Origin of the sequence: Streptomyces sp. NPDC053750 (assembly GCF_044544295.1) — a bacterium.
Lineage (GTDB): Bacteria > Actinomycetota > Actinomycetes > Streptomycetales > Streptomycetaceae > Streptomyces.
Genome location: NZ_JBITXB010000002.1, coordinates 1 through 56,070 on the forward strand (window position 1 = coordinate 1; position 56,070 = coordinate 56,070).

The 56,070-nt window shown below is 72.5% G+C and carries 52 protein-coding genes and 1 tRNA gene (1 of these 53 only partly in view); 41 read left to right on the forward strand and 12 right to left on the reverse strand.

Annotated features, from left to right (window positions below; all coding sequences use genetic code 11):
- Positions 1-9 precede the first annotated feature (9 nt).
- The 5 genes from ACIGO6_RS05420 (at position 10) to ACIGO6_RS05440 (ending at position 11,773) form a co-directional block, all read left to right on the forward strand.
- Complete coding sequence (locus tag ACIGO6_RS05420; protein WP_399871679.1) at positions 10-7,620, forward strand: type I polyketide synthase; 7,611 nt, start codon at positions 10-12, stop codon at positions 7,618-7,620.
- Between the two features lie 173 nt (positions 7,621-7,793).
- A complete protein-coding gene (locus ACIGO6_RS05425; RefSeq protein WP_399871682.1) occupies positions 7,794-9,140 on the forward strand; it encodes an alpha/beta hydrolase family protein in 1,347 nt (448 codons plus the stop codon).
- Between the two features lie 29 nt (positions 9,141-9,169).
- Complete coding sequence (locus ACIGO6_RS05430; protein WP_399871684.1) at positions 9,170-9,625, forward strand: hypothetical protein; 456 nt, start codon at positions 9,170-9,172, stop codon at positions 9,623-9,625.
- Positions 9,622-11,175 carry an FAD-binding oxidoreductase gene (locus tag ACIGO6_RS05435; RefSeq protein ID WP_399871687.1) on the forward strand — a complete coding sequence of 518 codons (1,554 nt, stop codon included), beginning with the start codon at positions 9,622-9,624 and terminating at the stop codon, positions 11,173-11,175. Before ACIGO6_RS05430 ends, ACIGO6_RS05435 begins: the two co-directional genes overlap by 4 nt.
- Positions 11,176-11,182: 7 nt before the next feature.
- Positions 11,183-11,773 carry an HXXEE domain-containing protein gene (locus ACIGO6_RS05440; RefSeq protein ID WP_399871689.1) on the forward strand — a complete coding sequence of 197 codons (591 nt, stop codon included), beginning with the start codon at positions 11,183-11,185 and terminating at the stop codon, positions 11,771-11,773.
- A 362-nt stretch (positions 11,774-12,135) separates the two neighbouring features.
- Here ACIGO6_RS05440 and ACIGO6_RS05445 read toward each other — a convergent pair whose 3' ends face one another.
- Positions 12,136-12,579, reverse strand: coding sequence for a MarR family winged helix-turn-helix transcriptional regulator (locus ACIGO6_RS05445; RefSeq protein WP_399871691.1), 444 nt, complete (start codon positions 12,577-12,579; stop codon positions 12,136-12,138).
- A 204-nt stretch (positions 12,580-12,783) separates the two neighbouring features.
- Here ACIGO6_RS05445 and ACIGO6_RS05450 point away from each other — a divergent pair, with 204 nt between their 5' ends.
- From ACIGO6_RS05450 to ACIGO6_RS05475, 6 genes are all read left to right on the forward strand, one after another.
- On the forward strand, positions 12,784-13,338 hold the full coding sequence (locus ACIGO6_RS05450; protein ID WP_399871696.1) for a quercetin 2,3-dioxygenase: 555 nt from the start codon (positions 12,784-12,786) through the stop codon (positions 13,336-13,338).
- Positions 13,339-13,344: 6 nt separating this feature from the next.
- Positions 13,345-13,491 carry a DUF1427 family protein gene (locus tag ACIGO6_RS05455; RefSeq protein ID WP_399871699.1) on the forward strand — a complete coding sequence of 49 codons (147 nt, stop codon included), beginning with the start codon at positions 13,345-13,347 and terminating at the stop codon, positions 13,489-13,491.
- Positions 13,488-13,721 (forward strand): XapX domain-containing protein, encoded by a 234-nt coding sequence (locus tag ACIGO6_RS05460; protein WP_399871702.1) that lies wholly within the window; start codon positions 13,488-13,490, stop codon positions 13,719-13,721. Before ACIGO6_RS05455 ends, ACIGO6_RS05460 begins: the two co-directional genes overlap by 4 nt.
- A complete protein-coding gene (locus ACIGO6_RS05465; protein ID WP_399871705.1) occupies positions 13,708-14,706 on the forward strand; it encodes an amidohydrolase family protein in 999 nt (332 codons plus the stop codon). Before ACIGO6_RS05460 ends, ACIGO6_RS05465 begins: the two co-directional genes overlap by 14 nt.
- A gap of 4 nt (positions 14,707-14,710) precedes the next feature.
- Positions 14,711-15,574 carry an alpha/beta hydrolase fold domain-containing protein gene (locus ACIGO6_RS05470; RefSeq protein ID WP_399871708.1) on the forward strand — a complete coding sequence of 288 codons (864 nt, stop codon included), beginning with the start codon at positions 14,711-14,713 and terminating at the stop codon, positions 15,572-15,574.
- Between the two features lie 69 nt (positions 15,575-15,643).
- The gene (locus ACIGO6_RS05475; protein WP_399871711.1) at positions 15,644-16,327 is read left to right on the forward strand and encodes an NUDIX domain-containing protein; all 684 of its coding nucleotides are present in this window, start codon (positions 15,644-15,646) and stop codon (positions 16,325-16,327) included.
- Here ACIGO6_RS05475 and ACIGO6_RS05480 read toward each other — a convergent pair.
- Genes ACIGO6_RS05480 through iolC form a run of 5 tightly spaced genes read right to left on the reverse strand, consistent with a single transcriptional unit; the run spans position 16,317 to position 21,824 of the window.
- Entirely contained in the window at positions 16,317-17,102 is a 786-nt protein-coding gene (locus ACIGO6_RS05480) for a GntR family transcriptional regulator (protein ID WP_399871713.1), read from the reverse strand. The genes ACIGO6_RS05475 and ACIGO6_RS05480 overlap by 11 nt on opposite strands.
- 32 nt (positions 17,103-17,134) lie before the next feature.
- On the reverse strand, positions 17,135-19,042 hold the full coding sequence (iolD, locus tag ACIGO6_RS05485; RefSeq protein ID WP_399871716.1) for a 3D-(3,5/4)-trihydroxycyclohexane-1,2-dione acylhydrolase (decyclizing): 1,908 nt from the start codon (positions 19,040-19,042) through the stop codon (positions 17,135-17,137).
- The gene (gene iolB / locus ACIGO6_RS05490; protein WP_399871719.1) at positions 19,039-19,932 is read right to left on the reverse strand and encodes a 5-deoxy-glucuronate isomerase; all 894 of its coding nucleotides are present in this window, start codon (positions 19,930-19,932) and stop codon (positions 19,039-19,041) included. The genes iolD and iolB overlap by 4 nt, the downstream gene beginning before the upstream one ends.
- 28 nt (positions 19,933-19,960) lie before the next feature.
- Positions 19,961-20,848 (reverse strand): deoxyribose-phosphate aldolase, encoded by an 888-nt coding sequence (locus ACIGO6_RS05495; protein WP_399871720.1) that lies wholly within the window; start codon positions 20,846-20,848, stop codon positions 19,961-19,963.
- 13 nt (positions 20,849-20,861) lie between these two features.
- Positions 20,862-21,824, reverse strand: coding sequence for a 5-dehydro-2-deoxygluconokinase (iolC, locus tag ACIGO6_RS05500; protein ID WP_399871723.1), 963 nt, complete (start codon positions 21,822-21,824; stop codon positions 20,862-20,864).
- Between the two features lie 253 nt (positions 21,825-22,077).
- On the opposite strand from iolC, the gene ACIGO6_RS05505 reads away from it, so the two are divergent.
- The 5 genes from ACIGO6_RS05505 (at position 22,078) to ACIGO6_RS05525 (ending at position 26,603) form a co-directional block, all read left to right on the forward strand.
- Entirely contained in the window at positions 22,078-23,100 is a 1,023-nt protein-coding gene (locus ACIGO6_RS05505) for a sugar ABC transporter substrate-binding protein (protein WP_399871724.1), read from the forward strand.
- Between the two features lie 5 nt (positions 23,101-23,105).
- Positions 23,106-24,176: an ABC transporter permease gene (locus ACIGO6_RS05510; protein WP_399871727.1), complete on the forward strand. Its 1,071-nt coding sequence runs from the start codon at positions 23,106-23,108 to the stop codon at positions 24,174-24,176.
- 5 nt (positions 24,177-24,181) lie between these two features.
- Positions 24,182-25,165 carry an ATP-binding cassette domain-containing protein gene (locus tag ACIGO6_RS05515; protein WP_399871730.1) on the forward strand — a complete coding sequence of 328 codons (984 nt, stop codon included), beginning with the start codon at positions 24,182-24,184 and terminating at the stop codon, positions 25,163-25,165.
- Between the two features lies 1 nt (position 25,166).
- The gene (locus tag ACIGO6_RS05520) at positions 25,167-26,069 is read left to right on the forward strand and encodes a sugar phosphate isomerase/epimerase family protein (protein ID WP_399871733.1); all 903 of its coding nucleotides are present in this window, start codon (positions 25,167-25,169) and stop codon (positions 26,067-26,069) included.
- Between the two features lie 120 nt (positions 26,070-26,189).
- Complete coding sequence (locus ACIGO6_RS05525; protein ID WP_399871735.1) at positions 26,190-26,603, forward strand: VOC family protein; 414 nt, start codon at positions 26,190-26,192, stop codon at positions 26,601-26,603.
- A 32-nt stretch (positions 26,604-26,635) separates the two neighbouring features.
- On the opposite strand, the gene ACIGO6_RS05530 is transcribed toward ACIGO6_RS05525, so the two are convergent.
- From ACIGO6_RS05530 to ACIGO6_RS05540, 3 genes are all read right to left on the reverse strand, one after another.
- On the reverse strand, positions 26,636-27,640 hold the full coding sequence (locus ACIGO6_RS05530; protein ID WP_399871737.1) for a Gfo/Idh/MocA family oxidoreductase: 1,005 nt from the start codon (positions 27,638-27,640) through the stop codon (positions 26,636-26,638).
- A gap of 116 nt (positions 27,641-27,756) precedes the next feature.
- Positions 27,757-28,920, reverse strand: a complete 1,164-nt coding sequence (locus tag ACIGO6_RS05535) for a Gfo/Idh/MocA family protein (protein WP_399871740.1) — start codon at positions 28,918-28,920, stop codon at positions 27,757-27,759.
- Between the two features lie 91 nt (positions 28,921-29,011).
- Positions 29,012-29,365: a cupin domain-containing protein gene (locus ACIGO6_RS05540; RefSeq protein ID WP_399871742.1), complete on the reverse strand. Its 354-nt coding sequence runs from the start codon at positions 29,363-29,365 to the stop codon at positions 29,012-29,014.
- Positions 29,366-29,566: 201 nt separating this feature from the next.
- Here ACIGO6_RS05540 and ACIGO6_RS05545 point away from each other — a divergent pair, with 201 nt between their 5' ends.
- From ACIGO6_RS05545 to ACIGO6_RS05570, 6 genes are all read left to right on the forward strand, one after another.
- Positions 29,567-30,217, forward strand: coding sequence for a GntR family transcriptional regulator (locus ACIGO6_RS05545; protein ID WP_399871745.1), 651 nt, complete (start codon positions 29,567-29,569; stop codon positions 30,215-30,217).
- Positions 30,218-30,266: 49 nt separating this feature from the next.
- On the forward strand, positions 30,267-31,019 hold the full coding sequence (locus tag ACIGO6_RS05550) for a PIG-L deacetylase family protein (protein ID WP_399871748.1): 753 nt from the start codon (positions 30,267-30,269) through the stop codon (positions 31,017-31,019).
- Complete coding sequence (locus ACIGO6_RS05555) at positions 31,016-31,723, forward strand: 4-carboxy-4-hydroxy-2-oxoadipate aldolase/oxaloacetate decarboxylase (protein ID WP_399871750.1); 708 nt, start codon at positions 31,016-31,018, stop codon at positions 31,721-31,723. Before ACIGO6_RS05550 ends, ACIGO6_RS05555 begins: the two co-directional genes overlap by 4 nt.
- Positions 31,720-32,844 (forward strand): 4-oxalomesaconate tautomerase, encoded by a 1,125-nt coding sequence (locus ACIGO6_RS05560; protein WP_399871752.1) that lies wholly within the window; start codon positions 31,720-31,722, stop codon positions 32,842-32,844. Before ACIGO6_RS05555 ends, ACIGO6_RS05560 begins: the two co-directional genes overlap by 4 nt.
- Positions 32,825-33,775, forward strand: coding sequence for a catechol 2,3-dioxygenase (locus ACIGO6_RS05565; protein ID WP_399871754.1), 951 nt, complete (start codon positions 32,825-32,827; stop codon positions 33,773-33,775). The genes ACIGO6_RS05560 and ACIGO6_RS05565 overlap by 20 nt, the downstream gene beginning before the upstream one ends.
- Before the next feature lie 172 nt (positions 33,776-33,947).
- A complete protein-coding gene (locus ACIGO6_RS05570; protein ID WP_399871756.1) occupies positions 33,948-35,279 on the forward strand; it encodes an MFS transporter in 1,332 nt (443 codons plus the stop codon).
- Positions 35,280-35,412: 133 nt separating this feature from the next.
- Here the strand turns inward: ACIGO6_RS05570 and ACIGO6_RS05575 are convergent, their stop codons facing one another.
- Complete coding sequence (locus ACIGO6_RS05575; RefSeq protein WP_399871759.1) at positions 35,413-36,399, reverse strand: bile acid:sodium symporter family protein; 987 nt, start codon at positions 36,397-36,399, stop codon at positions 35,413-35,415.
- A 104-nt stretch (positions 36,400-36,503) separates the two neighbouring features.
- Complete coding sequence (locus tag ACIGO6_RS05580; RefSeq protein ID WP_399871762.1) at positions 36,504-36,914, reverse strand: cupin domain-containing protein; 411 nt, start codon at positions 36,912-36,914, stop codon at positions 36,504-36,506.
- A 247-nt stretch (positions 36,915-37,161) separates the two neighbouring features.
- Here ACIGO6_RS05580 and ACIGO6_RS05585 point away from each other — a divergent pair, with 247 nt between their 5' ends.
- From ACIGO6_RS05585 to ACIGO6_RS05640, 12 genes are all read left to right on the forward strand, one after another.
- Complete coding sequence (locus ACIGO6_RS05585) at positions 37,162-37,725, forward strand: carboxymuconolactone decarboxylase family protein (protein WP_399873555.1); 564 nt, start codon at positions 37,162-37,164, stop codon at positions 37,723-37,725.
- A gap of 38 nt (positions 37,726-37,763) precedes the next feature.
- A complete protein-coding gene (locus ACIGO6_RS05590) occupies positions 37,764-39,293 on the forward strand; it encodes a sugar ABC transporter ATP-binding protein (protein ID WP_399871765.1) in 1,530 nt (509 codons plus the stop codon).
- The gene (locus ACIGO6_RS05595) at positions 39,290-40,309 is read left to right on the forward strand and encodes an ABC transporter permease (protein WP_399871768.1); all 1,020 of its coding nucleotides are present in this window, start codon (positions 39,290-39,292) and stop codon (positions 40,307-40,309) included. The genes ACIGO6_RS05590 and ACIGO6_RS05595 overlap by 4 nt, the downstream gene beginning before the upstream one ends.
- A 108-nt stretch (positions 40,310-40,417) precedes the next feature.
- Positions 40,418-41,383, forward strand: coding sequence for a sugar ABC transporter substrate-binding protein (locus ACIGO6_RS05600; RefSeq protein WP_399871771.1), 966 nt, complete (start codon positions 40,418-40,420; stop codon positions 41,381-41,383).
- Between the two features lie 117 nt (positions 41,384-41,500).
- Entirely contained in the window at positions 41,501-42,412 is a 912-nt protein-coding gene (locus ACIGO6_RS05605; protein WP_399871774.1) for a LysR family transcriptional regulator, read from the forward strand.
- Between the two features lie 125 nt (positions 42,413-42,537).
- Positions 42,538-43,458 carry a VOC family protein gene (locus ACIGO6_RS05610; protein WP_399871777.1) on the forward strand — a complete coding sequence of 307 codons (921 nt, stop codon included), beginning with the start codon at positions 42,538-42,540 and terminating at the stop codon, positions 43,456-43,458.
- A gap of 73 nt (positions 43,459-43,531) precedes the next feature.
- Positions 43,532-44,980 (forward strand): NAD-dependent succinate-semialdehyde dehydrogenase, encoded by a 1,449-nt coding sequence (locus tag ACIGO6_RS05615; protein WP_399871780.1) that lies wholly within the window; start codon positions 43,532-43,534, stop codon positions 44,978-44,980.
- The gene (locus ACIGO6_RS05620) at positions 44,977-45,750 is read left to right on the forward strand and encodes a fumarylacetoacetate hydrolase family protein (RefSeq protein ID WP_399871784.1); all 774 of its coding nucleotides are present in this window, start codon (positions 44,977-44,979) and stop codon (positions 45,748-45,750) included. Before ACIGO6_RS05615 ends, ACIGO6_RS05620 begins: the two co-directional genes overlap by 4 nt.
- A complete protein-coding gene (locus ACIGO6_RS05625; RefSeq protein ID WP_399871786.1) occupies positions 45,747-46,118 on the forward strand; it encodes a VOC family protein in 372 nt (123 codons plus the stop codon). The genes ACIGO6_RS05620 and ACIGO6_RS05625 overlap by 4 nt, the downstream gene beginning before the upstream one ends.
- Before the next feature lie 26 nt (positions 46,119-46,144).
- Positions 46,145-46,936 carry an alpha/beta fold hydrolase gene (locus ACIGO6_RS05630; protein ID WP_399871789.1) on the forward strand — a complete coding sequence of 264 codons (792 nt, stop codon included), beginning with the start codon at positions 46,145-46,147 and terminating at the stop codon, positions 46,934-46,936.
- Positions 46,933-47,412: a heme-binding protein gene (locus tag ACIGO6_RS05635; protein ID WP_399871791.1), complete on the forward strand. Its 480-nt coding sequence runs from the start codon at positions 46,933-46,935 to the stop codon at positions 47,410-47,412. The genes ACIGO6_RS05630 and ACIGO6_RS05635 overlap by 4 nt, the downstream gene beginning before the upstream one ends.
- Before the next feature lie 4 nt (positions 47,413-47,416).
- A complete protein-coding gene (locus ACIGO6_RS05640; RefSeq protein ID WP_399871794.1) occupies positions 47,417-48,421 on the forward strand; it encodes a methionine synthase II (cobalamin-independent)-like protein in 1,005 nt (334 codons plus the stop codon).
- Positions 48,422-48,470: 49 nt separating this feature from the next.
- On the opposite strand, the gene ACIGO6_RS05645 is transcribed toward ACIGO6_RS05640, so the two are convergent.
- On the reverse strand, positions 48,471-48,758 hold the full coding sequence (locus ACIGO6_RS05645; protein ID WP_399871796.1) for a putative quinol monooxygenase: 288 nt from the start codon (positions 48,756-48,758) through the stop codon (positions 48,471-48,473).
- A 191-nt stretch (positions 48,759-48,949) separates the two neighbouring features.
- On the opposite strand from ACIGO6_RS05645, the gene ACIGO6_RS05650 reads away from it, so the two are divergent.
- From ACIGO6_RS05650 to ACIGO6_RS05680, 7 genes are all read left to right on the forward strand, one after another.
- A complete protein-coding gene (locus ACIGO6_RS05650; protein WP_399871799.1) occupies positions 48,950-50,398 on the forward strand; it encodes an aldehyde dehydrogenase family protein in 1,449 nt (482 codons plus the stop codon).
- A 48-nt stretch (positions 50,399-50,446) separates the two neighbouring features.
- Positions 50,447-51,646 carry an L-2-hydroxyglutarate oxidase gene (gene lhgO, locus ACIGO6_RS05655; RefSeq protein WP_399871802.1) on the forward strand — a complete coding sequence of 400 codons (1,200 nt, stop codon included), beginning with the start codon at positions 50,447-50,449 and terminating at the stop codon, positions 51,644-51,646.
- A 170-nt stretch (positions 51,647-51,816) separates the two neighbouring features.
- Positions 51,817-52,677 (forward strand): amidohydrolase family protein, encoded by an 861-nt coding sequence (locus tag ACIGO6_RS05660; protein ID WP_399871805.1) that lies wholly within the window; start codon positions 51,817-51,819, stop codon positions 52,675-52,677.
- A 13-nt stretch (positions 52,678-52,690) separates the two neighbouring features.
- On the forward strand, positions 52,691-54,400 hold the full coding sequence (locus ACIGO6_RS05665) for a thiamine pyrophosphate-dependent enzyme (protein WP_399871807.1): 1,710 nt from the start codon (positions 52,691-52,693) through the stop codon (positions 54,398-54,400).
- An 18-nt stretch (positions 54,401-54,418) separates the two neighbouring features.
- On the forward strand, positions 54,419-55,492 hold the full coding sequence (locus ACIGO6_RS05670; protein WP_399871810.1) for an Ldh family oxidoreductase: 1,074 nt from the start codon (positions 54,419-54,421) through the stop codon (positions 55,490-55,492).
- 102 nt (positions 55,493-55,594) lie between these two features.
- A tRNA-Pro gene (locus ACIGO6_RS05675) sits at positions 55,595-55,668 on the forward strand.
- 274 nt (positions 55,669-55,942) lie between these two features.
- A protein-coding gene (locus ACIGO6_RS05680; protein ID WP_399871813.1) for a subtype B tannase crosses the window boundary here: on the forward strand, positions 55,943-56,070 show its beginning. It continues 1,609 nt past the right edge of the window; the window shows 128 of its 1,737 coding nt (coding positions 1-128); it begins with the start codon at positions 55,943-55,945; its stop codon lies off the right edge, out of view.

Sequence of the window (56,070 nt, forward strand, 5' to 3'; positions counted from 1 at the left end):
GACGGGATCGTGTCGGGTTCCCTACGGCGTGACGACGGCGGTCTGGACCGCTTCTACACCGCTTTGGCGGAGGTGTATGTCGCGGGTGTTCCGGTGGACTGGACGCCGGCCTTCGGGCCGGACGCACGTCCGGTCGCGGATCTACCGACCTACGCCTTCCAGCACGAGTCGTACTGGCTGCTTCCGTCCCCGGCCGCCCCGGGCGACGCCTCCGGACTCGGACTCGACGCCACACACCACCCCCTCCTCGGCGCGGTCTCACTGCTGCCCGCGCTGGACGGGGTCGTGGCCACCGGACGCCTGTCGGCTCGGGCGCACCCGTGGCTGGCGAGGTCCGGTGCGCTGGCCTCCGTACTGCCGCTGCTCGCGGTGTGGGCGGGGGACCAGGTCGGATGCCCGAGGCTGGTCGAGTTCGCGACCGAGCCTCCGCCCGGACTCGCGGAAGGCGACGCGGTGCACGTGCAGGTGCTCGTCGGAGCACCGGACGAGCACGAGCGTCGGACGGTGACTCTCCACCTGCGGCCCGAGCGGCCCGAAGAGGATGCCGTCCCCGAGTGGGTCCGCTACGGCACCGGTCTCCTCGACACCGACCGGACCGAGCCCCACCTCCCCAGCCGCCCGCAGGGCCCCGAACATGCCGACGTAGAGGTCACCCTCACCGACGACGAACGCGACGAGGCGTCCAACCACGATCTGCACCCTGCCCTCCTCGACGCCGCCCTCCGCGCCCTGCGCGACGACGACACGGTCTTCGCGGCCCACTGGTCCGACCTGCGACTGCACAGTGTGGGCGCCACCGAGGCCCGGGTCCGACCGGCTCCGTCGGACGGACCCGACGGAGAAGAGGCGGCCTCCGGCTTCGCCATGGTCGACGCGCAGGGCCGACCCATCCTCACCGCGTCCCGTGTGATCCTTCGCCCGCACCACGACGGGCCGGCCACCCGCACCCACCAGCCCTCACCGCACACCTTCTTCCACCTCGACTGGCAGCCGCTCACCGACCCGGGTGTCGACATCCCCTCAGACCAGCCGCACGTCACCCTGACCCACCTCGACGCGGTGTACGAGGGTACGGACGGCTCGGCTCCCGAGGCGGTGCGCGCAGTGCTCGGCGAGGCACTCACCCTGCTCCAGGAGGCGTCGGAACAGTCGCGCACGGCGTTCGTCACGCACGGTGCCGTGGGCGACGACGGTGAGGCGGCCGATCCGGCGACGGCCGCGCTGTGGGGCCTCGTACGGTCGGCGCAGTCCGAGCACCCCGACCGTTTCCTGCTGGTGGACATCGACGACGACACCGCTTCCCAGCAGGTACTGTCCTCCGCCGTGGCCGCGGCCGTGGCGGCCGGGGAGCCGCAGCTGACGATCCGTGGAGGACGGACCCGCGTGCCGAGGCTGATCCCGGCCTCGACGTCTCCTTCGGCGCCGTTCCCCGTCCTCCGTCCCGAGGGGACGGTGCTCATCACCGGTGGCACCGGGACACTGGGCGCGCTCGTCGCCCGCCATGCGGTGACCGGGTGGGGCGTGCGGCACTTGCTGCTTCTGAGCCGGCGTGGTGCCGACGCGCCGGGTGCGGCGGAGTTGGTGGCGGAGCTCGGTGCTCTGGGTGCGCAGGTGGAAGTGCGTGTCTGTGACGCGGCGGACCGGGAGGCTCTGGCGGGTGTGCTGGAGGGTGTCGATCCGGCGCATCCTTTGACGGCGGTCGTCCACACCGCGGGTGTCCTGGACGATGCGACGATCGAGCATCTGTCGCCGGCTCGTCTGGACTCGGTGCTGCGTCCGAAGGCGGACGCGGCGTGGAACCTGCACGAACTCACCCGCCACCTCGACCTCTCCGCGTTCGTGCTGTTCTCCTCCGCGGCGGGCACTCTGGGCGGGCCCGGTCAGGGCAACTACGCCGCCGCCAATGCCTTCCTGGACGCTCTGGCGGCCCACCGTCGCGCGGCCGGTCTGCCCGCGACCTCCCTCGCCTGGGGCCTGTGGGCCGAACGCAGCGGCATGACCGGACACCTCGACGACACGGCCCTCGCCCGGCTGGCGAGGAACGGCACCCTCGCCCTGTCCAGTGAGGAAGGTCTCGCCCTGCTCGACGCGGCGCTCGCCGCGCAGTTCTCCCGGGTGGTGCCGGTGCGGCTGGACCGGCGTGCCCTGCGCGAGCAGGCCGCGCAGGGTGTGCTGCCCGCCCTGCTGCGGGCGCTGGTGCCCACGCCGGTCCGGAGGAAGGCGGCCGGCACCGACGGGACGCGGGCGGCTGACGGCTGGCTGGCGGGAGTGCCCGAGGCGGACCGGGCAAGGGAGGCGCTGCTGCTGGTGCGCCGGGAGACGGCGAAGGTGCTCGGGCACTCCTCGCCCGAGGCCGTGGCCGTCGACCGGGCCTTCCGGGAACTCGGCTTCGACTCGCTGACCGCCGTGGAACTGCGCAACCGGCTGCGGAGCACGGTAGGACTGCCGCTGTCGGCCACCGTGGTCTTCGACCACCCCACCCCGGCCGCGCTCGCCGAGCACCTGCGGGAGCAGGTCTTCGGCACGGCCGGGACGGCGGGGACGACTGCGGCGGCCGTGCCCGCGCCCGTCGTCCGCGTCGACGAACCGGTCGCCATCGTCGCGATGAGCTGCCGCTATCCCGGCGGAGTCAGCAGCCCGGAGGAGCTGTGGCGGGTACTGGCCCAGGGAGCGGACGTGGTGTCGGAGTTCCCGGCCGACCGGGGCTGGGACCTCGCCGCGCTGTACGATCCCGACCCGGAGCGGGCGGGCACCAGTTACACCCGGCAGGGTGGCTTCCTCACCGACGCCGCCGGCTTCGACCCGGGCTTCTTCGGCGTCAGCCCGCGCGAGGCGGCCGTCATGGACCCGCAGCAGCGGTTGCTCCTGGAGACGTCCTGGGAGGCGTTCGAACGGGCCGGTGTCGACCCGAAGGCCCTGAAGGGCAGCCGCACCGGGGTGTTCACCGGGATCAGCGGGCAGGACTACGCGGGACTCGCCGCGCACGTACCGGCCGGCGACGAGGGGTATCTGGCGACCAGCACCGGGGCCAGCGTAATCTCCGGGCGGGTGTCCTACACGTTCGGGCTGGAAGGACCGGCCGTCACCGTGGACACCGCCTGCTCGTCCTCGCTGGTGGCGCTGCACCTGGCGGCGCAGTCGCTGCGGCAGGGCGAGTGCGACCTCGCGCTGGCCGGCGGTGTCACGGTCATGGCCACCCCGTCGGTGTTCGTGGCCTTCTCCCGGCAGCGCGGACTCGCTCCCGACGGCCGCTGCAAGGCGTTCGCGGCGGGCGCCGACGGCTTCGGCATGGCGGAGGGCGTCGGCGTGCTGCTCCTGGAGCGGCTGTCGGACGCGGAGCGCCGCGGGCACCCCGTCCTGGCGGTGGTGCGCGGCAGCGCCGTCAACCAGGACGGCGCGTCCAACGGGCTCACCGCGCCCAGCGGACCCGCCCAGCAGAAGGTGATCAGGCAGGCGCTCGCCGCCGCCGGGCTGCGAGCCGAGGAGGTCGACGCCGTAGAGGCGCACGGCACCGGCACCCCGCTGGGCGACCCGATCGAGGCGCAGGCACTGCTCGCCACGTACGGGCAGGACCGTCCCGCGGACCGGCCGCTGTGGCTGGGCTCCGTCAAGTCGAACATCGGGCACACCCTGGCCGCCGCCGGTGTCGCCGGGGTGATGAAGACCGTGCTGGCGATGGGCCACGGCGAACTGCCGCGCACGCTGCACGCCGACGAGCCCTCACCGCACATCGACTGGTCGGCGGGTGCCGTCCGGCTCGTCACCGAGGCCCGTCGGTGGCCGGAGACGGCGGACCGGCCGCCCCGGGCCGGGGTGTCCTCCTTCGGGATCAGCGGGACCAACGCCCATGTGATCCTCGAAGGCCCGTCCGCCGCGTCCGCCGCGTCCGTCGCGTCCGTCGCGTCCGCCGAGGGAGAGTCCACCGACCGGACGCCCACGGGACCGATGCCGGATCCCCGCCCGGCGGCCGCCCCGCTGCCGTGGGTACTGACCGCCCGGACCACCGACGCGCTGCGCGACCGGGCACGGCAGCTGCTCGCCGGCCTCACCGGTGAGACCCCCACCGATGGGCTCGACGCGGCCGACGTGTCCGACGCCGACCTGGCGCTGGCGCTCACCGCGCACCGCAGCGCCTTCGAACGCCGCGCGGTCGTCCTCGGCCGTGAGCGGGACGAACTGCTCGCCGGATTGGCGGAACTGGCGGAACTGGGGGAACCGGCACCGGACACGGCCCACGCCACCGTCGTCCGCGGCGACGCCCGCGAGGGCGAGGTCGCCTTCCTCTTCACCGGCCAGGGCAGCCAGCGCCCCGGCATGGGCCGCGATCTGTACGCCGCCTTCCCCGTCTTCGCCCGCGCGTTGGACGAGGTCTGCGCGCTCCTCGACGAGCACCTCGAACGGCCGCTGCGCGAGCTGATGTTCGCCGGGCCCGGGGAGGCGGAGGCCGGACTGCTGGACCGTACCGAGTACACGCAGCCCGCGCTGTTCGCCTTCGAGGTCGCCCTGTACCGGCTGCTGGAGAGCTGGGGACTGCGGCCCGCCGCGCTGCTCGGCCACTCCGTCGGGGAGATCGCCGCGGTCCATGTCGCCGGGGTGCTGTCCCTGCCGGACGCGGCCCGGCTCGTGGCCGCCCGCGGCTGGCTCATGCAGTCCCTCCCGGAGGGCGGCGCCATGGTGTCGGTGCGCGCCTCCGAGGCGGAGGTGCGCACCGTGCTCGCCGAGGGGGCCGGCGGCGCGGCCGTCGCCGCGGTCAACGGCGCCACGTCCACGGTCGTCTCCGGGGACGCCGAGGCCGTCGGCGCGGTGGTACGAGTCCTGGAGGAGCGGGGCCGCAGCACCCGCCGGCTGCGTGTCAGTCACGCCTTCCACTCGTTCCGGATGGACCCGATCATGGAGGAGTTCGCGCTGGTCGCGGACGGACTGACGTACCACGAACCGGTCCTGCCGATCGTCTCCGACGTGACCGGCCGCCTCGCCGGGGACGAGATCCGTACCCCCGGCTACTGGGTGCGGCACGCCCGCGAGGCCGTCCGCTTCCACGACGGCGTGCGCACGCTGCGCGAACGGGGCGTCACCCACTGCCTGGAGGTCGGCCCGGACGGCGCGCTAACCGCCATGGTGCCCGACTGCCGGGGCGACGAACCGGACGCGGCCGCCGTCACCTCGGTGGCCCTGCAGCGCCGGGACCGGCCCGGTCCCGACACCCTGCTCGCCGCCCTCGGCCAGGCGTACACGCGGGGCGTCCCCGTCCCCTGGCCCGCCGTGCTCGGTGACACCGCCGACCCCGCCAAGGCCCGGCGGATCACGCTGCCGACCTATCCGTTCCAGAACCGGCGCTACTGGCTGGAGGGCCCCGTCGGCGGCGCGGCGGACGCGCGTCCGGCCGGACCGGGGGAGGAGCGGTTCTGGGCGGCCGTCGAGTCCGGCGACGCCGGCCGCCTGGCCGGTGCGCTCGGCGCCGGGCAGGACACGCCGCTGGGCGCGGTGCTGCCCGCCCTGTCCGCGCTGCGCGCGGCCGACCGCACCGGGGCCGCGATCGCCGGCTGGCGCTACCGCGTCGAGTGGCGGCCCCTCGCCGACACGCCCACTACGACGACTTCGACCCCTACGACCAGTGACGCCGCCACCACCGGCTCCGGCACCGGCACGCCACCCCCGGACGGCGACTGGCTCGTCCTCGCCCCGGCCGGTCACGACGACGCCCCGAAGATAGTGGAGGCTCTCCGCGCAGGTGCAGGCACCGGCGCCGTATTCGTGCCACTGCCTCCCCGGCCGTACGACGAGACGGCGGTCGCCGCCGAGCTGGACCGGGCCGCGGCGTCGCTGAGCCGGCCGCCGGCGGGTCTGCTGCTGCTCGCCCCGGACGGCGACGGCAGCGACGACGGACAGGAACTGGCCCCTGGTCTCGCCGCCGCGCTCGCCACCGTACGGTCCGTCATGGCGGCGCGGACGGGCGCCGTCGAGCCGGTGTCCTGGAGCGGAGCGCGGCTGTGGACGGCGACCCGCTGCGCCGTCCGGGTGGACGCGGACGACGCGCCCGAGGACCCCGTCCAGGCGCAGGTCTGGGGCCTCGGCATCGTCGCCGGGCTCGAACACCCCCGCCGCTGGGGCGGACTGGTCGACTTGCCCGCCACCCTCGACGACCGCGCCCTGGCGGCCCTGTGCCGGGTACTGTCCGGCACGGACGAGGACCAGGTCGCCGTGCGCTCCACGGGCCGCTACGCACGTCGGCTCGTCCGCGCGGCGGGCGGCACCGGCGCGCCGTCCTGGCGGCCGGAGGGCACGGTGCTGATCACCGGCGGTACCGGCGCGCTGGGCGGGCACGTCGCCCGGCGGCTCGCGGCCGACGGTGCGGCGCATCTGGTGCTGGTCGGCAGGCAGGGCCGCGAGGCGCCCGGCGCCGTGGGACTTGAGCGCGAACTCGCCGCGCTGGGCGCCCGCGTCACCGTCGCCGCCTGCGACGTCACCGACGCCGGGGATCTCGCCGCTCTGGTGGAGAGGCTGGCGGACGAGGGCAGTCCGGTGCGCGCGGTCGTGCACTGCGCCGGGACCGGCGAGCGGGCCGCCCTGCTGGGCACCGGCCCCGACGAGGTCGCCGACGTGCTGCGCGCCAAGGTGCTCGGGGCGCGCCACCTCGACGCGCTCTTCCCGGCCGACCGCGCCGATCTGGACGCGTTCGTGCTGTTCTCGTCCGCCGCCGCCGTATGGGGCGGCGGCGGACAGGCAGCCTACGCCGCCGCCAACGCCCATCTCGACGCCCTCGCCCGGCGCCGCCGCCGTCAGGGCGGGACGGCCACCTCGGTCGCCTGGGGACTGTGGGCCGGGGCCGGTATGGGCGAGGGCGCGGAGACGCAGGGCCTGCTCAAGCGGGGCATGCGGCCCATGGACCCCGACCTGGCCGTGGCCGCGCTCTCCGCGGCGCTCGCCGCCGACGAGACCTCCCTGGTCGTCGCCGACATCGACTGGGAGCGGTTCGTGCCCGGCTTCACCGCGGCCAGGCCCAGCCCGCTGCTGCGGGAGATACCCGAAGTAGCCGCTCTGGAACGGCGTTCGGAAGCGGCGGACACCGCACCGGACACCGGACCGGGCGGAGCCGGCGCGGCGCTGCGGGCGCGGCTCGCGGGGCTGCGGCCCGCGGACCGTGACGCCGCCCTGATCGAGGAGGTGCGCCGTCTCGCGGCCGCCGTGCTCGGACACGCGGACGCCGACGAGATCGACGACCGGCGCAGCTTCCTGGAGCTCGGTTTCGACTCGCTGACGGCGGTCGAACTGCGGGACCGGCTCAACACGGTGACCGGACTCGTGCTGCCGACGACGCTGATCTTCGACCATCCCACGGTGGCGGCGGTCGCCAGGCTGCTCGCCGCCCGGCTCACCCGCGACGAGCCGGCGGGCGCGCCGCGTTCCCTGGTGGAGGAACTCGACCGGCTGGAGGCCGCGCTGGTGCCGGACGTGGCCGCCCCCCAGGCCGCCGAGGCCGAGGAGCGGTTGCTGCGGCTCCTCGACCGGGTCCGGGCGGTCCGCGGCCGCCCGGACGACAGCGACCGGGACGGCGTGCTCGACGTGGAGTCCGCCTCCGTGGACGAGGTCCTCGGCTACATCGACGGGCTCGGCCTGTGAGGTCAGTCTTTTAGGGGCCCCTAACCCCGCTCTCCGGGGCCGGAACAGGGGTGCGGGGCGGGCAGAGTGGGGTGCCCGGCCGTAGACAGGCGCATCAGTGATCGCACCTGACAGGGATGACGGGGACAACGGGGACAACGGGGAAAGTGGGGCTGACGGGGATGACAGTAGAGATGCGTACGGAGACAGACATACCGCGCACCAGATCTGTGCGGGACAGGAGCACGCGCACGCGCACCGGCACCACCGCCCGCGTCCTCGGCGTCCTGCTGACCCTCCTGGCGGCGCTGGTCCCGCTGACCGGCGCCACGGCGGCGGCCGACGACGGCGCGCCGCTCGAGCTGATCCTGCCGGAGCCCACCGGCCCCTACGAGGTCGGCGAGATCAGCGCCCACCTGGTCGACGCCGGCCGCCCCGACCCCTGGGAGCCGGACCGCTCCCGCGAGCTGATGGTGAGCGTCTGGTACCCGGCGAAGGCGAGCGACGCCCCGCGCGCACCCTGGCTGTCACCGGGCGCGGCGTCCGTCTTCGAGCAGCTCATGGCCATCCCGCAGTATCTGGACATCCCCGTCGGCTCCGTCGACTGGGCCGGCGCCGAGACCCACGCCCGCGTCGCCGCCCCGGTGCTGACCAAGGGCGGGAAGAAGTGGCCGCTGGTGCTCTTCTCGGCCGCCCAGGGCACCACCCGCCAGCTCAACTCCGTCCAGGTGGAGGACCTGGCGAGCCGCGGGTACGTCGTCGTCACCATCGACCACACCTACGAGTCCGCAGCCGTCGAGTTCCCCGGCGGCCGGGTGGTCCCCGGCAAGGCCCTGGACCGCACCCCGGAAACCCAGAAGATCTCCGCGGACTCGCGCGTGGCCGACACCCGGTTCGTGCTCGACCGGCTCACCGCGCTGAGCCGCTCGAAGGCCACCGTCTTCGGCGGCACGACACTGCCCCGGGGACTCGGCAAGGCGTTCTCGCTGCGCGACGTCGGCATGTTCGGGCACGTCCAGGGCGGCTACACCACCGTCGAGAGCATGTACCACGACCCCAGGATCGACGCCGGTATCAACCTCGACGGGGAACTGGCCCACGGCACCGGCCTCGGAGGCATCCCCTACGTGCCGGGCGAGGCCGCCCGCCACGGCGTGGGACGGCCCGTGCTGCTGATGGGCGCCGAACGCGCCGACGCCACCGGAACCCTGGTCGACCACAACCACGTCAACGGCTTCGACCGGTCCTGGGCCGACTTCTGGGCCGCGCAGACCGGCTTCAAGCGCGACCTGACCCTGGCGGACTCGGCGCTCGACAGCTACGCCGACTTCACCTTCTTCCTGCCGCAGATCACCGCGGTCCAGCCGCTCGACCCCGAGATCGTCCGGCTCTTCATCGGCACCGTCGACCCGACGGCGTCGCTCACCGCCCAACGCGCCTACATCGGGGCCTTCTTCGACCGGTTCCTGAAGGACAAGGACACCGGCCTGCTCGACGGCCCCTCCTCGCAGTACCCGGAGATCACGTTCGTCACCGACTGAACACCAACGCAACGAAAAGGGAGACTCCCGTGCCCGGTACCGACGCCGTAGCCACCGGAACCGTCGACCTGGAGGTCGCCTGCGCGATCCCCGGTGAAGAACCCCAGAACAGCGTCAACCACGTCACCCTCACCGTTCCCGCGCAGGTCGCCGCGGGCGAGTCGACCGCGGTGCGGCTCACCCTGCGCAGCAGGGCCGCCACCCCCCGGGACCTGGCGGCGGGAGAGGTCACCGCGGAACTCCAGGTCGCCGTAGCGGGCCCCGACGGCGACGCGCTGCTCACCGTGACCGGCCTGACGAACCCGCAGGCGATCCCCAGGGGCGAGCAGGTCTTCCTCGACTCCGGCACCGCCGTGTTCACGCCGAAGCTGTCCGGCGACTACACCTTCACGCCGGGTGACCACGTGGTGGTCACCTCGGACCACCCCGTGGAGTGCACCGTCATCGGCGGCTCCGCCGTCGCCGCGCGCACCGAGGTCCGGTGAGCGCCTTGTCCGACACGTCCACCGGTGCAGCGCCCGCCGTCCTGCCCGGCGACCCGCGCTACGCGGACCTCGCACGCGGCTGGAACGCGCGGTTCGTCGGCACACCCGAGGCCGTGCGGCTGCCGGTCGTCCCGGAACAGGTCGTCGACGCCGTCCAGGACGCCGTGAGCACCGGCCGGCGCATCGCGGTCCGCAGCGGCGGCCACTGCTTCGAGGACTTCGTCGCCGACCCAGCGGTCCGCGTCGTCCTCGACATGTCCCTGCTCACCGACATCCGCTGGGACCCGGAGATGGGCGCCGTCGAGATCCAGGCCGGCACCCAGCTCGGCGAGGTCAACCGCACCCTCTTCAAGCGCTGGGGCGTGGCCCTGCCCGGCGGCACCTGCCCTTCGGTGGGGGTCGGCGGGCACATCAGCGGCGGCGGCTGGGGCCCGCTGTCGCGGCTGTACGGGTCAGTGGTGGATCACCTGTACGCCGTCGAGACGGTCGTGGTGGACGCCGGGGGAACCGCCCGCGCCGTGATCGCGACCCGAGAGGACGGCGACCCCGCGCGGGACCTGTGGTGGGCGCACACCGGGGCGGGCGGCGGCAACTTCGGGGTCGTCACCCGCTACTGGTTCCGCACCCCCGGCGCGTCCGCCGTCGACCCGGCCGCGGCGCTGCCCCGCCCGCCCGCCGCCTTGCGGGTGGCGCAACTGCTGTGGCCCTGGGCGATGCTGACCGAGGACAGCTTCACCCGGCTGCTGCGCAACCACGCCCGGTGGCACGAGGCCAACAGCGCGCCCGGCTCGCCGTACGCCGGCATGTACAGCGTGATCGGTGCGACGCCGCGCGAGAACAACGGCGTCGTCATCATGAGCATCCAGTTCGACGGCACCCGGTCCGACACCCAGGAGCTGCTGCGGGCCTACACCGACGCGCTGACCGAGGGCACCGGGGTCGAACCGGTCGTCCTCGAACAGCGGGAGCTGCCCTGGCTGCACACCACCAGCTGGCCCGGTGTCTCGGACCGGGCCGACCACACCCGTCGCGCCAAGTTCAAGTCGGCCTATCTGCGCACCGGCCTGTCGGACGCCCAGATCGGTGCCGTGTACCGGAGCCTGACCCGGCCCGACTACGCGAACATGACCGCCGGCATCATGCTCGCCGCCTACGGTGGTGCCGTGAACACGGTGGCCTCCGACGCCACGGCGATGCCGCAGCGCGACTCCGTGCTCCGGCTGATCTTCGCCACCGAGTGGGACCAGCCCGACGAGGACGACAAGCACCTCACCTGGATCAGGGAGTTCTACCGGGACGTCTTCGCCGCCACCGGGGGAGTGCCCGCCCCCGGCCCGGGGCAGGACGGGTGCCACATCAACTACGCCGACGCGGACGTCGCGGACCCGGAGTGGAACACCTCCGGCGTGCCGTGGCACACGCTCTACTTCGGGGACAACTACGCCCGGCTGCGCGAGGCCAAGGCGCGCTGGGACCCGCTGGACGTGTTCCGGCACACGCTGTCGGTCCGGCCGCCGGACGCCGGACCGGACACCGCGGAGAAGGAGTGACGCGAGGATGAGGGCACGCGCCGCCGCCACCTGGGGCCTGTTCGCCGCGTGGTCGCTGCACGAGGCGGAGGAGGCGGCGGTGATGGCCGACTGGCTGCGCCGCAACCTCCCCCGGCTCCGGGAGCGGCTGCCGTCCGTGCCCGAGGAGACCTGGGACCGGCTCGAACGCGACATGACGCCGGAACGGGTGCGTACGGCGATCGGCCTGATGGGGCTGGTGATGGCCGCCGCCGCGGTGGACGGCGGCCGCACCGGCGGCCGTTCCCGGCTCTACCAGGCGGCCCTCGCCGGCTACGGCTGGCACGGGGTGATCCACCTCGGCCAGACGCTCGCCCTGCGCGGCTACACCCCCGGGGTCGCCACCACCCCGGTGGTCGTGCTGCCGTTCTCCCTGTGGGCGTGGCGGGAACTGACCCGGTCCGGGGCGGACGCCCGCCTCGGCCGGGCCACCGCGGGCGCCGCCCTGCTCTTCCCGGCGGGCCTGGTCGCGGCCCACGGCGTGGCCGCGGCGGTACTGCGCCGACGGGGCCCCACGGTACGTCCCTCCCGAAGCCGGCCGCGTGTGCGGCAAGGGCGAGGGGCAGCGGTACAGCGCTGAACGAGCCGCCGGGGCCCGGTGGCGGCAGGCCCAGGGCCCAGGCGGTGCGGAACCGTTCCGCCGAGTTCGGTCCGGCGGGCGGCGCGGGCGAGGTCGTGTCGCCCGGGCGGGAGCCGACCGTGTGCGATAGCCGGCCCGGCATCGCGGCCGGGGACCTCCCGCACATCGTCGACCGCTTTCACCGGGTGCCGGCCGCCCGCGTACTGCCCGGGTCGGGCCTCGGACCGGCGACGGCCCGCCGGATCCCCCGCACGCACGGTGCGGGACACACTGCCGAGCGGGCACCTGACGGAGGGGCGCCGTCCCGGCTGACCCCGTGAGCCCGCAGACCCGGCCGGCACCCACCCGCGGTCCCGGCGCCCCTACGGTGCCCGGACCACCGGCGGCTCACCGCGCGGCAGGGTCAGCGCGGCGCGCAGCGCCGTGGCGGACGGACGGCCGATGCGCTCGGCGAGGACGCCCTCGATGACGGTGAGCGTGGCCTGGGCGCGGTGGTGGACGCGGGTGCCCTCGGCCGTCATGCGGATCAGACGGCTGCGACCCGACGACGGGTCCGGAATTTGTTCGAGCAGGCCCATGGCGACCAGGCTGTGCACGGCCTGGTGGGCCGACTGCCGGGTGATGCCGATCCGGCGGGCGAGCTCGGAGACCGTGGTGCCGTCCGTGTCCAGGCAGGCGAAGACCTGGGCCTGCGCGCTGCTCACCGGCTGTTCGCCGGCCGCCCGCATGCTGGCCTCCAGTGCGTCCTCGAACCAGCGCCGGGCGCCGGTCAGCAGCAGCGGCATGTTCTGTTCGGCTTCGGTCATGACTCCTCGGGATCCTCGGTCACGAGCATACGGGCGCCGGCGCGGTGGGTGTGTGCGGCATTCGGTCCGTCACCGTGGGCGGTCACCGCGCGCCGTCGGCGCGGGAGAGGTGTTGCCACCGGACGATTGTCAGGTAGCCTGACCCTTGAACGTCAGGTTACCTGACAGTGCATACCTGACCGTGCGTTCCCGTCGGAGGCTTCCATGACCATCGAATTCGCCAGGCGCTCCCACTCCCTCATCCCCGCCGAGCCGGGCAAGCCGTACTTCATCGAGAAGGGCATGGGCGACCGCGCCCACCTCTTCGGCGACCTGTTCACGATCTACGCCGGCGGCCCGCAGACCGAGAACACCTTCAACTTCTTCACCTGCGACGGCCCCAAGGGCGACATCATCCCGGCCCACTCCCACCCCGACACCTACGAGGTCTTCTTCATCACCCAGGGCGCCGTCCGCCTGTTCGTGGAGGACCTGGAGGGCGAACAGCACGAGAAGCTGCTCACCGTCGGCGACTTCGGCTTCGTACCGAAGAACTGCCCGCACGCCTACCGCATCGAGCGGCACCACAGCCAGATCGTCGGCGTCGCGGCCGGTCCCGGCGGCACCTTCGAGCGGTTCTTCGAGACCCTCGGCACCGACACCGACGAGCTCGGCCTGCCCCGGCGCCCGTACGTGCCCGAGCCGCAGAAGTTCGGCACCGTGCCGCAGCGGTACGACGTGACCTTCCTGCCCGACCACAAGTGGCGCACGGGGAGCTGAACCGCGATGGCGTACCTGAAGGCGCTGCTCGCCGGGGCCCTCGTCGGCGTGCTCTACGCCGCCCTGAAGGTCAGGTCCCCGGCGCCCCCGCCGGTGGCCCTGTTCGGCCTGCTGGGCATGCTCGCCGGCCAGGCCCTGCTGGGGGCGCTGTGAGGGCCGCCCTCGACCGCGCCCGCCGCCCGGTCGTCAGCCTCGCGGCCGGGCTGCTGATGGGGGCCGTGTACTGGGCCCTGGACATCACCTCGCCCGCCCCGCCCCTGATCGGCCTGACCGGACTCCTCGGCATCGTCCTCGGCGAGCGCGCCGCCACCTGGGGGCGCGTCCGGCTCGCCGCCCCGCACCAGCACAACCGGAGGGAAGAGACCCACCATGACCGTTCCTGACGTGGCGCCCGGATACGTCGACGTCCACGCCCACTTCGTCACCGACTCCTACGTGCGCCAGGCCAAGGCCGCCGGTCACGAGCTGCCCGACGGCGTGCCCGCCTGGCCCGGCTGGTCCGCCGCCGCGCACCTGGAGCTGATGGACCGCAACGGCATCGACACCGCGATCCTGTCCGTGTCGTCCCCCGGCGTCCACTTCGGCGACGACACGGCCGCCCGCCGCCTCGCCCGCGAGATGAACGAGGACGCCGCCGGCGCGGCCGCCGCACACCCGGGCCGCTTCGGCTTCTTCGCCTCCCTCCCGCTGCCGGACGTCGACGGCGCGCTCGAGGAGATCGCGTACGCCTTCGATCAACTCGACGCCGACGGCGTGGTCCTGGAGACCAACACCCACGGCGTCTACCTGGGCGACGACCGGCTCGAACCCGTCTTCGCCGAACTCGGCCGCCGCCGCGCCGTCGTCTTCCTGCACCCCACCTCGCCGGTGTGCTGGGAGCAGTCGGCGCTCGGCCGCCCCCGCCCCATGGTCGAGTTCATCTTCGACACCGCCCGCACCGTCACCGACCTGCTGATGGCCGGCACCCTGGACCGCCACCCCGGCCTGGAGGTGATCGTCCCGCACTGCGGCGGAGCCCTGCCCGTCCTCGCCGACCGCATCAACGGCTTCATGAAGCTCTTCCTGCCGGCCGGCGCGAGCGACGCCCCCGACGCCGTGGAGCAACTGCGCCGCCTGCACTACGACATGGCAGGCCCCGCCTTCCCGCGCCAGATCCCCGCGCTGCTCGGACTCGTCGAACCCGACCGGCTGCTCTACGGCAGCGACTACTGCTGGACCCCGGCGCACGGCGTGGACGCCCACGTCGCCTCCGTCGACGCGTCCCCCGTCCCCACGGGCGCGGCCGACTGGCGGTCCCTTACCACCGCCAACGCGCACCGACTGCTGCCCCGCCTCGCCGGCCGCCCGACCCGCACCCCCGAGGAGTGACCCGGTGCACCCCGAACTCGCCCCGTTCCTCGCCCCGCCCGACCCCGCGACGCTGCCCCTGCCGCCCGCCGCGCACCCCGCGGACGGCGTACGTCTCCTGCGCGGCGTCCCGTACGCCGTGCGCGACGGCAGCCGCCCGCTGGAGCTCGACCTGTGGCTCCCCGAGCAGTCGCCGGCGGCCGGTCCGCCGCCCGTCGTCCTCTTCGTCCACGGCGGCGCCTGGCGCACCGGGCTCCGCGACGACCTCGGCCCGCGCTTCCGCTCCTGGCGGCCCGGCCCCTTCACCCGCCTCGCCCGGGCCGGGTTCGCCGTCGCCTGCCCCGACTACCGGCTCAGCGGCGAAGCCGTCTTCCCCGCCCCGCTGGACGACCTGACCGAGGCGCTGGCCTGGCTGCGCGTCCGCGCCGCCGACCTCGGCGTCGACGCGGAGCGGGCCGTCGTCTGGGGCGAGTCCGCGGGCGGTCACCTCGCCGCGCTGCTCGCCCTCACCACCGTCCCGGCCGCCGCCCCGCGCGGCTGCGTCGTCTGGTACGGCGCCACCGACCTCACCACCGCGCCGCCGGGCACCCCCGAGGCGGCACTGCTCGGCGCGCCGGCCGCCGACGTCCCGGACCGGGCCCGCGCCGCCAGCCCGGTGGCCCGGGTCGCGCCGGGCGCCCCGCCCTTCCTGATCCTGCACGGCGCCGAGGACACGGTCATACCCGCCGCCCAGGGCGAGGCCCTCGCCTCGGCGCTGCGCGCGGCCGGCACGGAGACCGGCTTCCGGACCGTCCCGGACGCCGACCACCTGTGGATCGGGGCGGCCGAGCAGGACGTCGAGGACTGCTTCACCGCCTCCCTCGACTTCGTACGCAGCCGGACCGGGTGATAGAAGCGGGCACATGACCAACGTGCCCCACCCCGTGACCCCGGCCGGCCCACGACTGGACGGCCCCCGATGACCGCCGGCATCGACACCCCGGACCGCCGGGGCCGCACCGGACTCGACCGGGCCGGCCAGGACCTGACCGGCAACCCCCGGGTCAGGATCCGGGACGTACGGCTGCTCTCGAGCCACTGGTACGTCGAACGCACCACGACCTTCGACCTCCAGCGCGCCGACGGCACCTGGAGCACCCAGGAACGCGAGACGCACGACCGCGGCAACGGCGCCACCGTGCTGCTGTACGACGCCGCACGCGAAACCGTCCTGCTCACCCGGCAGTTCCGGCTGCCCGTGTACGTCAACGGCCACCCCGACGGCATGCTGATCGAGACCCCCGGAGGGCTGCTCGACGACGAGGACGAGCACCCCGAGGCCGCCGTGCGGCGCGAGGTCGTGGAGGAGACCGGGCACACCGTCGGCGAGGTCCGGCACGTCTTCGACGTGTACATGAGCCCCGGCTCGGTCACCGAACGCGTCAGCTTCTACGCCGCCGCCTACGGCCCCGCCACCCGCACCCACGAGGGCGGCGGCCTCGACGAGGAGGGCGAGGACATCGAGACCCTCGAACTGCCCTTCCGCCGGGCCCTGGAGATGATCCGCACCGGCGAGATCGCCGACGCGAAGACGATCATGCTGCTCCAGTGGGCGGCGCTGGAGGGCCCGTTCGCCCACCCGCCGACCGGCGTCACGACCTGACCAGCAGCTGGAAGTCGAACGCGTACCGGGACGCGCGGTATACGTGCGTCCCGTACTCGACCGGCCGCCCGGTGTCGTCGTACGCCGTGCGCCGCATGGTCAGCAGGGCCGCGCCCTCCTGCTCGTCGAGGCGCCGCGCCTCCTCGCGGGTGGCGGTGCGGGCGCCGACGGTCTGGCGGGCGCTGTGCAGGGTGATGCCGGAGGTGCGCATCATCCGGTACAGGCCGGTCGCCTCCAGCCGGGCGCTGTCGAGGTCCATCAGGGTGGTCGGCAGGTAGTTGCACAGCAGCGCCACGGGCTGGCCGTGGGTGAGGCGCAGCCGCTCCAGGACGGTGACCTCGTCACCCTCCGCGAGGCCGAGTGCCGCCGCCACGTCGGCGGGCGCGGCGACCTCCTCGTTGCGCACCACCCGCGTGCCGGGCCGCTGACCGGCCGCCTCCAGGTCGTCGTAGAGACTGCTCAGCTCCAGCGGGCGCCTGACCTGGCTGTGCACCACCTGCGTGCCGACCCCGCGCCGCCGGACCAGGAGCCCCTTGTCGACCAGCGACTGGATGGCCTGGCGGACGGTGGGCCGGGACAGGCCGAGGCGTACGGAGAGGTCGACCTCGTTGCCCAGCAGGTTCCCCGGGGCGAGGACGCCGTGCCCGATCGCCGCCTCCAGCTGCTGGGCGAGCTGGTGGTACAGCGGCACCGGGCTGCTCCGGTCCAGGGCGAAGTCCAGGGTGCTGAGCGCGGGGGCGGTCACCGCACGTGCGGGGTCGCCGGTTCTCGCCATGGACGTACCTCCCTTGCGTCGGTGACGGACTGTCAGAGGTGGCGGCGGCGGTCGGCGACCGCGCGTTCGTACTGGGCGCGGGCGTCGGTGGCGGCCTCGCGGGCGGACACCTCGGCCACCGGCACGTCCCACCACGCCTCGGCGGCCGGAGCGGTCGGCGTGGGATCGGTCTCGACGTAGACGCAGGTCGGCCGGTCCGACGCGCGAGCTGCCCGCAGCGCCTCACGCAGCTCCCGCACCGTCTTGGCGCGCAGCACCTCCATGCCGAGGCTGGCCGCGTTGGCCGCGAGGTCGACGGGGAGCGGGGCGCCGGTGAAGGTGCCGTCGGCGGCGCGGTGGCGGTAGGCGGTGCCGAAGCGCTCGGCGCCCACCGACTCGGAGAGGCCGCCGATGGAGGCGTAGCCGTGGTTCTGCACCAGGACCAGCTTGACCGGCAGGTTCTCCTGCACGGCGGTGACGATCTCCGTCGGGTTCATCAGGTACGTGCCGTCGCCGACCAGCGCCCACACGGGCGTGCCGGGCGCCGCCTGCTGCACACCGAGCGCGGCCGGGATCTCGTAGCCCATGCAGGAGTAGCCGTACTCCAGGTGGTACTGACGCGGCGAGCGGGCCCGCCACAGTTTGTGCAGGTCGCCGGGGAGCGAGCCGGCCGCGTTGATCACCACGTCCTCGTCGCCGACGACCGCGTCCAGCGCGCCCAGCACCTGCGTCTGGGTCGGCACGGCACTGTCGTCGGCGGCGCGGCAGGCGGCCTCCACCGTCTCGTCCCAGCGCGCCTTGCCGACGCGGTACTCGGCCTCGTACGCCGCGTCCACCCGGTGGCCGGAAAGCGCCTCCGCCAGCGCCGTGAGCCCGGCCTGTGCGTCGCAGACCAGGGTGCGGGCGGCGAGCTTGTGGGCGTCGAAGGCGGTGATGTTGAGGTTCAGGAAGCGGACGCCCGGGTGCTGGAAGAGGGTGCCGGAGGCCGTGGTGAAGTCGGAGTAGCGGGTGCCGACGCCGATGACCAGGTCGGCGGTGCGGGCGAGGGCGTCGCTGACGGCGGTGCCGGTGTGGCCGATGCCGCCGAGGTCGGCCGGGTGGTCGTGGCGCAGCGCGCCCTTGCCGGCCTGGGTGGAGGCGACCGGGATGCCGGTGGCGTCCACGAGCGCCTTCAGCGCCTGTTCGGCCTCGCTGTGGTGGACGCCGCCGCCCGCGACGATCAGGGGGCGCTCGGCGGCACGGATCGCGTGCACGGCCTCGGTCAGCTCCGCCGGGTCGGGTGCGGGCCGCCGTACGCGCCAGACGCGGTCGGCGAAGAACTCCTCGGGCCAGTCGTACGCCTCCGCCTGCACGTCCTGGGGGAGCGCGAGGGTGACGGCACCGGTCTCGGCGGGGTCGCTGAGCACGCGCATCGCCTGGAGCGCGGAGGCGACGAGGGCCTCGGGGCGGGTGATGCGGTCGAAGTACCGGGACACCGGCCGCAGGGTGTCGTTGACGGAGACGTCGGCCTCGATCGGGTGCTCCAGCTGCTGGAGCAGCGGGTCGGCGGCGTGCGAGGCGAAGTAGTCCCCGGGGAGCAGGAGGACCGGGAGGCGGTTGATGGTGGCGAGGGCGGCGCCGGTGACCAGGTTGGTGGCGCCGGGGCCGATGGACGTCGTCACCGCCTGCGCGGACAGGCGGTTGAGGTGCCGGGCGTGGCCGACGGCCGCGTGCACCATGGCCTGTTCGTTGCGTCCCTGGTGGTACGGCATGACGGGGGGTGTGGGGGGTGTCCCCCCACTGGGCACCGTGCCGTACTCGACGAGGGCCTGGCCGAGCCCCGCCACGTTGCCGTGGCCGAAGATGCCCCAGGTGCCGGTGATCAGGCGGCGCCGTACGCCGTCGCGTTCGGTGTACTGCGCGGCGAGGAAGCGCACCAGGGCCTGGGCGGTGGTCAGTCGGCGGGTGGCTGCGGCGCTCATGCGGACCTCTCCGGTGCGGTGTAGAGGGGGAGTCGGGGGTCGACGGGCCGGTCCGGCCAGGTGTCGCGGATCCAGGCGTGGTCGGGGTGGTCGCAGATCAGCCAGGCGCGTTCGGCCTCCGGACCCGCCATGACGTTGAGGTAGTACATGTGGTGGCCGGGCACGGCCATCGACGGTCCGTGCCAGCCGTCGGGGATGAGGACCACGTCGCCGTCGCGGACCTCGGCCAGCACGTCCGTGCCCTTCCCCTGCCCGGAGGGGGAGACGCGCTGGTAGCCGAGGCCGGGGGTGCCGTCGTGGCCGGCGAACTCGAAGTAGTAGATCTCCTCCAGCACCGACTCCTCGCCGGGGCGGTGCTCGTCGTGCTTGTGCGGGGGGAACGACGACCAGTTGCCGCCCGGGGTGATGACCTCGACCGCGATGAGCTTGTCGCACTCGAAGACCCCTGCTGCGCCGAAGTTGTTGACCTGGCGGGAACAGTTCCCCGTGCCGCGCAGCTCCACCGGTACCGACGACGCCGGGCCGTACCGTGCGGGCAGGCGGCGGGTGCAGCGGGCGCCGGTGAGGGCGAAGCGGCCCCCGCCGGTGGAGGTGACGGTCGTGCGGGCGTCGCGCGGCACGTACGCGAAGTCGCTGACGCCGCTGAACACGTCCGCTCGGCCGGTGAGTTCGAAGGTGTCCCGACCGAAGTCGTCGGCGGTGGCGACCGTGCAGCCGCCGCTGAGCGGGAGGACGATCCACTCGCTGTCGCCGGTGTCGAAGGTGTGGCCGCCGCCGGGCGGCAGGTGCAGGACGCGCAGACCGGAGTAGCCCCAGCCGGCGCTCTCGGGGGTCACGTCCACGGCGTAGGCGCCGGTCGCCGCCCTGCCCGCCGGAAGGTGGTACGTCATCTCCTCGTCTCCTCCGTCACTTGTCGGGTCACAACAGTCCGACGGCCGTGTCCACCGCCTCCTCCACGCTGCCCTCGGCCGGGTAGAGCAGCGAGCGGCCGACGACCATGCCCTGCACGGTGGGCAGCCTCAGCGCCTTGCGCCAGCGTTCGTAGGCCGCGGCCTGGTCCGCGGGGGAGCCCCCTATGTCACCGCCGAGCAGGACGGCGGGCAGCGTGGAGGTCTCCAGGACCTCGCCCATGTCGTCAGGGTCGTGGGTGACGGGCAGTTTCAGCCAGGTGTAGGCGGAGGTGCCGCCCAGGCCCGAGGCGATGGCGATGGACCGGGTCACCGCCTCGGCGGACAGGTCGTTGCGGACCCGGTCGTCGACCCGGCGGGAGATGAACGGCTCGACGAAGACCGGCAGTTCGCGTGCCGCCATGGCGTCGACCGCTCGGGCGGTGGCCTCCATGGTGGCCAGCGAGCCCGGGTCGTCGTAGTCGATGCGCAGCAGCAGCTTGCCCGCGTCGAAGCGCAGGCGGGCGATGTCCTCGGCGCGGTGGCCGGTGAAGCGGTCGTCCATCTCGAAGGCGGCGCCCGCGAGACCCCCGCGGTTCATCGAGCCCATGACGACCTTGTCGTCCAGCACCCCGAGCAGCAGCAGGTCCTCCAGCACGTCGGCGGTGGCGAGCACCCCGTCGACACCCGGCCGGGACAGCGCGGTGCACAGGCGTTCCAGCAGGTCGGCCCGGTTGGCCATGGCGAGCCGGCGGTCGCCGACGCCGAGCGCGCCGCGCGCCGGATGGTCGGCGGCCACGATCATCAGACGGCCGGAGGCGCCGATCAGCGGGCGGCGTACCCGGCGGGCCGCCGCCTCGGCCACGGCCTGCGGGCGCCGGGCTCTGACCGCGGTGAGGTCGGGGATGCTGAGGGACAAGGCGTTGCTCCGTTCAGGGAGTGGCTCGCGCGAGGAGGTCGTCGACCTCCGCCCCGGTGGGCATCGCGGAGGAACAGGCGAGACGGGAGGCGACGAGGGCGCCGGCCGCGTTGGCGTACCGCATGGTCCTCTCCAGTTCCCAGCCGGAGAGCAGACCGTGGCAGAGCGAGCCGCCGAAGGCGTCGCCCGCGCCGAGGCCGTTGACCACCTCGACGGGCACCGGCGGCACCTCGGCGCTCCGGCCGTCGCGGTGCACGGCGAGGACGCCCCGGGGGCCCTGCTTGACGACGGCCAGTTCCACACCGGCCGCCAGCAGTGCCTCGGCGCAGGCACGCGGCTCGCGCACGCCCGTGGCGATCTCGCACTCGTCGAGGTTGCCGACCGCGACCGTGGCGTGCCGCAGCGCCTCGGCGTAGTACGGGCGGGCCTGGTCGGGGTCGGTCCAGAACATGGGACGCCAGTCCAGGTCGAAGACCGTGGTGCCGGCCTTGGCGCGGTGCACGAGGGCGGCCAGGGTCGCCGTACGGCTCGGCTCCTCGCTCAGTCCGGTGCCGGTGATCCAGAAGATGCGGGCGGCGCGGATCGCGTCGAGGTCCAGCTCGCCCGGGTGGATCTCCAGGTCGGGGGCCTTGGGGCGGCGGTAGAAGTACAGCGGGAAGTCGTCCGGCGGGAAGATCTCGCAGAAGGTGACGGGAGTCGGAAAAGCGGCGACCGGCGTGACCCAGCGGTCGTCGACGCCGAACTCCTTCAGCGCCCGGTGCAGATAGCCGCCGAACGGGTCGTCGCCCGTGCGGGTGATGACGGCCGTGGCGCGGCCGAGGCGGGCGGCGGCGACCGCCACGTTGGCGGCCGAACCGCCGAGGAACTTGCCGAACGTCTCAACTTCCGCCAGGGGCACGCCCGTTTGCAGGGGGTAGAGGTCGACCCCGATGCGCCCCATCGTGATCAGATCGAAATGCTGGACTGACTCGGCCATGTGCGACGCTCCTCGGGCTGGGCGGGGGGCCTGCCGCCTCCCAGGTGTAGGACTCCGAGGCGACCCTGTCAATACTTTGTACTTACATTCGGACTAGCTCGTGAAATGATGTCTTAACAAAGTATTGACAGCGGGCGTCCCAAGGACTTGTATCCGGTCCCAGCGCAACTGCCGTTCTTCTCCGGTCTGGCACAGGCTTCCCCGTCGCACAGTCGCCCAGGTCGCACAGTCGCACAGTGAGGTGCAGGAAAAGATGGACCGCTCTTCGCACGCCCGCTCCCGCAGATTCGCCCCCGCCGTCGCCCTCGCCGCGGCGGCGGCGCTGACCCTGGCCGGCTGCTCCAGCAGTTCCGGGGGCAAGAAGGCCGACGAGGAGGGGGACGCGGGTGCCTCCGCGGGCAAGGCGAACACCCCCCGGATGACGGTCGCCCTGGTCACCCATCAGGCGCCCGGCGACACCTTCTGGGACATCGTCCGCAAGGGCGCCGAGGCCGCCGCCGCCAAGGACAACATCAAGCTCGTCTACTCCGCCGACCCGAACGCGGGCAACCAGGCCAACCTGGTGCAGAACGCGATCGACCAGAAGGTCGACGGCATCGCCGTCACCCTCGCCAAGCCGGACGCCCTCAGGAGCGTCCTCGGCAAGGCGGAGCAGGCCGGCATACCCGTCGTCGGGCTCAACTCGGGCCTCGCGGACTGGAAGAAGCTCGGCCTGATGGAGTTCTTCGGGCAGGACGAGACCGTGGCCGGCGAGGCGCTCGGCAAGCGGCTCAACGAGGACGGGGCCAAGAAGGCCGTCTGCGTGATCCACGAGCAGGGCAACGTCGGCCTGACCCAGCGCTGCGACGGCGTGAAGAAGACCTTCGAGGGCTCCATCGAGAACCTCTACGTCAACGGCACCGACATGCCCTCGGTGAAGTCGACCATCACCGCCAAGCTCAAGCAGGACGGCGCCATCGACCACCTGGTCACGCTCGGCGCCCCGTTCGCCATGACCGCCGTGCAGTCGGTGGACGAGGGCGGCAGCAAGGCGAAGGTGGCCACCTTCGACCTCAACAAGGAGCTGACCGGCGCCATCGAGAAGGGCGACATCGAGTTCGCCGTCGACCAGCAGCCCTACCTCCAGGGTTACCTGGCGGTCGACGGACTGTGGCTCTACAAGAACAACGGCAACTACAGCGGTGGCGGTGAGCAGCCGGTGCTGACCGGCCCGGCCTTCGTCGACAAGTCCAATGTGAAGGCCGTCGCCGGGTTCGCCGCGAAGGGCACCCGGTGAGCGGCATGACCCAACAGGCCGATCCGGCGGTGACCACACCGCCGGCTCCCGGCCCGCAGCAGACCGACGGGCGGACCCGGCAGCGCTCCCTGGTGCTGCGGCTGCTCGCCCGGCCCGAGGTCGGGGTCTTCCTCGGCGCCGTGGCCGTGTTCGTGTTCTTCCTGATCGCCGCCCCCTCGGTGCGCGAGGGCGGCTCCATGGCGACGGTCCTGTACCAGTCGTCCACCATCGGCATCATGGCGCTGCCCGTCGCCCTGCTGATGATCGGCGGCGAGTTCGACCTGTCGGCCGGTGTCGCCGTGGTCACCTCGGCGCTCACCGCCGCCATGCTCAGCTACCAGCTGACCATGAACGTGTGGATGGGCGTGATCGTCGCCCTGGTGGTCTCCCTCGCCGTCGGCGCGTTCAACGGCTGGGTGCTGGTGAAGACCGGCCTGCCGAGCTTCCTGGTCACGCTCGGCACCTTCCTGATCCTCCAGGGCGTCAACCTCGCCGTCACCAAGCTGGTCACCGGCAACGTCGCCACCGACGACATCAGCGACATGGACGGCTTCGACCAGGCCAAGGCCCTCTTCGCCTCCTCCTTCGACGTCGGCGGTGTCCAGGTGAAGATCACGGTCGTGTGGTGGCTGGTCTTCGCCGCCCTCGCCACCTGGGTGCTGCTGCGCACCAAGTACGGCAACTGGATCTTCGCGGTCGGCGGCAGCCAGGAGTCCGCCCGCGCGGTCGGCGTCCCCGTCACCTTCACCAAGATCACACTGTTCATGCTGGTCGGCTTCGGCGCCTGGTTCGTCGGCATGCACCAGCTGTTCTCATTCAACACCGTGCAGTCCGGCGAGGGCGTCGGCCAGGAGCTGATCTACATCGCCGCGGCGGTGATCGGCGGCTGCCTCCTCACCGGCGGCTACGGCTCCGCCATCGGCCCCGTCTTCGGCGCCTTCATGTTCGGCATGGTCAACCAGGGCATCGTCTACGCCGGCTGGAACCCCGACTGGTTCAAGGCCTTCCTCGGCGTGATGCTGCTCGGAGCCGTCCTCATCAACCTGTACGTGCGCCGCGCGGCGACCCGGAGGTGACCGTCATGACCAGCAAGACCCCCGGCACCCACGGGGCCGTCCTCGCGGACCCGGCGCCCGAGACCGGCCCGGACCGGCCGATCGTCCAACTGCGCGGCGCCGGCAAGTCCTACGGCAACATCCGTGCCCTGCACGGCGTCGACCTCGCCGTCCACCCCGGCCGGGTGACCTGCGTCCTCGGCGACAACGGCGCCGGCAAGTCCACCCTCATCAAGATCATCTCCGGGCTGCACCAGCACACCGAGGGCGACTTCCTCGTCGACGGCGAACCGGTCCGCTTCACCACCCCGCGCGACGCCCTCGCCCGCGGCATCGCCACCGTCTACCAGGACCTCGCCACCGTGCCCCTGATGCCGGTGTGGCGCAACTTCTTCCTCGGCTCCGAGATGACCAAGGGCCCCTGGCCCGTGCGCCGCCTCGACATCGCCCGCATGAAGCAGACCGCGGACGAGGAACTGCGCAACATGGGCATCGTCCTGGACGACCTGGAACAGCCCATCGGCACCCTCTCCGGCGGTCAGCGCCAGTGCGTCGCCATCGCCCGCGCCGTCCACTTCGGCGCCCGCGTCCTCATCCTCGACGAGCCCACCGCCGCCCTCGGCGTCAAACAGTCCGGCGTGGTGCTGAAGTACATCGCCGCCGCCCGCGAACGCGGCCTCGGCGTCATCTTCATCACCCACAACCCCCACCACGCCTACCTGGTCGGCGACCACTTCAGCGTGCTGCGCCTGGGCACCCTCGAACTCAGCGCCGCCCGCGCCGACATCACCCTCGAGGAACTCACCCACCACATGGCCGGCGGCACCGAACTCGCCGCCCTCAAGCACGAACTGGCGCAGGTGGGCGGGGTGGACGTGGCGGCGCTCCCGGACGAGGCGCCGGAGACCCCCGGGCCCGGCACACCCGCGCCCGGCACACCAGGGCCCGGCACACCCGCGCCCGGCACCGCAGAGCCCGACTCCGCCGCATCCGCCGAAGGGAAGGCCTGACATGCCCGCAGCCCTGGACCGCATCCGCGTCGGCTCGGCCCCCGACTCCTGGGGCGTCTGGTTCCCCGACGACCCGCGGCAGGTGCCCTGGGAACGCTTCCTGGACGAGGTCACCGAGGCCGGCTACGACTGGATCGAGCTGGGCCCCTACGGCTACCTCCCCACCGACCCGGCCCGGCTCACCGACGAGGTGACCCGGCGCGGCCTCAAGGTCTCCGCCGGCACCATCTTCTGCGGCCTGCACCGCGGCCCCTCCGAGTGGGACGCCACCTGGGAGCAGGTCAGCCGCGTCGCCGCCCTCACCCGGGCCATGGACGCGCAGCACCTCGTCGTCATCCCGTCCTTCTGGCGCGACGACAGGACCGCCGAGATCCTGGAGCCGCCGGAGCTCACCGGCGAACAGTGGGCCCATCTCACCCGGGGCATGGAACGCCTCGGTCACGAGGTGAAGGAGGCCTACGGCCTGGACATCGTCGTCCACCCGCACGCCGACACCCACATCGACACCGAGGAGCACGTCGAGCGCTTCCTCGACGCCACCGACTCCGACCTGGTCAACCTCTGCCTGGACACCGGCCACTACGCCTACTGCGGCGGCGACAGCGTCAAGCTGATCGAGACCTACGGCGAGCGCATCGGCTACCTGCACCTGAAGCAGGTCGACCCGGAGATCCTCGCCGAGGTGCGGGCGGGCGGGGTGCCGTTCGGACCGGCCGTGCAGCGCGGCGTGATGTGCGAGCCGCCGGCCGGCGTGCCGGAACTGGGACCGGTGCTCACGGCGGCCCAGAAGCTGGGCGTGGACCTGTTCGCCATCGTCGAGCAGGACATGTACCCCTGCGAGCCCGGCAAGCCGCTGCCCATCGCGGTGCGCACCCGCAGGTTCCTGCGCTCCTGCGGCGCCTGAGCCCGGCCGCGCCGGCGGGACGGGTGCCGCCGGCGCGCCGCTCGACGGGCCGTCGCCGGTGGTGCGCGCTAGCGTGCACAGCACTGGCACCGGCACTTCGTCCCGCCACGGGAGGCGGTCATGACCTCGCGTCTCAATCCCTACCTCAGCTTCGACGGCGACGCCCGACAGGCGATGGAGTTCTACGAGCAGGTGTTCGGCGGCACACTGGCGCTGAACACCTTCGGCGCGTCCGGCGACTCCGACGGCCCGCACGCCGACAAGATCATGCACGGCATGCTGGAGACGCCGGGCGGCTTCACCCTGATGGGCGCCGACACCCCGCCCGGGATGGAGTACAGCCCGGGGAACACCTTCTCGGTGTCCCTCAGCGGCGACGACGAGGCCGAACTGCGTGGCTACTGGGAGAAGCTGTCCGCGGGCGGCTCCGTCGCCGTGCCGCTGGAGAAGCAGATGTGGGGCGACGTCTTCGGCATGTGCACGGACCGGTTCGGCGTTCCCTGGATGGTGAACATCAGCGAGCCGGCGAGCTGACCGCCCGGCCCGCCGACCCTTTCACGCACGGTTCACCCCTGCCGTACCTCCGCGACCGTCACCGGGCGGTGCTCGCGCAGCGACAGCGTGCACGCCTCGGCGATCCAGCCCGCCTCCAGCGCGTCCTCGATCGTGCAGGGCGAGGGCCGGGCGCCGGCGACGACCTCGGTGAACGCGGTGAGCTCGGCGCGGTAGGCGGCGGTGAAGCGGTCCATGAAGAAGTCGTGCGGAGTGCCGGCCGGGAAGCTCACGCCCGGCTCGACCGAGCGCAGCGGCAGCTTGTCCTCCAGGCCGACGGCGATGGAGTCCGCGAACCCGTGGATCTCCATGCGTACGTCGTAACCCCGGGCGTTGTGACGGCTGTTGGAGACCACGGCGATCGTGCCGTCGTCCAGGGTGAGCACCGCGCCGGTCGTGTCGGCGTCGCCCGCCTCCTTGATGAAGTCGGCGCCGCGGTTGCCGCCGGCGGCGTACACCTCACGCACCTCGCGGCCCGTCACCCAGCGGATGATGTCGAAGTCGTGCACCGCGCAGTCACGGAAGATGCCCCCGGAGGCGGCGATGTACGCGGCGGGCGGCGGCGCCGGGTCCAGCGTGGTCGACCGCACGGTGTGCAGCGGGCCCAGCTCGCCCGCCCGCACGGCGTCCCGTGCCGCGACGAACCCCGCGTCGAAGCGGCGGTTGTAGCCGATCTGCACCGGCACGTCGCGGCCCGCGACCGCCTTGAGCACGTCCACACCCTCCGCCATGGTGCGGGCGACGGGCTTCTCGCAGAAGACGGGCACGCCCGCCTCGACGGCGGCCAGGATCAGCGCGGGGTGGGCGTCGGTCGCGGCGGCGACCACCACCCCGTCCACCCCGGCGGCCAGCACCGCCTCGGGCGAGTCCGCCACCTCGGCCCCGAACCGCTCGGCGGCGGCCTTGGCGGCGTCCGCGAACGGGTCGGCGAAGACCAGCGAGTCGACGGCGTCGAGTCCGGAGAGGGTCTCGGCGTGGAAGGCTCCGATGCGGCCGAGGCCGAGGATTCCGATGCGCATGTGCTCCGCTGCTTCCTGTGTGTGGTTGCTGTCCGTGCCGGGGTTTCGCCCCGGACCCCCGATCTCCCCTCGGGCTCGTCCGCAAGCGCCGGACGGGCCGGAGGGCCGCGTCCGCCTCACCCCTGCGGCGGGATCCCGACCCAGGCGCCGCGCTCGGCCGACCGCGCCATGGCGTCCAGTGCGGCCGCGCTGTGTACCGCGTCCCGCAGCGTGGCGCCGTACGGGGTGTCCTCGGCGATCGAGCGCAGGAACCGGTACGCCTCGACCACCTTCAGGTCGTCGTAGCCCATGGCGTTCGCGGCGCCCGGCTGGAAGGCGGCGAACTCGCCGTGCGCGGGGCCGACGTAGACCGTGCTGACGGGCTGGTCCTGGTACGTCGTGCCGCGGCTGACGCCCAGTTCGTTCATGCGGCGGAAGTCCCAGAACACCGCCCCGGTGGTGCCGTGCACCTCGAAGCCGTAGTTGTTCTGCTCGCCGACCGAGACCCGGCAGGCCTCCAGGACACCGCGGGCGCCGGAGGCGAAGCGCAGCAGACAGCTGACGTAGTCCTCGTTCTCGACCGGGCCCATCTCGCCGCCCGCGGCCCGGGAGTGACCGGCCGTGGCGGCGGTCGGCCGGGCCCGCTCGGGCAGGAAGACCGCCGTGTCGGCGGTCAGGGACGCGATGTCGCCGAGCAGGAACCGGGCCAGGTCGGCGCCGTGCGAGGCCAGGTCGCCGAGGACCCCGCTGCCGCCGCGCTCCCGCTCGTAGCGCCAGGTCAGGGCGGACTCTGGGTGGGCCGCGTAGTCGCTGAAGAGGCGGATGCGGGCGTGTGTGACGGTGCCGATCTCCCCGGCGGCGATCAGGTCGCGGGCGGCCTCCACGGCGGGCGCGTTGCGGTAGTTGAAGCCGACCGCGCCCTGGACACCGGCCTTGGCGACCGCGTCCGCGACCGTCCGGGCGTCCTCGGCGGTCAGGCCGACCGGCTTCTCGATCCAGATGTGCTTGCCGGCCTCGGCCATCGCGACGGCGATCTCGCGGTGCAGGAAGTTCGGGGCGGTGATACTGACCGCCCCGACCCGCGGATCGGCGGCCACCTCGCGCCAGTCACGGGTGGTCGAGGCGAACCCGAACTGCTCGGCAGCCTCCTCGGCCCGCCCCGGCACCTCCTCGGCGACGGTCACCAGCTCGGGGCGGAGGGCCAGCCGGGGGTAGTGATGCCGGACCCGGGCGTACGCCTGGGTGTGCACCCGGCCCATCCAGCCGAAACCGACGACGGCGACACCGAGCGCATCGACCATGAGAGCCCCTCTTCGGACCTGACCGTGATCTGTCCAGGCCACCATGGGCGTGCCTCGGCATCATGTCAACCTTTTGACAGGACAAAGTCGCTCACGGTCGGCCGAGGTCGATCGCGTACGCCTTGCGCAGCGTCTCGTGCACCGTCCACGTCGTGCGGTCGCCCTCGCGCAGTACGGCCAGGTCGCCCGGCCCGACCGTGAGGGTGGGGCCGCCCTCCACCTCGATGGTGGCCGCGCCGCTGAGCACGACGAACATCTCGTCCGCCTCGGTGTCGGTGACGACGCCCGGGGTGATCTGCCAGACGCCGCGCACCTGCCGGCCGTCGGCCGACTCCCAGACGACCTTGCCGGTCACCTCGGGCGTGCCGGAGACGATCTGCGCGGGGGAGAGGGGCTCGGGTTCGAGCTCGGCGTCGGGGACGTGGACAACGAAGCTGTGGGTCATGCCGTGACGTTAGAGGGGGCGTGCGGTGCTGCGGGGGAGACAGGGTGTGGGGTATCCGGCCGGGCGCGCGGACACTTCGTCGCCCCACCTCGTCGTCCACTCCGTCGGCCGGTCCGTCCGTCACATAACGCAAACAAAATTGTTGACAATGTTGTTTGGCTAGATTTACGTTCGACAGGCACTCACTCAGGGAGGGCAACCATGCCGAACCAAGCCCGTCCGGGCACCGGGGAGCAGGCCAAACAGCTTGCGCTCGGGCAGCTGCGGGAGGCGATCCTGCGCGGCGAGATGGCACCGGCCCAGCGGCTGGTGGAGAACGAACTCGCCGAGCAGTTCGGCGTGACACGGGCCAGCATCCGCGCCGCGCTGATCGACCTGGAGTCCCAGGGGCTCGTGGAGCGGATCCGCAACCGTGGTTCACGGGTGCGGGTGGTGACCGTGGAGGAGGCGGTCGCGATCACCGAGTGCCGCCTGGTCCTCGAAGGGCTCTGTGCGGCCAAGGCGGCCGTCGCCGTCACCGACGAGCAGCTCGCCGAACTGACGGAGCTGGGCACGGCGATGCGCAAGGCCGTGGCCGGTGGCGAACCGCTCACGTACTCGGAGCTCAACCACGAACTCCATGCCAGGATCCGGGAGTTCTCCGGCCAGCTGACGGCCGTGGAGCTGCTGGAGCGGCTCAACGCCCAGCTGGTGCGCCACCGCTTCCAGCTGGCGCTGCGCCCGGGACGTCCGCAGCAATCCCTGAACGAGCACCTGGCCATGATCGAGGCGATCGAGGCCAGGGACCCACAGGCCGCCGAGGCGGCCGTCCGGGCCCACCTCACCAGTGTGATCGAGGCGCTGCGCGACTGACACACGCACCGAGGCGGGCGCCCCCCTGTCCACCAAGGAGATTTCAGCAATGACGCACGGCAACGCGCCCGCCGCCACCCCACGGTCGACCCTCGTCGTCACCGCGCACGCGGGGGACTTCGTGTGGCGGGCGGGCGGCGCCATCGCCCTGGCCGCCTCGCGCGGGGAGAAGGTCACCATCGCCTGCCTGACCTTCGGCGAGCGCGGCGAGTCCGCCAAGGCCTGGCGGGAGGGCAGGAAGCTCGAGGAGATCAAGGCGATCCGCCGGGAGGAGGCCGAGAAGGCCGCCGCCACCCTCGGCGCCGAGGTCCGCTTCTTCGACGCCGGCGACTACCCGCTGATCGCCACCCCCGAGCTGACCGACCGGCTCGTCGAGGTCTACCGCGCCACCCAGCCCGACGTCGTGCTCACCCACCCGGTCGAGGACCCGTACAACGGGGACCACCCGGCCGCCAACCGCATGGCCCTGGAGGCCCGGGTCCTCGCCCAGGCCATCGGCTACCCGGGCGAGGGCGAGATCATCGGCGCCCCGCCCGTCTTCTACTTCGAGCCGCACCAGCCCGAGATGAGCGGCTTCAAGCCGGAGGTGCTGCTCGACATCACCGAGGTGTGGGAGACCAAGCGCAGGGCCATGGAGTGCCTCGGCGCCCAGCAGCACCTGTGGGACTACTACACCGACCTGGCCGTCCGCCGCGGCGTCCAGCTCAAGCGCAACGCGGGCCCCAACCTGGGGCTGGCGCACAGGACCATGGCCGAGGCGTACATGCGCCCCTACCCGCAGATCGCGCAGGAGCTGGCATGAGCGGCGTCATCGTCACCAACCCGCCGAAGGCCGACGCCAAGGACGTCGAGGCGCTCGCCGGACACGGCGTGGCCACCGTCAGCGAGGCCATGGGCCGCACCGGGCTGCTCGGACCGGCGATGCGGCCCGTTCAGCAGGGCGTACGGGTCGCGGGCACCGCCGTCACCGTGCTCAGCTGGCCCGGCGACAACCTGATGATCCACGCCGCCGTGGAGCAGTGCGGCGAGGGCGACATCCTGGTCGTCACCACCACCTCCCCGTCCACCGACGGCATGTTCGGCGAGCTCTTCGCCACCGCGCTCCAGCGGCGCGGCGTGCGCGGCCTGGTCATCAACGCCGGCATCCGCGACACCCAGGAGCTGCGGGACATGGGCTTCGCCGCCTGGTCCCGGGCCGTCTCCGCACAGGGCACGGTCAAGGCCACCGGGGGCTCGGTCAACGTGCCGGTCGCCGTCGACGGCCAGGTGATCCGCCCCGGCGACGTGATCGTCGCCGACGACGACGGCGTCGTGGTCGTCCCCCGCGAGAAGGCCCGGCAGACCGCCGAGGCGTCCGAGGCCCGCGAGGCGAAGGAGGCCGGCGCCCGTGCCGCCTTCCTGGAGGGCCAACTGGGCCTGGACCGCTACGGCTTGCGCGAGAAGCTGACGCAGCTGGGTGTGACGTACCGGTCCTACGAGGAGTACGCCGCCGGGGAGCCCTCGTGACCGGCGGCCCCGGCCCCGAGGAGGTGCGCTGCACGCTGATGCGCGGCGGCACCTCCAAGGGCGCCTACTTCCTGGCCGACGACCTGCCCGCCGACCCCGGCGCCCGCGACGGACTGCTGCTGCGCGTCATGGGCAGCCCCGACCCGCGCCAGATCGACGGCCTGGGCGGCGCCCACCCGCTGACCAGCAAGGTCGCCGTGGTCTCCCGCTCGGCCGATCCGGACGCGGACGTGGACTACCTGTTCCTCCAGGTCGCCGTGGACGCGCCCGAGGTCACCGACCGGCAGAACTGCGGCAACATCCTCGCCGGGGTGGGCCCCTTCGCCGTCGAGCGCGGGCTGGTACCGGCCGGGGGCACCGAGACCTCCGTACGCATCCGCATGCTCAACACCGGTGAACGCGCCGTCGCGACCTTCCCGACCCCGGGCGGGCGCGTCGACCACACCGGGGACGCGGAGATATCCGGGGTCCCCGGGACCGCCGCCCCGGTCGTCATCGAGTTCCCGCAGGGCGCCGGCCCCCTGCTGCCCACCGGCAACGTCCGCGACACCGTCGCCGGCACCGAGGTGACCTGCGTGGACAACGGCATGCCGGTCGTGCTGATCCCGGCCGCCGCGCTCGAGGTGACCGGCGACGAGCCGCCCGGGGACCTGGAGGAGGACGTCGCCCTCGCCGACCGGCTGAGGGAGATCCGGCTGGCCGCCGGAGAACTGATGGGCCTCGGCGACGTCGAGGGCACCACCGTGCCCAAGCTGACCCTGCTCGCCGCGCCCCGGCACGGCGGCGCGGTCATGACCCGCACCTTCATCCCCGTGCGCTGCCACACCTCCATCGGCGTCCTGGGCGCCGCGAGCGTGGCGGCGGGACTGCGCGTCCCCGGCGGAGTGGGGGAGGGGATCGCCCAACTGGCCGAGTCCGGCGACCGCGTACGCGTGGAACACCCCACCGGCTTCCTCGAGGTCGACGTCCAACTCGACCCCGGCTCCCTCGTGGTGCGCCGCACCGCCGTCGTGCGCACCGCACGCAAGATCTTCGACGGCATCGTCTTCCCCCGGACCGCCGAGACGGCACCGATACCCGCACAACGCCCTGGAGGCTCCCATGACTCCGCCGCTCGGTGACATCGCCCACGTCGGCCATGCCCAGCTGTTCACGCCCGACCTGGACGCCAGCGTCGCCTTCTTCACCGACTTCCTGGGCCTGACCGTCAACGGACAGGACGGCGACACCGTCTACCTGCGCACCTACGACGACTACGAACACCACAGCCTGGTGCTCACCGCCCGCGAGCACCCCGGCCTCGGCCGGCTCGCGCTGCGCACCTCCAGCGAGGAGGCCCTCCAGCGCCGGGTCGCGGCCCTGGAGGCGGCGGGACGGCCCGGGACCTGGGTCGAGGACGAGCCCGGCATCGGCAAGCTGTACCTCACCGCCGACCCGGACGGGCACGAGCACGCCCTGTACTGGGAGAGCGAGCACTACCGCGCACCCGACGAGCTGAGGCCGGCGCTGAAGAACCAGCCGCAGGCCAAACCCAACCGGGGCGTGGGCGTGCGTCGCCTCGACCACATCAACTTCCTCGCCTCGGACGTGCTCGCCAACGCCGAGTTCCAGGAACAGCTCCTCGGCGCCCGGCCGACCGAGCAGATCCGGCTCGACTCCGGGAAGATCGCGGCCCGCTGGCTGACCTTCACGAACAAGTCGTACGACGTCGTCTACACCGAGGACTGGACCGGCTCCTCGGGGCGTCTGCACCACATCGCCTTCGCCGCCGACACCCGCGAGGACATCCTGCGCGCGGCCGACCTCGCCATCGACACCGGCGTGTTCATCGAGACGGGCCCGCACAAGCACGCCATCCAGCAGACGTTCTTCCTGTACGTCTACGAGCCCGGCGGCAACCGCATCGAGCTGTGCAACCCGCTCACCCGACTGGTGCTGGCGCCCGACTGGCCGCTGATCACCTGGACCGAGGCGGAGCGGGCCAAGGGGCAGGCCTGGGGCCTGAAGACCATCGCGTCCTTCCACACCCACGGGACCCCACCGGTCGCCTGACCACACCGCTTCCACCGGGGGGTGGGCCGCGCGCACGCATGCGCACGCCCACCCCTCAAATTGTTGCTGAGATTGTCAACAAAAGCGTTGACACTCCTCGGTTGCGGTCCTTAGCGTCGCCCCATCACACGTCCCCTCCAGGGAACTCCTCCTGGACGAGAGGAAAACAACGATGTCCTCCTCCCCCGTGCTGTCCGCCCGCGGCAGCAGACTGGCCCTCCTGGTCGTCGGCCTGTGCTGGCTGGCCGTCCTCTTCGACGGCCTGGACATGTTCATCTACGGCTCGGTGCTGCCCCACATGCTCGAGGAGAAGGCGCTCGGCATCACCTCCGGCCAGGCCGGCGACCTCGGCAGCTACGCCACCTTCGGCATGCTGGTCGGCGCGCTGGCCGCGGGGACGGTCGCCGACCGGATCGGTCGCAAGAAGCTGATGGTCTCCTGCGTCGCGCTCTTCTCGCTGGCGTCCGGCATCTGCGCGATCTCGGGCAGCGTCGCCGTCTTCGGTCTCGGCCGCACCCTCGCCGGTGTCGGCCTCGGCGGCCTGCTGCCGACCGCGATCAGCATGGTCTCCGACTACGCCCCGCGCGGCCGCGCCGCCCTCACCATCGGCCTGCTGATGACCGCCCACCACGCCGGCGGCATCCTCTCCGCCTACGTGGCCCTGTGGATCGTCGAGCCGCTGGGCTGGCGCGCGGCCTTCTGGGTCTGCGTGGTGCCGCTGCTCTTCGTCCCGGTGCTCGCCAGGTTCCTGCCCGAGTCACTGAGCTTCCTCGTCGCCCAGGGACGCGGCGAGGAGGCCCGCGCCCTGGCCGGCCGCTACGACGTCGAGCTGCCCGCCGCCGCCACCGACAAGCCCGCCGCCGGCGCCCGCTGGGCCAACCTGCTCAACCTGTTCCGCGGCGGCGAGTGGGTCCAGACCCTGCTGTACTGGCTGGCCTCCTTCGGCGGCCTGCTGCTCGTCTACGGCGTCGCCACCTGGCTGCCGACCCTGATGCGCAGCGAGGGCTACGAGCTCGGCTCCGCGCTCACCTTCGTGGTCCTCTTCAACCTCGGCGGCATCGTCGGCATGCTGGTCGCCGGCCGCGCCTCCGACCGCTTCGGCGCCCCGCGCATCTCCGCGATCTGGTTCGCGCTGACCGCCGGCGGCGTCTTCCTGCTCAGCGTCCACATGCCGCTGGCGGTGACCTTCGTGGTCGTCTTCCTCACCGGTGTGTTCCTCAACAGCGCCCAGACCATGATCTACGCGACCGTCTCCATCGGCTCCGCCCCGGCCAACCGCGCCACCGCGGTCGGCTGGACCTCCGGCATGGGCCGCTTCGGCGCCGTCTTCGGCCCGTGGCTCGGCGGCCAGCTGCTCGCCGCGAACAAGGGCGACTGGGGCTTCACCGCCTTCGCCCTCGCCGGCGTCTCGTCCATGGTCTTCATCGGCATAGCGGCCCTCCGCACAACGAGGCGAACGACCACCACCGACACCCAGGACCAGAACTTGATCAGCGCCCACTGAACGCGCCCCATAGGGGCGCGGGGCTGAGACACTGTGCGGCTCCGCCGCGTGAGCGCGACCAGCCACGATGTACCCGCAGCCGGCCACCGGCCCCCGGCGAAACGGCGCTCAACCCCGCTCAGCCGACCGCAGGTCACCGCCCCCGACGGGACAACCACGCCGCAGCCACCGCCCCGGAGACGTTGTGCCAGACGGAGAACACCGCCGCAGGCAACGCCGCCAGCGGGCTGAAGTGGGCGGTGGCCAGGGACGCAGCGAGGCCGGAGTTCTGCATGCCGACCTCGAAGGCCATCGCACGGCTGCCCGGCTCCCCGAGCCGGCCGAGGCGCCCCGCGCCGTAACCGAGTGCCAGACCGAGGCCGTTGTGCAGGACGACGGCGACGAACACCAGCGCCGCGGCCGACTTGATGGCCTCCGCGCTGCCCGCCACCACGACGGCCACGATCACGGCGATCGTCAGCGCGGACAGCCAGGGCAGCACCGGCAGCGCCCGCTGCACGTACCGGCCCGCCACGAGCCGTACGACGACACCCGCGAGGACCGGCAGCAGCACCGTCTTCAGGATGTCGGTGACCATGGACCCGGCGTCGACCGGCAGGTACTCCCCGGCCAGCAGCAGCGTCAGCGGCGGGGTGACCAGCGGAGCGACGAGCGTGGAGACGGTGGCGACCGAGACCGACAGGGCCACGTCACCGCGGGCCAGGTAGGTCACCACGTTGGACGCCGTGCCGCTGGGCGCGCAGCCGACGAGGATCACACCGGCGGCGAGCTGCGGTGGGAGGTCGAGCAGGTGAGCGACGGCCCAGCCGAGCCCCGGCATGATGACGTAGTGCGCCACCAGCCCGAGGGCCACTGCCCAGGGACGCTTCACGACGCCGCGGAAGTCCTCCGGCGTCATGGTGATGCCCATGCAGAACATCACCACGCCGAGCAGGTAGGGCACCGCCTCGCTCCAGCCGGTGAAACTGCCGGGGAGCAGCAGGCCGAGGGCGCCGGCCGCGAGCACGAGGAGCGGGAAGACGGTCACGGCGCGTCGCGCGGAGCGGTCGCCGGTGGCGTCACCGCTGCCGTTGCTGCCGTTGCTGTCGTTACTGAGGTGTTCGGGTCGTTCGGTTCGCACCGTGCGAGGTAACGCCCGGTGGGCGGCACGACGCAAAGCCGTCTCGCGATGTGATCATCGGGACGGCTCGCATCGGAGGCCGGCGGGGCCGGCCCGGTCGCGCCTCAGTCGCGGCCCATCTGGTCCTCCGCCGACAGGTGCTCCACCGTCTTGCCCGTCTCCGTGAACGTGCGGGTCACATGGCCCGAGGAGTACACCCACAGGATCCGCAGGGGCGTGTCGCCGACGTTGCGGAACAGATGGGGGACGGGGGAGGGGACGTACGTCGTGTCGAACCGCTCCAGCTTCGTCACCTCGCCGTCCACCCACACCTCCGCCTCGCCCTCGAGGACCGTCACGTGCTCGTCGCAGTTGTGCGAGTGCAACGGCGCCCCGGAGCCCACCGGGTACACGCTCATCCCGCTCGTGATGCGGTTCTCCCCGCCCGCCGACGGCGTGGTGATCAACGGCGTCGTGACGACGGCACCGCCCCGGTCGAGCAGGGGCACGGACGCGGCCTTGATGATGGTGGTCATCGGGGATTTCCTCTCCACTGCGACGTGTTGCGTCGACCGACGTTAGGTCGCGCCCCCGCGAAGCGGTGCCCTCCGGCGTGCAGGTTTACGTTGCACTCCGGGAAGGGTGAGCATCTTCCGCCCGGCTGTACCGTCACCTGTCACCGCACGGCTCTCGTCTCGTTGCGGAAACGCGCCGGAAATGACGCGCCGGAAAGAAAAGGCAGGTATCGGCCAGATGAGGCTCCCCGTTCTCACCGAAGAGGAAATGGACCAGCGGCAGCAGGAGCTGGCCGCTCGGATCGCCGGCCGCCGCGGCGCGGTCCGCGGCCCCTTCCGGGTGTGGCTGCACAGCGCGGAGATGTGCGAACGGGCCGAGTCCCTCGGCGCGTTCGCCCGCTTCGACTGCAGCCTCCCCAAGCACCTGCGCGAGCTGACGCTGCTGATGGCGGCCCGCAACTGGGACGCCCAGTACTCGTGGAACGCACATGTGCATCAGGCGATCGAGGCCGGGGTTCCCCAGGCCGCCGTCGAGGCCGTCGCCGAGAAGCGCGAGGCCGTCTTCGACAACCCGGCGGACCAGGCGTTCTACCAGTTCTGCCGCGAGGTGCTGGAGGAGCACTTCGTCTCGGACGAGACCTTCGCCGCCGCCCTCGAGCACTTCGGTCCCAAGGGCCTGGTCGACACCATCGGCGCGCTCGGCAACTTCACCATGCTCGGCATGTGCCTGAACACCTTCCAGGTGGACCTCCAGGCCGACAAGGAACCACCGTTCCCGGACATCCGCGGCTACGGCCGTGTCGCCCCCGCCACCGACGGGCCGCGGCCGTGAACTCCCTGACGGACCCGGCCCCCGAGGGAGGTACGGCGGTGAGCTCCAGGACACCGGTGACGCCGGCCGGCACGACGACCGAGGCCGTCGTCCGCGTACGCGGCGTCACCAAGAGCTTCGGCGGCGCCGCCGCGCTCAAAGGCGTCGACGTCGACCTGTACCCCGGCGAGATCCACGCCCTGATGGGCATGAACGGCGCCGGCAAGTCCACCCTCGTCCAGGTGCTGAGCGGCGTGCACCAGGCCGACGGCGGCACCATCGAGGTGGGCGGGCACCAGCACACCGCGCTGAACGTGCGCAAGGCGCGCCGGCTCGGCATCTCCTCGGTGCCGCAGCGCCGGGAACTGGCCATGGGCCTCACCGTCGCCGAGAACGTCATGCTGGGTGACCTGCCCACCCGGGGCTTCGGCGCCGTCGACTGGAAGGCGGTCCGCGCGCAGGCCGGCGCGGCCCTGTCCGGCCTGGGCATCGACATCGACGTCGACCGGGTCGCGGGCACGCTCACCGTCGCCGAGCAGACCATGGTCGAGGTGGCGCGGGAAGTACGCCGTGGCGGCCGGGTGCTCGTCCTCGACGAGCCGACCGCCTGCCTCAGCGCCCGGGACGCCGGCCAGGTCCGCGCCCTGGTGCGCAGGCTGCGCGACGAGGGCGTCGCCGTCGTCTACATCTCGCACTACATCGACGAGGTCATGTCCGTCGCCGACCGGGTCACGGTCCTGCGCGACGGCGCCCTGGTCCGCAGCGCGCCGGCCGCCGAGCTGGACCCCGCCTCGCTGGTACGCCACATGGTCGGCCGGGACGTCGTCTCGACCCGCCCCGAGCGCCCCGCCCCCAAGGACGACCACGGGCTCGTCGTCCGCGGACTGAGCCAGGGCCGCGCCATCCGCGACTTCACCGTCGAGGTCCGCAAGGGCGAGATCGTCGCCGTCCTGGGCCCCGCGGGCGACGCCCAGTCCCGGCTCTTCGACCTGCTGTCCGGACGGCAGCGCCCCGACACCGGCGAGGTCCGCGTCGACGGCCGGGCCGTGCCCTTCGGCCGGGTCACGGCCTCCCTCGCCAGCGGACTGCGCTGCGTCACCGGCGACCGCCGCTCGCTCGGCCTGGTCCAGGGCATGACCGTGGACGAGAACCTGATGCTGGCCGGCGACCGCTTCGCCCGGCGCCGGCTGCACCGCACCGCCAACCTCGCCCGCCGCGCCGCCCCCGTGCGCGACACGTACGGCGTCGTCGCCCTCAGCGGCAACCCGCCGGTCGGCTCGCTGTCCGGCGGCAACCAGCAGAAGGTCCTGCTCGGCAAGTGGCTGGAGACCGAGCCGGTCGCCTGCTTTTTGGAGGACCCCACCAACGGCGTGGACGTCGCCGCCATGGCCGACATCCACACCCTGCTCGACGACCTCGCCGCCCGCGGCGTCGCCGTCCTGCTGGCCTCCTCCTCCGCCGAGGAGGTCATGCGGCTGGCCGACCGGGTCGTCGTCGTGAGCGCCGGCCGCACGGTCGCCGAACACGACATCAACGCCATCACCCGCGACGAGCTCGTCGCGACCGCACTCGGAGGTCAACCGCAGTGAGCCTCAAGACCCCCTCCGCCTCCCCGGACGTCTCGGCCGGTCCTCCCGAGCGCACCGGAACCCCCCGGCCCGCGGCCCGGAAACTGCTGCACGTACCGCACGGCGGACTCGTCCTCGTCCTGGTCCTGGTGTGCGTGTTCACCGCCGTACAGGCCGACGCGTTCACCTCCTCGCAGAACCTGCTCAACGTGCTGCGCCAGGTCAGCGTCAACGCCGTCATCGCGGCCGGTCTGACTCTGCTGATGACCGCCGGCGGCATGGACTTCTCCATGGGCAGCAACGCGGCCGTCACCCTGTGCGTGGGCGCGCAACTCGTCGACGGCGGCTGGTCCACGCCCCTCGTCGTGGTCATCTGTCTGGCGCTGGCCACGCTGATCGGCCTGGTCAACGGCCTGGTGGTGACGTACACCCGGGTCGCCCCGTTCGTCGCCACGCTCGCCTCGGCGATGCTGCTGGACGGCGTCGCCCTGCTGGTCCTCGACGGCATGAGCGTCACCATCGGCGACAAGATGTCCGCGCTCGGCAACGACGAGGTCGTCGGTGTGCCCTACCTGACCGTCGTGGCGGTGCTGGTCCTGGCCCTGACCGGCGTGACCATGCGCTTCACCACCTTCGGCCGTGACGCGTTCGCCATGGGCGGCAACGAGCACGTCGCCCGGCTCAGCGGCATCAACGTCAACGCGCGCAAGCTCGCCCTGTACGCGCTCGCCGGCGTCCTGGCGGGCCTGGCGGGCCTGATGCTGCTCTCCCGGCTCGGCGCCGCCGCCCCCAACACCGCCGGACTGCAGACCCAGTTGACCGCCGTCGCCGCGGTGGTCATCGGCGGCACCTCGCTCGCCGGCGGCCACGGCACCGTCATCGGGACCGTCTTCGGCGTGGTGCTGCTGGGCGTGGTCGCCAACGCCCTGAACCTGCTCCAGGTCAACAGCAACTACCAACTCGTCGTCACCGGTGGCGTCCTGCTGGTCGCGGCGATCATCAACGAGTTCCAGCGCAAGTCCTCACCGGGCCATTAGCGGCCCGACCCGGCGACGTCCCTCCGCCTTCCCCTTCGCGCATCCCCCCACCGCCGCGCGGCCCCCCGCCAGCACCTTCTCTTCAACGATGCAGGAAAGGCCCACCCCATGAAGCCCATCGCCCTCTCCCGCCGCCGTGCCGCCGCGGTCTCGCTCGTCGGCGCCGCCACCCTGGTCCTCGCCGGATGCGGCTCGGGCGGCGACAGCGGGGGCGCCGCCGACGGCTCGGTCTCCCTCGGGTTCGTCAACGGCTCCAACACCCACTTCCACACCTGTCTGCTCCGCGCCGTCGAGCAGGAGGCCACGGCCCAGGACGCCAAGGTCTACTCGGCCAACTCCAAGCAGGACGCCGGCACCGAGCTGTCCAACATCGAGGACATGATCGCCCGGAACGTGGACGCCCTGATCGTCCAGACCGTGAACGTGGACGCCCTGGAGGGCGACATAGCCAAGGCGAAGAGCGCGGGCATCCCCATCTACCTCACGTCGGTGGCCACCTCCGACATGTCGGACGTGCTCGGGGCCGCGGTGGTCGACCTCAAGAAGGTCGGCGCCATGGACGCCGAGTGGATCTCCAAGGACGCGGCCGGCAGGAACGTGACCGTCGGCGTCGTCGCCGGCGCCCCGGGGGCCGCCTCCGACCTGCTGGTCGGCGGCTTCGAGGACGCCCTGCCGAAGACCGCGAAGGTGGTCGCCAACCAGCCCGGCATGTTCAACCCCGCGAAGGCCCAGGACGTCGCCGAGAACATGATCCAGTCCCACCCCGACCTGGACTACGCCTTCGTCGCCAACGAGGAGATGGCCTTCGCCGTCCGCAAGGCGTTCGACGCCGCCGGCGCCAAGGACGTCAAGATCGTCTCCGTCAACGGCACCGAGGAGGGCGTCGCCGCGATCAAGGACGGCCGCCTGTCCGCGACCGTGGCGAACTCGGCGGCGACCATCGGCCGGACCGCCGTGCAGAGCACCGTCGCGCTGCTCGACGAGAAACAAGGTGTTGACAAGATCTCTGACATTCCTCTTGTCTTGGTCACCAAGGACAACCTGAGCGAGGCTCCCCAGTACTGCCCGAAGTAGTCCGACAGGACCCAGGGCCCCCACCGGGAACCGGCGCCCGTCTCACCGAGCCTGAGCCGGCCCCTGCTCCCCGCCCCCGAAGACGGACGGGCGGGGAGCGGCCTTCGGAGGAAGAACATGGATCGCCTGCTCCTCATGCACAGCTTCGTCACCGTCGCCCAGGTCGGCAGTTTCAGCGGGGCCGCCAAGAAACTGGGATCGTCCGGCTCCCTGGTCTCCCGGCACGTGGCCGAACTGGAACGCCAGGTGGGCGTCCGCCTGGTCAACCGCACCGCCCGCTCGGTGAGCCTGACCGAACCCGGCCGGCGCTACGCCGAGTTCGCCGCCCGCATCCTGGACGAGATCGAGGCCGAGGACGCCGGCATCGCCCAGCGCCACGACCGCGCCGAAGGCACGCTCAGCGTCATCTGCCCCAAATGGATAGGCAGCCTGGATCTCGGCGACGCCATCGCCGCCTTTTCCGCCGCCCATCCCAAAATCCACATCCGTTTCGAACTCGGCGGAATGTCGGACCGTACCTACGATTTCCTCGACAGCGGATTCGACGTCGCCTTCCACACCCGGGATCTCCGCGACTCCAGTGTCCGGCTGAAGAAGATCTCCTCCCTGCCGTTCGTGCTGTGCGCCTCCGAGGAGTACATCAAGCAGCACGGCACCCTCTCCCACCCCAACGACCTGGCCGCCCACGACTGCCTGGTGCACGTCAACGACCCGGTGTGGCGGATCGGCCACGGACACGCGAGCACCCTGCACAAGATCCGCAACATCGCCTTCTCGTCGAACTCCTACATCGCCCTGCAGAAGGCCGCCGTCCACGGCCGGGGCATCGCCCTGCTTCCCCAGCGCCCGGTCTACGACGACCTGGTCTCCGGCGCCCTGCGGGAACTGCTGCCGGAACTGGCGGTACCGGACCGCCCGCTGTACGCGATCTACGGACCCGGCCAGGACACCCCGCGCAAGGTCAGCGTCTTCCTGGGCTTCCTCGCCGAATGGTTCTCGCAGAACCCGATTCCCGCCATCCGCTCCTGACCGCCGAACCGCGCTCATACCGCCGAAGGCGCAAGAAACGATTGCGAACCCCGGGGACCTCGGGCCATTGAGGCGCCCGCGCCCGCAAACCTACGCTCACCAGGCGAGACGGAAACGAGGAATCCATGGGAATTCAGAGAATAGAGTCGGTCACCTACGGCATCGACGACCTCGACACCTGCGTGCGGTTCTTCGAGGACTTCGGCCTCTTCCTGGTGGAGCGCACCGACGAACACGCGGTCCTCGAGACGCTCACCGGACAGACGCTCCACCTCGACACCGACCCCGGCCCCCTGCTGCCGGCCCCCGTGGAGAGCGGCCCCACCCTGCGCGAGGTCGTCTGGGGCGTCGACACCCGAGAGGAGCTGGACCGCCTGGTCACCGCCGTCGGCCGGGAGCACACCGTCCGCGAGAGCGCCGACGGCGTCCACCACACCGCCGACCTCAGCGGCTTCGGCGTCGGACTAACCCTCGCCCGGCCCAAGAAGGTCACCGTCGAGCCCCGCCGCGCCAACACGACGGGCAGCGTCGGCCGCTGGAACGAGGCCCTGACCCCGCTCACCCGCGCCCACCCGTTGCGCATGTGCCACGTCGCCCTGAACATCGCCAAGGAGGGCAGGGAGGCGGCCGTCGCCTTCTACACCGACCTCCTCGGCTTCCGCCCCACCGACGTCGTCGAGCCCATGGGCGTCTTCCTGCAGGCCCCCGGCGACGACGACCAGCACACCATGCTGCTGTGCCACCGCCCCGACAAGGTCGGCGTCAACCACGTCGCCTACGAGGTCCCCGGCTTCGACGACGTGATCGAGGGCGGCAACTTCATGATCGAACGGGGCTGGCGGGAGGCCCGCAGGCTCGGCCGCCACACCATCGGCTCCAACGTCTTCCGCTTCCTGCACGCCCCCTGCGGCGGGCGCGTCGAGTACGCCGCCGACATGGACCGGGTCGACGACACCTACGAGACCCGCGTCCACGAGACCACCCCGCCCCACCACATCTGGGCCCTGCGCACCAACCGCGACCAGGACGCCCCCGCCTCGTCCTGACGTCCCGGCCCCCGCTCCGGCCCCCGCTCCGTCCCCCGTCCCGACCCTCGTACCGACCCGAGAGGGCACACCCATGACCACCGATCCCGGCCACCCCGCCGTCCGCATGTACATCGCGGGCCAGTGGTGCCAGGGCGGCGCCCGAGACACCGCCCCCGTCGTCGACCCGGCCACCGAGGAGGTGATCGGAGAAGTGCCGCTGGCCACCCGCGCCGACCTGGACCGCGCCCTGGAGGCCGCCACGCAGGGCTTCGAGACCTGGCGCACCACGCCCGTGGCCGAGCGCACCGCCGTCCTGCACCGCGCCGCCGACCTGATCGAGGAGCGCGCCCCCGAGATCGGCCGGGTCATGACCCGCGAACAGGGCAAGCCGCTCGGCGAGTCGACCGGCGAGGCCCGCCGCACCGCCGAGACCCTGCGCTGGCACGCCGACGACGCCCGCCGTGCCTACGGCCGCATCATCCCCTCGGCACCCGGCACCGTGCTGACCGTCCGGCGCGAACCCATCGGCCCCGTCGCCGCGTTCGTCCCCTGGAACTTCCCCGTCGGCGGACCCAACCGCAAGATCTCCTCGGCGCTCTCCGCCGGCTGCTCCCTGGTCATCAAGGCCTCCGAGGAGACCCCGGCCACCGCCATGGAGCTGGTCCGCTGCTACGCCGACGCGGGCCTCCCGCCCGGCGTCCTGAACCTCGTCTTCGGCGAGCCCGCCGAGGTCTCCGAGCACCTGATCTCCTCCCCGGCCGTCCGGCTGGTCGCCTTCACCGGCTCCGTCCCGGTCGGCAAGCTGCTCGCCGCCCGGGCCGGCGAGGTCATGAAGCCCTCCCTGATGGAACTGGGCGGCCACGCCCCGGTGATCGTCTGCGCGGACGCCGACCCCGTGAGGGCGGCCCGCGGGGCGGCCCGGGCCAAGTGGGCCAACGCCGGCCAGGTGTGCACCTCGCCGAGCCGCTTCCTCGTCCACGAGTCGGTCGTCGCGGAGTTCACCGCCGAGTTCGTCAAGGCCGCCGAGGCGGTCGTCGTCGGTGACGGTCTGGAGGAGGGCACCACCATGGGCCCGCTCGCCAACCAACGCCGGCTGAAGGCCATGGAGCGCCTCACCGCCGACGCCGTCGCCCGCGGCGCCACGATCCTCACCGGCGGCGAACGGCCCGCCCGCCCCGGCTACTTCTTCCCGCCGACCGTCCTCACCGACGTACCCGCCGACGCGGAGCTGATGAGCGAGGAGCCGTTCGGACCGCTGGCGCCCCTCGTGCCCTTCCGCGACCTCGACGAGGCGCTCACCACCGCGAACGCGCTGCCCTACGGACTGGCCGCCTACGGCTTCACCGACTCCGCCGCCACCGCCGAGAGACTCTCCGCCGAACTGCAGGCCGGCATCCTGTCGATCAACCACTGCGGCGGCTCCGTCCACGAGGCCCCCTCCGGCGGCGTCAAGGACAGCGGCTACGGCCGCGAGGGCGGCCCCGAGGCACTGGACGCCTACCTGATCACCAAGCGCGTCTCCCACCTGCTGGCGCCATGAGGTACGCACGCATCTCGGCCGGCGGCCGGGCGGTGTGGGGCCGCGTGGGGGAGCGGGACGTCGAGCTGCTGTCCCGCTCCCCCCTGGAGGACGCGGACTGCGACGTCATCGGCACCGTGCCGCGCGAGGACGCGCACTGGCTGCCGCCCGTCGTCCCGCCCGTCTTCTACGCGGTCGGCATGAACTACCCGCGCCACATCGCCCACGCGGGCGCCGCCACCCCCGAGCGCCCCGAGGTCGGCTACCGCGCCAACAACGCCCTCACCGGTCACCTCTCCCCGGTCGTCAAGCCGGCCGAGGTCACCGGACGCTTCGAGGCCGAGCCCGAACTCGTCGCCGTCATCGGCCGCACCCTGCGCCGCGCCACCCACGACGAGGCCCGCGGGGCGATCTTCGGCTGGACCATCGGCAACGACATCAGCGCCCGCACCTGGCAGCACCAGGACCGCACCTTCTGGCGCAGCAAGAACAGCGACACCTTCAAGCCGATGGGCCCCTGGATCGAGACCGACGTCGACGCCCTCGCCCAGACGACCACACTCCGCGTCAACGGCGTCACACGCGCCGAGTTCCCGACCGGCGACATGGTCTTCGACCCGTACGCCTACATCGTCGAGATCACCAAGCACATCACGATGCACCCCGGCGACGTGCTGTGGATGGGCGCCGAGTCCACCTGCGGCCTCGAACCCGGCGACACCGTGGACGTCGAGATCGGCGGCATCGGTGTGCTGTCCAACCCCGTACTCCTCGAAGGGAAAGAAGCATGAGCGCGGAACCCCGCTACATCCACCACGTCAACTTCCCCACCACCGACCCCGACCGGACCGCCGAGTGGTACACCAAGGTCTTCGGCATGAAGCGGATCATGCCCAAGTCCAACACCCGCGTGGTGCTGATGACCCGGGGCAACTTCGACCTGCACTTCACGCCGGTCGAGGAGATGGAGCGCATGGCGCCCTACCACTTCGCCGTCGAGGTCGACGACTGGGACGACTTCCTCGCCCACCTGGGGGAGCTGGGCATCCGCCACACCCGGCCCATCCAGCGCCCCGAGAACCAGTCCAAGTTCTGCTACATCCACGACCCCGACCACACCATGATCGAGCTGGTGTACCACGCCAAGCGCCCCCACTGAGCACGCCAGCTGAGGAGTTACCACCCATGCCCTACGCCGACTCCGACGGCACCTCCCTCTACTACGAGCGCCACGGCAGCGGCCCGGCGATCCTCTTCGTGCACGGCAGCGGCGGCCACCACGCCGCCTGGTGGCAGCAGGTCGCGGCCCTGCGCGAGGAGTTCACCGTCGTCACGGTCGACCTGCGCGGCTTCGGCAGGTCCGACAGCTCCATGCCGGAGTTCGACGGCCAGGACTTCCCCGGTGACGTCGTCGCGGTCCTCGACCAGGAGGACCTCACCGACGTCATGCTCGTCGGCCAGTCCATCGGCTCCGTCGCCGCCCTGCGCGCCGGCCTCATGCGCCCCGGGCGGGTCACCTCCGTCGTCCTCGGCCACTCCCTCGGCGGCATCAGCCACCCCGAGCTGAGGGAACTGGCCGCCGCCGACCGCGCCGAGGCCGTCAAGCTGCCCGTCATCGACCGCCTGCTGACCCGGCGGTTCCAGACCGAGCGCGCCGACCTCACCTTCCTCTTCCAGCAGATGGGCACCTTCAACGTCGCCCGGATGCAGGACCTGCGCAACCTCGACACCAACGGCCCCTCGCTGGAGGAGATCCAGGCCTCCGGCGTCAAGGTCGCCTTCCTGGCCGGCGAGAAGGACGCGGTGCTCGGCGTCAAGACCGTCACCCGGGCCCACGAACTGCTGCCCGGATCGCACCTGGAGATCGTTCCCGGCGCCCCGCACTCCATGTACTGGGAGACGCCCGAGCCCTACAACGCGGCCATCGCCCGTCTGCGCCGCACCCTCACCGACCCCACTCCTAGGGAAGCCGCATGAGCAACATCAGCCTCGACGCCGCCGAGGAGATCATCGCCGCCGCCCACCAGCGCGCCCAGGCCCTCGGCAAGGCCGTGAGCGTCGCCGTCGTCGACGCCGGCGGCTTCGTCGTCGCCGTCCGCCGCCCGGACGGCGCCCGCCCGCTCACCCCCGACATCGCCCGCGCCAAGGCGTACACCGCGGCCGTCATGCAGCGCCCCGGCAGGATGCTGAAGAAGTGGCAGGAGAGCCAGCCCGTCTTCTTCTCCCAGCTCTCCCAGCTGCCCGGCGCCTCGATGCCCATCATGGCCACCGAGGGCAGCGTCACCATCAAGAAGGACGGCGAGATCATCGGCGGCCTCGGCATCGCCGGCGGCACCGCCGACGAGGACCAGCAGATCGCCGACGAGGTACTGGAAACCCTCGGCTACGAACTGGAGTTCGCCGCCTGGGGCGTCGCGGGCACCCCGGCTCCGTCCGGCACGGGAAAGGACTGACCCCATGGCGGACACGTTCAACTACCGCATCGACCACCACGGCAGCCTGGTGAGGCCCGCCGGGCTCGCGACCGACGACCCGGAGGCGGTGGACACGGCCGTCGGTGAGGCGGTCGTCCTCCAGCGCAGGCTGCGCTCCACCGTCGTCACCGACGGCGACTTCCCCCGCGAGGACTTCCGCGGCGCCGTCCTCGGCACCGTCTCCGGCTTCCGCCGCACCGACGGGACGGGTCCCGACGGCCTGGTCCGCTGGGTCGCCGAGTCCCTGCCGAAGGCGGGCGGCCCGCTGCTGCCCGACTACGGCACCCGGCTCACCGGGCTGACGGTGATCGCCCCGAAGGCCACGCTGCCGTCCCCGGCGTATCTCGCCGCGACCACCTTCGAGGCCGGGCTCGGCCCGGCGTCCGCCCGCGAACTCGGCGAAGCGCTGGCCGAGATCGTCGCGGCGGAGATCGCGCTGCTGGTCTCCCAGGGCGTACGGCTCATCCAGCTCACCAACCCGCTCCTGCTGGACCAGGTCGCCGCCGACCCGGTCACCACCGGCGCCCTCTCCTTCGAGGACGCGCTCGCCGTGGACGCGGCGGCGGTACGCCTGGACGAGCGCCCCGAGGGCGTACGCATCGGCATGGCGCCCGGCTGGGCGGCACCGGCCGCCGTGGACCGGGCCCGCGCCGAGCGGCTGTACACGGCCGTCCCCGCGGACCGCTGGGTGCTCCCCTTCGACCAGGGGACCGAGGCCGAGGTGGAGCTCGTCCGGGCGCTGCCCGAGGAGCGGGACTTCTGCCTCGGCGTGGTCGACGCCACCCGGCCCGAGCCGGAGGACATCGACACCGTGATGTCCCGGATCGACCCGCTCGACGCGTTCAAGGACCTGGAGTCCGCCGCCGTCTCGCCGTCCCGCGGCTTCGCCGACGACGCGTCCCGGCCGCTGCTGAGCGCCGAGGACCAGCGCAGGAAGCTGGTCCTGGTCGAGACGATCGCCCGCTACTGCTGGGGCAACGAGTTCTGAGCACCCGAAGGGCCGGGAAGCACACGCTTCCCGGCCCCCGGTACGTGCCTCACAGCACCTCGGCGAAGGTCACCGACCGCTCCGTCAGCAGCGGCCACACCGTCTCGACGATCTGCTCCTCGAAGTGCGGCGCCGCCTTGTGCGCCTCGAACCCGGCGGCGTCGTCGTACCGCTCGTACAGCAGGAAACCGCCGGGCTCGCCGGTCACGGTGTGCACCTCGTACTGCTGGTTCGCCGGCTCCGCGCGGGTCGCCTCGCGCGCCTTCAGCAGCGCGGCACGCACCGCGTCCCCGTCGGCGGGCGCGCAGCGGTAGTGGGCGACGACTGCGTAGGCCATGTCTCGTCTCTCCTCGGCTCCCGGCGGCGCCGTGCACACCGTCCGGCCCGCCGATTCCAGCATGGATCACGCACCCGCCGACCCGCGCGCGCTGCAACCAATGCCTGCCGGCGCGGGGCTGGTGAAGCCACCCGCCCATGGTGTGTCGTCACGTCATCCGCACCGCGGCCGACGAAGGAAGAAGGGATCCGATGCGCACTCTGGAAACACTCCTGGGCGGAGAGTGGGTGACGACCGGCGAGTGGATCGACGTCCACGACCCGGCCGACGTCCGCACCCCCGTGGCCCGTGTCCCGGCCCTGTCCGCCAAGGACGTCACCCGGGCCTACGACCACGCCGAGCAGGGCTTCGCCGTCTGGAGGCGCACCAGCCCCTTCGAGCGGGCCCGCGTCCTCACCGACGCGGCCCGGCTGCTCCGCGAGCGCCTCGACGCGATCGCCGCCGACGTCACCGCCGAGAACGGCAAGACCCTCGCCGAGGCCCGCGGCGAGGCCGGCAAGGCCGCCGACTTCCTCGACTACTACGCCGGCCTCGCCCGCCAGGGCTACGGCACCCTCCTGCACGACGCCCGCCCCGACACCCGTACGCACATCCAGCGCGAGCCCATCGGCGTCATCCTGGCGATCAGCCCCTGGAACGACCCGCTGATCACCCCGGCCCGCAAGCTCGCCCCGCTGCTCGCCACCGGCAACGCGGCCGTCTTCAAGCCGGCCACCGAGACCCCGGCGTCGGGCCTGCACCTCGCCCGCGCCCTGCACGACGCGGGCCTGCCCTCCGGCGTCCTGAACGTCGTCACCGGCCGCACCGCCGAGATCGAGGAGGCCCTCCTCGACGACCCCCGGATCACCGGCATCACCTTCACCGGCTCCAACGCCGTCGGCAACCGCATCCGCCACCGCCTCGCCGACCGCAACGTCCGCTTCCAGGGCGAGCTGGGCGGCAAGAACGCCTCCGTCGTCCTGCGCGACGCCGACCTCGCCGCGGCCGCGAAGGGCGTCGTCGCCGCCTCCTTCGGCCAGGCCGGCCAGCGCTGCACCGCGACCAGCCGGGTCGTCGTCGAGCGCCCGGTGTACGAGGAGTTCACCCGCCTGCTGGTAGCGGAGGTCGAGGCCCTGACCGTCGGCCCCGGCACCGACCCGGCCACCACCCTGTGCCCGCTCTCCAGTCCCCGGCAGCGCGACAGCGTCCTCGCCGACCTGGACAGGGCCGTCGAACAGGGTGCCACCGTCCTCACCGGCGGCAGGGCCGACACCGACGGCGACCGGGCGCACGGCTGCTACGTGCGGCCCACCGTCCTCGCCGACGTCACCCCCAAGACGGCGATCTGGCGCGAGGAGGTCTTCGGTCCCGTGCTCGCCCTGCGCGTGGTCGACGACTTCACCGCCGCCGTCGAGGCGGTCAACGACTCCGACTACGGACTCGCCGCCGCCGTCTTCACCCGCGACCTCGCCTCCGCGTACCGCTTCGCCGACGAGGCGGAGTGCGGGCAGATCGCGGTGAACACCACCACGACCGGCTGGGACGTCCACCTGCCCTTCGGCGGGTTCCACGACTCCGGCACGGCGTACAAGGAGCAGGGCGAGGAAGTGCTGCGCTTCTCCACCCGCGTCAAGACGGTCGCCGTCCACTTCGGCGCCTGAGCACATGGCGAGAGAAGCGTGAGCACATGGCGAGAAAGGAGTACGCCGATGGCTGACGAGACGATCGGCATCGTCGGCGCCGGCATCGTGGGCCTGGCCACGGGCCGCGAGATCGCGCTCAGGCGCCCCGGCACCCGCGTCGTGGTCTTCGAGAAGGAGCAGCAGGTATCGCTGCACCAGACCGGTCACAACTCGGGCGTCGTGCACGCGGGCATCTACTACACGCCGGGCAGCCTCAAGGCGAACCTGACCGTGCGCGGGGTGGCCCTGCTGCGCGAGTACTGCCAGGACCGGGACCTGCCCTACAAGGAGATCGGCAAGCTGGTCATGGCGGTCCGCCAGGACGAGCTGGGCCGCATGGAGAACCTCTACGAGCGGGCCAGGAACAACCACGTGCCCGACCTCAGGAAGGTCTCGAAGGACGAGATCAAGGAGCTGGAGCCGCACGCCGGCGGCCTCGCGGCCCTGCACTCCCCGCGCACCGCGATCACCGACTACCCGGCCGTCGCCCGGGAGTTCGCCAAGGACGTCGCCGAATCCGGCGGCGAGGTGAAGCTCGGCTTCCCCGTCACCGGCATCACCACCGTGCCCGGCGGCATCGAGGTCGCCTCCGGTCAGGACCGCGTGAAGGTGGACCGGCTCATCCTGTGCGCCGGCCTCCAGTCGGACGCGGTCGCGAAGCTCGCCCGGGACCGGCAGGAACCGAGGATCATCCCGTTCCGGGGCGAGTACATGCTGCTCAAGCCGGACCGCACCCACCTGGTCCGCGGCCTGATCTACCCGGTGCCCGACCCGCGTTACCCCTTCCTCGGCGTCCACTTCACCCCCCGCGTCGACGGCTCGGTCGAGGTCGGCCCCAACGCCGTACTCGCCCTGGCCCGGGAGGGCTACAAGCTCGGCACCGTCTCCCCCCGGGACCTGCTGGGCCTCGCCGCCTACCCCGGCTCCTGGCGGATGGCGGCCCAGCACTGGCGTACCGGCATCAAGGAGTACCGCGGCGCCCTGTCCACGGCGGCCTTCATGAAGGACGCGGGGCACTACGTCCCCGGCGTCGGCGCCAAGGACGTGGTGCGCGGCGGAGCCGGCGTACGGGCTCAGGCCCTGGACCGGGACGGCACCCTCGTGGACGACTTCCGCATCCACCAGATGGGCAGGATCACCGCTGTGCGCAACGCGCCCTCGCCGGCCGCCACGGCCTCCATGGCGATCGCCGAGCACATCGCCGGCGCGGTCTTCGGCGACGCCTGACACCGACGCCCGACACCGGCCGAGAACGCCCTGTTCACAGCGCACTTTCGCGCAACAACAGCTTGCATCCCACGCTCTCGGCAAGGCCCCGTCGCCCGCCTAGCGTTCTTCTCGCACCACCCACCACCGCCCTTCGAGAACGTTCGAGAATTCGAGAAAGCGAGTTCGACATGTTCGTCGTCGACACCCAGATCCACATCTGGAAGGAAGAGACCCCGGACCGCCCCTGGGTCCCCGGCGCCCGCGAGCGCATCCGCCTCAACGGCCACCGCGAGGACCCCTTCTCCTACGAAGAGGCGCTGGAGCTGATGGACGAGGCCGGCGTCAACCGCGCGCTGATCCTCCCGCCGTCCTGGGAGGGCAACCGCATCGACTACGCCCTGGAGGCCTGCGAGGCCCACCCGGACCGCTTCGGCATCATGGCCCGCGTCCCGCAGGACAACGAGGCCGAGGGCACCGCGATGCTGAAGGACTTCGCCCAGAACCCGCACATCAAGGGCACCCGGCTCACCTTCCACCGCCCGCAGGACCGCAACTGGATGATCGACGGCACCAACGACTGGTACTGGCCGATCGCGGAGGAGCTCCGCATCCCCACCATGGTCCACGCCCCGATCTGGAAGCGCGAGCTGGGCGAGATCGCCGCCAAGCACCCCGAGCTGAAGATCATCATCGACCACATGGGCATCATGGCCCGCTGCGTCGACGACGCGATCGGCTACTGGGTCTCGGAGACCGCCGACCTGGCCGCCCACCCGAACATCTACGTGAAGGTCTCGGCGCTGCCCGGCTACTCCACGCAGCCCTTCCCGAACAACAACATCCAGAAGTACGTCCGCGAGATGGTCGACAAGATGGGGCCGCAGCGCTGCTTCTACGGCACCGACATCACCCGCCTGCTCGGCCACGGCATCACCTACACCGACACGATCGAGCAGTTCACCAAGCACTGGGACTTCACGCCCGAGGAACTTGAATGGATCATGGGCCGCGGCATCTCCGAGGTCCTGAACTGGCCGTACGAGGGCTGAGGACGCACACGAGATGACGGACAGCAACAACAAGCCGGGCGCCGACGGCGGTGACGCCGTCGTCTCCGCCCTGAACGCCGTCGGCGCCGACTACGTCTTCTGCTCATCGGGGTCCGAATGGGCCCCGGTGTGGGAGTCCCTGGCCCGGCGTCACCGCGACGGTGAGCCGGCGCCCAAGTACCTGGACCTCACCCACGAGACGGTGGCGGTCGGCATGGCCACGGGCTACGGGCTGATCGAGCGCCGCCCGCAGGGCGTGCTCCTGCACGCCGCCCCCGGCCTGCTCCAGGGCTCCATGGCCGTGCACGGGGCGCTGTTGGCCGGCGTCCCCATGCTGGTCGCCTCCTCGGAGTCGACGACGTACGGCGACGGCCCCGGCCAGGACCCGGGCGGCCAGTGGTACCGCAACCTCTCCATCGTGGGCGGCCCGCACCACGTCGCCCAGCCGTTCACCAAGTGGGCCAACGAGGCCGCCGACATCAGCACCCTGCCCACCATGATCACGCGCGCGGCGGAGCTGTCCTGGCGCGCCCCGGCGGGTCCCGCCTACCTCAACATCCCGCTGGAGATCCTGCTGGAGGACTGGGACGGACGCGAGGCCAAGCCCCTCGTCCCGCCCGGCTCCACGCACAGCTCCCCCGAGGAGGTCGACCCGGTCGCGCAGATGATCCGCGAGGCCGGGAACCCCGTGATCGTCACCGAGACGGCCGGCCGTGAGGCGGGCGGCTTCGAAGCCCTGGTCGCCTTCGCCGAGGCGTGGAACATCCCGGTCGTCGAGCCCGACTCGGCGGTCTGCGGAAACTTCCCGCGCACCCACCCCCTGCACGCCGGCAGCGACATCGGCCCGTGGATGGACGAGGCGGACCTGATCCTCCTCGTCAACTGCCGCGCCCCCTTCTACCCGCCGAGCCGCAGGCCGTCCCAGGCGAAGATCGTCGTCATCGACCAGGTACCGCAACGCCCGCACATCGTCTACCAGGTGCTCTTCGCGGACGTGTACCTGGAGGGCAACGTCGCCAACACCCTGCGCCAGCTGGCCAAGCGGGCGAAGGACCTGGACGACGATGCCGTGGCCGCCCGCCGCTCGGCGCAGGAGGAACGCCACGCCGACGAACAGTCGGCGATCGCGCGGGCCGAGACGCAGGCCGAGCGGTCCGAGGGCGTCGACCCGGTCCTGGTCGCCGCCACGCTGCGGGGACTGCTGGCCGGCCGGGACGGCATCGTCGTCGACGAGACCATCACGCACAGCCGCGTCGTCAAACGTCACCTGCGCACCGCCGACCCCGACTCGTACTTCTACGTCCAGGGCGGCCTCGGCCAGGGCATGGCGGTCGCCCTCGGCGTCAAACTGGCGGCCGGGCAGCGCCCGGTGGTCCTCACCGTCGGCGACGGCGCCTTCACCTACAACCCGGTGATCCCGTCGTACGACGCGGCCAAGGCCTACGACCTGCCGGTGCTGGTCGTGATCTTCAACAACCGTGTCTACAAGTCGATGAACCTCAACCACCGCCGCTTCTACCCCGAGGGCGCGGCGGCCGAGACCGGCGAGTGGCTCGGCACCGACCTGCACCGACTGCCCCGGCTCGCGGCCTTCGCCGAACCCTTCGGGATGCACACCGAGACCGTCGACACCACCGACGCCCTCGCGCCCGCCCTGGAGCGCGCGCTGAAGGCCGTGGCGGAGGGCACCACCGCCGTGGTCGACGTCCTCGTCACCCGCTGACCCAGGAGATCCCGCACCATGACCGACACTGCCACCCCCAAGCCGGGGAAGGTCCGCGTCCCCGCCGACGAGCTGCGCACCTTCGCCGCCGCCCTCCTGGAGAAAGGGGGCCTGAGCGCCGAGCACGCCCGCACCACCGCCGACGTGTTCGTCTGGGCGGCACAGCGCGGCGTCGAGTCCCACGGCATCGCCCGCGTCCCCGCCTACCTGGAGCTGCTGTCCAAGGGCGTCGCCAACGCGCGGCCCGACCTCAGGGTCGAGTCGACCACCCCGGCCGCCGCCGTGATCGACGCCGACCGCGCCCCCGGCCCGGTCGCCCTCACCGCCGCCGCCGACGAGGCGGTCGAACGGGCCCGTGCCTTCGGCATCGCCTCCGTCGGCGTACGCCGCACCGTCCACACCGGCGCCATCGGCTACTACGTCTCGCGGATCGCCGAACAGGGCCTGGTCGGCCTCGGCTTCGTCGCCGGCATGCCCAACATGGGCTACACCGGCGTCAAGGGCGCGGCGGTGGCCACCAGCCCCCTCGCCATCGCGGTCCCGGCGGCCGACCACGCCCCGCTCCTCCTGGACATGGCCACGGCCACCATCGCCCTCGGCAAGATCCGCCAGGCCCGGGCGAACGGCACCCCCCTGCCCGAGAACGCCGCGGCCACGGAGGACGGCACCCCCACCACCGACCCGGCGCTGGCGACCATGCCGCTGCCGCTGGGCGGCGCCAAGGGCTCCGGCATGTCCCTCGCCTTCGAACTGCTCACCAGCGTCCTGGTCGGCGCGCCGATCTTCGCGTCCTTCCACTCCGACGACCCGGCCGGCCGCAGGCACCGCCAGAACGCCCTGCTCATCGCTCTCGACCCCGCGGCCTACGGCGGCAGCGCGGCGGACTTCACCGCGTCCGTGGACGACACCCTCGCCACCCTGAAGGGCCTGCCGGTCGCGGACGGCGCCGACGCGGTCCACTACCCCGGCGAACGCAGTGCCGCGGTGGCGGTGGAACGCGGCACGAACGGCGTGCCGGTGGCGCCGAAGGTGTGGCGCGAACTGACCGAGCAGGCGGCCAGGTACGGGATCACGCCGCCCGAGCCCCGGTAGAGCGTCGCCGGCCGCCCCGGGGGGAGGCGGCCGGCGACTTGGCCCCCCGTGTGAATGAGGTAGGGTTGACCAGCGCGATCACGGGAAACACCGATCGCGCACCGGGACGTGGCGCAGCTTGGTAGCGCACTTGACTGGGGGTCAAGGGGTCGCAGGTTCAAATCCTGTCGTCCCGACTCGCGAGAGTCGTGTATCAGGGCCGGTTCGGAGACATCCGAACCGGCCCTGATCGTTTTTCGGGTGCGTCGAGAAAATGTCCGCGAGATTGCTGTGCAAATTGTTAACAATCTTGTAGCGTGCGTCACGCCTCGGCTCCGAGGCATCGGCGAAGCACTCGATGCTCCATGCTCAGTGAGGGGAGACCCCGTGCAGCGGCTCTCTGCGTCCTTCGGACGCGACGCGCTCACCCACCCGGCAGGCATGCGGAAGGACGGCCATGGCCATGGCCCTGTGGCCCGCACACGCCTGCTGAGAGGCGTGGCGCTCGCGAGTTCCCTCGTTCTCACGGCGGTCGCGGTGCCGGCCTCCGTCGCGGCGGCCGCCGCGACGGCCCCCTCGCAGCACCGCGGGCATGCCGC

Excerpts from the sequence above, each read along its gene's own strand:
- ACIGO6_RS05425 (WP_399871682.1), top strand. The coding sequence starts at position 7,794 with ATGCGTACGGAGACAGACATACCGCGCACCAGATCTGTGCGGGACAGG.
- ACIGO6_RS05440 (WP_399871689.1), top strand. The coding sequence starts at position 11,183 with ATGAGGGCACGCGCCGCCGCCACCTGGGGCCTGTTCGCCGCGTGGTCG.
- ACIGO6_RS05445 (WP_399871691.1), bottom strand. The coding sequence starts at position 12,579 with ATGACCGAAGCCGAACAGAACATGCCGCTGCTGCTGACCGGCGCCCGG.
- ACIGO6_RS05450 (WP_399871696.1), top strand. The coding sequence starts at position 12,784 with ATGACCATCGAATTCGCCAGGCGCTCCCACTCCCTCATCCCCGCCGAG.
- ACIGO6_RS05455 (WP_399871699.1), top strand. The coding sequence starts at position 13,345 with ATGGCGTACCTGAAGGCGCTGCTCGCCGGGGCCCTCGTCGGCGTGCTC.
- ACIGO6_RS05465 (WP_399871705.1), top strand. The coding sequence starts at position 13,708 with ATGACCGTTCCTGACGTGGCGCCCGGATACGTCGACGTCCACGCCCAC.
- ACIGO6_RS05475 (WP_399871711.1), top strand. The coding sequence starts at position 15,644 with ATGACCGCCGGCATCGACACCCCGGACCGCCGGGGCCGCACCGGACTC.
- ACIGO6_RS05480 (WP_399871713.1), bottom strand. The coding sequence starts at position 17,102 with ATGGCGAGAACCGGCGACCCCGCACGTGCGGTGACCGCCCCCGCGCTC.
- iolD (WP_399871716.1), bottom strand. The coding sequence starts at position 19,042 with ATGAGCGCCGCAGCCACCCGCCGACTGACCACCGCCCAGGCCCTGGTG.
- iolB (WP_399871719.1), bottom strand. The coding sequence starts at position 19,932 with ATGACGTACCACCTTCCGGCGGGCAGGGCGGCGACCGGCGCCTACGCC.
- iolC (WP_399871723.1), bottom strand. The coding sequence starts at position 21,824 with ATGGCCGAGTCAGTCCAGCATTTCGATCTGATCACGATGGGGCGCATC.
- ACIGO6_RS05505 (WP_399871724.1), top strand. The coding sequence starts at position 22,078 with ATGGACCGCTCTTCGCACGCCCGCTCCCGCAGATTCGCCCCCGCCGTC.
- ACIGO6_RS05510 (WP_399871727.1), top strand. The coding sequence starts at position 23,106 with ATGACCCAACAGGCCGATCCGGCGGTGACCACACCGCCGGCTCCCGGC.
- ACIGO6_RS05515 (WP_399871730.1), top strand. The coding sequence starts at position 24,182 with ATGACCAGCAAGACCCCCGGCACCCACGGGGCCGTCCTCGCGGACCCG.
- ACIGO6_RS05520 (WP_399871733.1), top strand. The coding sequence starts at position 25,167 with ATGCCCGCAGCCCTGGACCGCATCCGCGTCGGCTCGGCCCCCGACTCC.
- ACIGO6_RS05525 (WP_399871735.1), top strand. The coding sequence starts at position 26,190 with ATGACCTCGCGTCTCAATCCCTACCTCAGCTTCGACGGCGACGCCCGA.
- ACIGO6_RS05530 (WP_399871737.1), bottom strand. The coding sequence starts at position 27,640 with ATGCGCATCGGAATCCTCGGCCTCGGCCGCATCGGAGCCTTCCACGCC.
- ACIGO6_RS05535 (WP_399871740.1), bottom strand. The coding sequence starts at position 28,920 with ATGGTCGATGCGCTCGGTGTCGCCGTCGTCGGTTTCGGCTGGATGGGC.
- ACIGO6_RS05540 (WP_399871742.1), bottom strand. The coding sequence starts at position 29,365 with ATGACCCACAGCTTCGTTGTCCACGTCCCCGACGCCGAGCTCGAACCC.
- ACIGO6_RS05545 (WP_399871745.1), top strand. The coding sequence starts at position 29,567 with ATGCCGAACCAAGCCCGTCCGGGCACCGGGGAGCAGGCCAAACAGCTT.
- ACIGO6_RS05550 (WP_399871748.1), top strand. The coding sequence starts at position 30,267 with ATGACGCACGGCAACGCGCCCGCCGCCACCCCACGGTCGACCCTCGTC.
- ACIGO6_RS05555 (WP_399871750.1), top strand. The coding sequence starts at position 31,016 with ATGAGCGGCGTCATCGTCACCAACCCGCCGAAGGCCGACGCCAAGGAC.
- ACIGO6_RS05565 (WP_399871754.1), top strand. The coding sequence starts at position 32,825 with ATGACTCCGCCGCTCGGTGACATCGCCCACGTCGGCCATGCCCAGCTG.
- ACIGO6_RS05570 (WP_399871756.1), top strand. The coding sequence starts at position 33,948 with ATGTCCTCCTCCCCCGTGCTGTCCGCCCGCGGCAGCAGACTGGCCCTC.
- ACIGO6_RS05580 (WP_399871762.1), bottom strand. The coding sequence starts at position 36,914 with ATGACCACCATCATCAAGGCCGCGTCCGTGCCCCTGCTCGACCGGGGC.
- ACIGO6_RS05585 (WP_399873555.1), top strand. The coding sequence starts at position 37,162 with ATGGACCAGCGGCAGCAGGAGCTGGCCGCTCGGATCGCCGGCCGCCGC.
- ACIGO6_RS05600 (WP_399871771.1), top strand. The coding sequence starts at position 40,418 with ATGAAGCCCATCGCCCTCTCCCGCCGCCGTGCCGCCGCGGTCTCGCTC.
- ACIGO6_RS05605 (WP_399871774.1), top strand. The coding sequence starts at position 41,501 with ATGGATCGCCTGCTCCTCATGCACAGCTTCGTCACCGTCGCCCAGGTC.
- ACIGO6_RS05610 (WP_399871777.1), top strand. The coding sequence starts at position 42,538 with ATGGGAATTCAGAGAATAGAGTCGGTCACCTACGGCATCGACGACCTC.
- ACIGO6_RS05615 (WP_399871780.1), top strand. The coding sequence starts at position 43,532 with ATGACCACCGATCCCGGCCACCCCGCCGTCCGCATGTACATCGCGGGC.
- ACIGO6_RS05620 (WP_399871784.1), top strand. The coding sequence starts at position 44,977 with ATGAGGTACGCACGCATCTCGGCCGGCGGCCGGGCGGTGTGGGGCCGC.
- ACIGO6_RS05625 (WP_399871786.1), top strand. The coding sequence starts at position 45,747 with ATGAGCGCGGAACCCCGCTACATCCACCACGTCAACTTCCCCACCACC.
- ACIGO6_RS05630 (WP_399871789.1), top strand. The coding sequence starts at position 46,145 with ATGCCCTACGCCGACTCCGACGGCACCTCCCTCTACTACGAGCGCCAC.
- ACIGO6_RS05635 (WP_399871791.1), top strand. The coding sequence starts at position 46,933 with ATGAGCAACATCAGCCTCGACGCCGCCGAGGAGATCATCGCCGCCGCC.
- ACIGO6_RS05640 (WP_399871794.1), top strand. The coding sequence starts at position 47,417 with ATGGCGGACACGTTCAACTACCGCATCGACCACCACGGCAGCCTGGTG.
- ACIGO6_RS05645 (WP_399871796.1), bottom strand. The coding sequence starts at position 48,758 with ATGGCCTACGCAGTCGTCGCCCACTACCGCTGCGCGCCCGCCGACGGG.
- ACIGO6_RS05650 (WP_399871799.1), top strand. The coding sequence starts at position 48,950 with ATGCGCACTCTGGAAACACTCCTGGGCGGAGAGTGGGTGACGACCGGC.
- lhgO (WP_399871802.1), top strand. The coding sequence starts at position 50,447 with ATGGCTGACGAGACGATCGGCATCGTCGGCGCCGGCATCGTGGGCCTG.
- ACIGO6_RS05660 (WP_399871805.1), top strand. The coding sequence starts at position 51,817 with ATGTTCGTCGTCGACACCCAGATCCACATCTGGAAGGAAGAGACCCCG.
- ACIGO6_RS05665 (WP_399871807.1), top strand. The coding sequence starts at position 52,691 with ATGACGGACAGCAACAACAAGCCGGGCGCCGACGGCGGTGACGCCGTC.
- ACIGO6_RS05670 (WP_399871810.1), top strand. The coding sequence starts at position 54,419 with ATGACCGACACTGCCACCCCCAAGCCGGGGAAGGTCCGCGTCCCCGCC.